The organism is Chloroflexus sp. (genome assembly GCF_056331925.1).
The window spans coordinates 1-45,664 of record NZ_JBWGQH010000035.1 but is presented as its reverse complement, the minus strand read 5'-3'; the positions used below and the strand labels follow the sequence as shown (position 1 = coordinate 45,664).

The following is a 45,664-nucleotide window of genomic DNA, read 5'->3' as shown; positions in this document are numbered from 1 at the left end:
GAGGAGCCAACCGCACCGACCGACGACGTGCCGGCCTGGTTGCGGGCCGAAGAGCCAACCGCACCGACCAGCGATGTCCCGGCGTGGTTGCGGGCAGAGGAGCCAACCGCACCGACCAGCGACGTGCCGGCGTGGTTGCGGGCGGAGGAGCCGACGGCGCCGACCAGCGATGTCCCGGCGTGGTTGCGGGCCGAAGAGTCAACCGCACCGACCGACGACGTGCCGGCCTGGTTGCGTGCGGAGGAGTCAACGGCGCCGACCAGCGATGTCCCGGCGTGGTTGCGGGCAGAGGAGCCAACCGCACCGACCGACGACGTGCCGGCCTGGTTGCGGGCAGAGGAGTCAACTGCACCGACCGACGACGTGCCGGCGTGGTTACAAGAATCTGCCGCGAGCACTGCTGATACACCTGATTGGCTCATCGGGGTTAAGCAAACTGAAGACCTGCCGTGGTTACAGGCTGAACCGTCCGGGCTATCGGTTACTGCCGAACCGTCAACAACGACTAGTTCAAGCAGTGACGAATTCTTTAGTGGGGCCGAGTTACCGCCATGGCTACGTGCTTCTACGGAGCACATTGTAGAGCCGGTGGCTACTCCATCCCTAAGTTGGTTACAACGTTTGAGCAGTCGTGAAGCGGAGCTAGAAGAAGAAGCGAGTGCTCCTGAGGTTGTGGTGGTTAAACCACCGCTGCCGATGCCGGCTCTACGCACTCCTGATCAGGTAGCGGCAACGGCACTCCTCGAACGTTTGATCCAGTCGCCATTGCCACAAGCGGTATCGGTCGCGCAACCGACGGTTGTTCGTCGCCGATTGCCGAAACTCGAGCATTGGTTGGCGTGGGTCTTGTTGGTTGCCGTGCTCGTTAGTTTGCTGATCCCAAGCCTACCCAATCCGCTAATGGGTCAAGTGCAGCCTTCTCCGGCAGCAATTGCGTTGAGCGAGCGATTAACCGCGTTGGGTAGCGATGATGTGGTGTTGGTGGCCTACGAGTGGGGTGCCCAGCGAGTTGCTGAGTTGCGACCTCTTGAACAGGCGCTCTTCGAGCAACTAATGGTTGATCGTACAAAACTGATCATCGTTAGTACCGATCTTCAAGGAGCATTACTCGCCTTCGACCAAATTGGACCGTTGCGCGCTGCTGGCTATAACAACGAAAATGGTGTTACCTTTGGTGGACGCGATTACGTGCTTCTCGGCTATCGTCCCGGTGGTGAACTGGCGCTGCGCAGTATTGCCGGTGACTTGCGCGCCCAGTTGCGTCGTGATTATACCGGTCAAGATGCTACCGCCGGTCTATTGGCGACACGCCCCGATGGTTCGCCGCGGGTCGAGACCCTCGCCGACTTGGCAATGATCGTCGTTATGGCCGATCAAGTGCAAGATGTACAGGCGTGGATGGAGCAGATTCACAGTGCTGCTCCTCGAGTACCGATTGCCTTCTTGCTTCCTCAAGAGGTCTATCCTCAAGTGTTGCCCTATCTGCGCTTACCTAATGTGTATGCGGTGGCCGGCCAGCGTGGTGCGGTTGAGTTGCGTGCTGCGAGTGGAACTGATGGAGTGGTCGCCACGATGGTAGCTAATCAGACGTGGGCTACGATCATGTTCGTGATCGTGATGATGGTTGGTGGTGTGATTGTCATTATTGAGCGGTTGCGGCGCCCAGCCCGCGGGAGCGCGTGATGGATTTGGCAATCAATCTGATCCCGGTGTTGCTGACGCTGCTCGTGTTTAGCCGTCTGTTCGGCGATACACCGGCATTCCGGCTCGTACAGTATCTGTTTGTTGGTGTAGCGTTAGGTTACGCGGTGGTTGTCATCTACCATCAGGTGCTGCGCCCGGCAGTCGTTGAGCTTTGGTTAGCTAGTGGGCAGCCTGGTTTGGTGACGTTGCGCCTCGTCCCTTTTGTATTGGCCGCTCTCTTGCTTACGCGCGTCAGTGACCAACAAACGAACTCGTGGCTGGCTAATCTGCCGCTGGCGTTGGTTTTTGGGGTTGGAGCGGCGCTGGTGGTGGGTGGCGCATTGATTGGTACGATCATGCCACAAGTCCTCGATGCCACTCGGCTTGATCTGAGTGCTCCGTCTGCGATATTGGGTAGTCTTGTTCTGTTTGTCGGTTCTATCGTGACTCTGCTCTCGTTTTCCTTTACTCGGTCGGCCGATCCGCGTCGCCAACGCTGGCTCGATAGCACCGCACGAGTAGGTCGTTGGTTCCTCCTGATTGCATTTGGTTTCTTTTTGGCTGGGAATGTGAGTTCTTATCTTGCTGCATTGAACGAACGGTTATTGTTCGTTGTTGAGTGGGTTCGGGCGGTGCTGGGGGCGTAAGGGAGAGGTATGTCTACAGTGCGTGCTGTATTGGTAGTTGAGATCGGGAGTGTTACGACCCGTGTGTCGCTGATCGATCAGGTCGATGGCGAAAGCCGTTTGATCGGTCAAGCCGAGACACTTACAAGCTGTGAGTTGCCGTACCAAAACATCTTCTTCGCTATTCAAGAAGCAACAGCGCAGATTGCCGATCTCACCAGCCGTCAGCTCCTGCATGATGGCCGTTTATTGATGCCCCAGACGATTGCCGGTGATGGGATTGATGCTGTTGTGGTTGTTACATCAGCTCTTGAACCATTACGGGTGGTAGTGGCAGCGATTGCGGCTGATGTATCGGCCCGCAGCGCGTTGCACGCGGTACAGGGTGTGCCCAGCGTCGTGTTGGCGGTGACAACCCTCGATGATAGGTTGGGGCATCCACCGGCTGTCGAAGATCGGTCGTGGCTCGAACGCCAACTCGAGACGCTCTTGCCACTCTCACCTGATGTGATTGTCGTGACCGGGGGTGTGGAAGGTGGTGCGACGGATTCGGTCATACGGTTGGTGCAATTGGTGAATTTGGTATTGGCGTTCAAGCAGACGACCGATGAACCGTTGCCCACTATCGTTTATGCCGGGAATACTGCAGCCCAAGCGCAAGTGCAAGTGGCACTTGCCGAGTACAAGAACGATGTTCTAATGGTTGCCAATGTGCGCCCGGAACTTGAACGCGAAGTGCTCACGCCGCTCCGTCAAGCATTGCTTGCCCGCTATGCTCGTCAGTTAACCGATTTGCCCGGTCTGAACGCATTGCCTGCGGAGCATACGACGTTGCGTACCGTGGTTGAGGCTCAGTATCTGATGACCCGTTTCTGGGCTGAGCGACAACAGCAACCGGTGTTGTATGTGGATGTGGGGGCAACGACCACCACTCTGATCGCCGCAGCTCCCGATCAAGTTCATGCGGCGATCCACGGTGTGCGTGGTACAGCCTATGGCGCAGCTCACGTGCTCAGTGAAACAGGCCCTGCCGCCCTGGCGCGTTGGTTGCCATTCGCAATGACCGAACAGGAACTGACTGAGCGCGTGCTCAATCGAGTGCTGCGACCGCAGACGATACCTGCTACACGCGAAGAATGTTATCTTGATCTCGCGCTCACCCGTGCGGTGCTGTCGCTCGGAATGGCTGCTTTGCGTGATGAGGTACCGACGTTGGAGTATAGCCACGTGATCGCGAGTGGTGGGGCACTTATCCACGCACCGCATCCCGGTATGGCACTGTTGGCTTTGCTCGATGGGTTGCAGCCGGCTAATGAACTACCCGATTTGCTCTTGCACGTTCACCTCGATACGTTTGGTTTAATGTCGGTCTGCGGTGGTCTAGCCACGTTACATCCTGAAGCGGCCCTTTCCGTCTTCGATCACGATTTGCTGTTGAATACCCCGTTGGCGACGTGTATCGTGTTGCAAGGGAGTGGCCGGCCTGGTGAACTGGTCGCCGAGGTCGAACTAATTGCAGTAGGTGGTGACACCGAGTACGCACAGGTACGTTTGGGTGAGCTGGTTCGTTTGCCGCTACCGATTGGCCGGTATGCGCAAGTCAAAGTCAAACCGACTCGCGGTGTGCGGGTAGGCCGTGATGTTTCCGGTGAGCCGGTGGCGAGTGATCCGGCAGAAGTGCCCGGTAGCCTCCTCGGACTGATTATTGATGCCCGTGGCCGTCCGTTATCACTCCCCGAAGATGGTGCTGAGCGGCGACGGTTGCTGTGGTCGTGGTTACGAGCGTTGGACGCGGAACGGAGCGATAGTCCTTACCCTGAACCGGAAATAGCCTTGCCCGAACATCGAGGCGTTGGAGTATAAGTTTAGATTAGTGTGCCCCATGCCTATCCGCTGTATATTTTTGGTCAGAACACGGATAGAAGGGAATGCGACGGATAACCACGGAGGTGAAGCGTGGCGCGATCGGTGACCATCTGTCAGGTCCGTCTTAATCCGTGTATTCTTGGTCAGAACACGGATAGAAGGGAATGCGACGGATAATCACAGATGGTTCTTAGCGTCCCACTCGTCTCACTCCGTGTACCTTTACCTTTCGCCCATAAGATCTGCCATCACAGCGGCGAACGCCTCTCGGGTTGGACGTAGACGATCTTCTGGAAATGCCGCGATTGGTGTCGGGCCGATGCCTAACGTCTCGGCCAATGTCGGGCGTTGTTCATTTAGATAGATCAAACCGGTCACAAACTCGCCAGAAGCACGGGCCTGTTCCAGCAATTGTAGTGCCGCCATCCGATTGCTCGGATCGTGGTCGTGATTCAGTTTGCGCAATCGAATAACCGGGCCACCGTGGAGTTGGACATCGCGCACCTCGCCCGGTTCATAATCCACCGTCACCTCTTCGTAGTGCGGGATAAAGCTGATGTCGTGCAATGGCGACTCGTGCGTCTTCCCATAGGTATAACTCTTGGTCGAACGGTCGTGGTTGTTAAAGGTAACGCACGGACTAATGACATCGATCACGGCGGCACCGTGAAAATTGAAGGCAGCCTTGATCAATTCTCGTACCTGTTTGGCATCGCCGGCAAACGAGCGGGCAACGAAGCCACAGCCGGCCAAAATTGCTTCGGCACAGACATCAATCGGCGGTAAGTGATTAACACCGGCATGCTTCAGCTCTTGCCCCTCATCGGCTGTGGCCGAAAATTGACCTTTCGTGAGACCATACACCCCGTTATTTTCCACGATATACACAATCGGCACGTTACGCCGTAACAGATGGATAAACTGCCCCAAGCCAATACTGGCCGTATCGCCATCACCACTCACGGCGAGCGGACGTAAGGTATGGTTGGCGAGATGTGCGCCGGTGGTTACCGATGGCATCCGGCCATGGAGTGAATTAAAACCGTGTGAACGACCCAAGAAGTAAGCAGCCGACTTACTCGAACAACCAATGCCGCTCATGCGAATGACGGTATGCGGTTGGAGCGAAAGTTCAAACGCCGCGGTAATAATCTGGTTAGCAACGGAGTCGTGTCCGCATCCGGCACAGAGTGTCGATGGTGCGCCACGGTAATCTGCCTTGGTCAGACCAATTGCATTTATCGTTTGCTGGGTCATAACAGGTATCCTTATGGTAATATAGGTTCTATCTATACCGGTTTGTCGTTGCATACCCTTGGTGGCAATCATCTCCGCATCGACTGCAACTCTACATAATAAGTGTAGTTGCATGCATCTGCTCGAGCACATTCAATACCTGATCGCGCACAAATGGTGCGGTAAGTGGCAAGCCATCGCACCACGCTACCGAACCTAGCCTTGTCGCGTATGCCGGGCAGTGGAGTTGCAGTAATTGACGTAACTGACCATCGTGATTCTGTTCGATCACAACACAATACCGGTGATGGGCGATAAAATCGGTAACTTCCTGGCCGAGCGGTAAGGCCCGCACGCGCATACTACTGGTCACAATACCAGCAGCCGCCAACAAATCGCGGGCCTCAGCGATGGCCGGCGCCGTTGAACCAAATCCGATCAAACCGATGGTAGCCTCTGGATGCGCATCGATCACCGGGTGGGGTACGAGACGGCGAGCTGTCTCGTGTTTCCGCCAGAGTCGTGCCATATTACGCTGCCAGTCTTCAGGACGTTCACTATAGACATTACGCTCATTGTGCCCGGTACCACGGCTGAGCGTCGCCGCCAACGGGTGAGGATTACCGGGCAATGTGCGGTAGCCAATCCCATCACCATCAACATCAGCGAAGCGTGCATACGTAGTAAGCTTCGCTAAATCTTCAGCACTGAGCACCTTCCCGCGTTGCAGCGGTTGCTCAGGGTACGTAAAGGGTCGGCTCATCCAAATATTCATCCCCAGATCAAGATCGCTGAGAACAAAGACCGGGGTCTGGAGATACTCGGCCAGATCAAACGCCAGTTGGGCATCACTGTAACATTCTTCCATCGTGCCCGGCAGCAACACCACATGACGAGTATCGCCGTGGCCGAGGTAATAGACCGACAGAAGATCGCCTTGGGCGGTGCGGGTGGGCAAGCCGGTTGAAGGGCCAACCCGCTGCACATCCCAAATGACGGCAGGGATTTCAGCGAAAAAGCCTAATCCGGCGAACTCAGTCATGAGCGAGATACCCGGCCCCGAGGTCGCGGTCATTGCCCGCGCACCGGCCCAACCGGCTCCGATCACAATCCCCAACGCCGCGATTTCGTCTTCGGCTTGCACAATCGCGCAGGTCGCCCCTTGGTTATGTTCGCGTAAACGGGGCAAATAGCTCTCGAGCGACTCGATCAGGCTGGTTGACGGCGTAATCGGATACCACGCTACCACTCCAACCCCACCGGTAATCGCACCGATTGCAGCAGCAGTATTACCGTCGATCAACATCAGCTCGGTGGTGGCCGTAAGTGGCTCGACGCGAAACCGCCCATGCGCGGGCGTGTCGGTGTTGCTCATCCATTCCTTTGCTGCCCGAATTACAGCTAGATTCAGCTCGATAGTGGTTGCTTTACCACGAAACTGGTGCTGTACCGCCTTGACCAATGCGGTATCGGTAATTCCCAGGAGTGCAGCCAATGCCCCGACGTACACCATATTGGCCGCGTAGGTTCGTAAGCGCTGGCTAACATCGGTTTGTTCGAGAAGCTGGCGCACCGGTAGCGCGACCGAGATAATATCGGAACGTTGCGGTTGCCATGGGCCATCGGCGGGGTAGAGGCAGATGCCACTGGTAACGAGATTGGCGAGGTCGTCGTTAGCCGTGCGCGGATTAAACGCTACCAATAGCTGCGATTGGGCAGGTCGAGCTGTGTAACCGGCTTGGCTGACGCGCAAGGTATACCACGTCGGTTCACCTTGAATGTTCGAGGGGAAGAGGTTCTTACCTGAGACGGGAATACCCATCAAGAAAATGGCTCGCATCAGCACCATGTTTGCCGTTTGGCTGCCGGAGCCGTTGATGGTGGCCGCAGTAATCGCGAATTCATTGACGGTCGATTTGGGGAATTGCATAGCCTCCTCGCAATGCAAAGCTCGACACTGAGCAACATACCCGTCATTATACGCGACCAAAACCGATTATTGCAATGCAACATCCACAGCGTGGGTTACAGAGCTTGCCGCGCCGTGGCGATGTACCGGTGCGCAGCAACACCGGTCTTATCTTTTACCTATTCTTCGCTAATCGTAATGCCCAGAATCGTCTCACCTGGTGTTGCCAAATCGGCAGGATTGCTCGGATCGCGCAGCGGAATCCCATCCACAATCTCTTGTCCTTTGATCACGCGCCCAAAGATGGTGTACTGCTCGTTAAGCCACGGGGCCGGAGCAGTCGTGATGAAGAATTGTGAACCAGCGCTGTTGGGGTCGGTAGAGCGTGCCATTGCCACGATTCCGGGCTGGTCGAACAGAATTTTGTCGGTGAACTCGGCAGGGATGGTATAGCCCGGCCCACCGGTGCCATCGCCGTTCGGATCACCGCCTTGTGCCATAAAATTCGGCAGGACACGGTGCCATGTTAGCCCGTTGTAGAAATTCTGGCGGGCGAGAAAGACGAAGTTATTCACCGTTTGCGGCGCAATATCGGGCAACAGCTCAATCACAATCTCGCCGCGGGGCGTGTAGATAGTCGCTGTGTACTTCTTCGCCGGATCAATTGTCATTGGTGGTGGGCTGTTGTACCGGTAAGTCGTTGCGGTCGGCATGACCGGCATCGTACTCGCCGCCGGTGTTGAAGTGGCAACCGGTGCTGCCGTCGGTGGGGCCGGTGGAGTGGTAGGCGCCGGTGTTGCGGTTGGCGGTGCTGCGCGGCTAATCAGCAGGCCGGCAACAAGTCCAAGAATGAGGAGCAGAATAGCAATGGCTATCAGGCCAGTCATTGGATTAGGTGTGGAAGATGGACGTTGTGTACTCACATGACACCTCGATAATAACGCTGTACCGCAGGCATTATACCGGTGAGGATGCGATGGTGACAAGTGGATTAGTCGTACATTATTGCACACACGCTACCCACTCCGGTGCGTAGCGATGGAGGTCATGGCGTAAGCGGAGGAGAGCCAGATCACCGGCTTTAGCTTCGAGCATAAGATCGAACGGCGGTAAGCCACGACTTGCCGCGAGTAAGGCAAGCGCGTCTTGGGCAACGATAAAATCGGCGTGTTGGCCGGCGCGCGGTGGTAGAACGCGGGTCGTACCGTTGCGACCCGGCAGCAGATGGGCCTCGCTTCGCTGACTACTTAGATGTACTTCAGGTCGCACGTCGTGCGGCCACGTTGCCAGACTCAACCCGAGGGCAAGTGGCAAACTCCATCGTTCGGGATTGTGTAAATGAAAATGGAGGTAGTCGAAGACAATCGGTACCCCGATACGAGCGGTCAGCGTCAGCAGCATACGTAGTGATGGTCCACTACTGGTATGTTCGATGGCGGTGCGTCGGCGAGCGGGTACCGACAATGCCGACCAGCGTCTCGCGAGGCGGAGGAGCGCTTCGGCGTTGCCGGCTGCCGCATGGATGACCAGCGTGTGGGTGATCGTGTTTGGTTGATCGAGTGCGACGAGCAGATGAGTCGCCATTTCGATGGTGCTTATTGTTTCGGCGGCGACTCGATCATCAGGGTGACTCAAGTTGAGGTGTGGATCGAGATGGAGACCGAGGCGGATTTGCTGTGTGCTGAGGCGTTGGCGGAGTAGTGCGAGCTGGGTAGCGCAATCGGCCAGATCTGCCGGCGTCATGTGGCGGGGGGCGGCAAAACGGTAAAACCGAATTGCCCGCCGTTCAAGGTATGAAAGGAGATCACTGAGTTGCGTGAGTAAGACGCTTAGATGGGGTGATGCACCACCGGCAAGGCCGGGTTGTTGCACGGTGCGAACAGAAAAGCCTAGACGGATCATGCCCGTGCCACCTCTTCAGATATAGTCAAGTGAGCAGTGGATCGGTTTTATCATTCCACTGCTGTTGCTATAGATTGTAGTACATATGTTCGATTTTGTCAAAAGAAGCGGTCAAGTCTGCGTTTCAGAGCCGTGGTTTTGTCGTGAGTAGTAGACTGTTGATCGCCAACCGACGATGGCGGCGGGTATAGTAGCGAATCTGGCGAGGTAGATTCTCTTCAGCGGGTAAGTCTTGTACTTGGGCGATCAGCCGATCGGCGATACGCTGGATCACCGTCATCTGTTCGGCTGAAGACAGGCCGCGTAGTTCATCTCCCCACGGCACGGTACATACACCTTCGACCACCACACCTACCACTTCGGGCCACAAAGGACTGTATTTCATCCAATTAACGGCAAGGCAGAAGCCGGGACTGGATATGGGTAATCGTTCTCGGGCAATGGTGAAGAGGTCGGCTAAGTGACCAACCGCGATGACGAGCAAGATCGGCGCCGTGATGTTCGGGAGATGGTGTAAGTTCAACAGCGGTAGCTCGAGTAGCTGAGCCAGCGCAGCAGCGAGTGGTTTGCTGGTTAGATCAGGCGCAACAATCCCGCCTAACTGCCATTTGCTGCTGCGAGCAAGTGCGACAAAGCGTTGGATGGTACGCACGATATCGTGTTCACGCAGGTGATAATCGTGTAGCGGATGGATGGTGATGCCGTCATCCATCGCCGAACCGAGGCAGATGACACCTTCGTGTACGTAGAGGTCATCTTTGAGACCGGTGCATGTGTGGAACTCACGCCGCCGCTCAATACTCTGCAAACATGCCAGCAGCTCAAATTGGTCTTCTGCGTGGGGGGCGAGTGCCAAAGCGTGCTGCCAGGCTTGTTGTGCTTCATCAAACCGCTGCAATTGAAAAAGACAACGACCCAGGAGATGAAAGACCGCCCAGTCATCGTAGTAACGTTGGCGCGGCCCTTCGAGCATCGTCACCGCTTTGGCGTACTCACCACGTGCTGCGTAGATGTAGGCTAATTCGAGTTGCGCAGCCGTATCATTCGGATCAAGCTCAAGACAACGTTGGAACTCTCGTTCCGCTTCGTCGTACCGTTCAAGTTCGACCAAGACGAAGCCGAGGTTGAAACGGGCAAAGTAGTCGTCGGCGAGAGCAGCGACCGCAGCAAAGGCGTCGGCTGCTTTTGCCAACAAGCCTTGCTGCTGATAATGGAAGGCCAGCGCGTTATGGGCGTCACGCATTGTTGGGTCGGCGGCAATCGCTCGGCGAAACTGGTCGAGGGCCTCTAGCGGGCGTTGGGTGCGTTCGAAGGCCAAACCGTACCGTAAATGGCGACGACTGGCGACGCGCTTCATCTCATCGGTCATCCTAAGCCTCCTCGCCCAACCGGTGTGGGCGATGGTTGCGCGTTTTGTCGTAGGGGAGGACGCGCAACCGTAGTCACGGTGAAGCTGCGCTGCTCATGGCGTTGTTGGGCAAAACGGTGGCGAGCGCTGCAGCTTGGGTTGCTAGAATCTGTTGAATACCACGTGCAGCAAGATCTAACAGCGCATCAAGTTGGGCACGTGCTACCGGTGTTCGTTCGGCTGTTGCCTGTACCTCGATAAACGCACCGTTGATGTTCATCACGACATTACAATCGAGATCGGCCTGACTATCTTCTTCATAGCAAAGATCAAGCAGGAGTGCGTCCCGAATCATACCTACACTGACTGCGGCCAGCGGGGTGAGGGTTGGGTATGTTTCAACTGCACCACTACGTACCAAATGATCGACGGCGAGTGCTAACGCGACGTACCCGCCGCTGATCGACGCGGTACGGGTGCCACCGTCAGCCTGTAGCACGTCGCAGTCGATGGTGATGGTTCGCTCACCGATCGCATGTAAATCTATCGCTGCTCGCAATGAGCGCCCGATCAGGCGTTGAATCTCTTGGGTTCGCCCACTTGGGCCGTTACGTTCACGACGAGACCGTTGTAATGTCGCCCGCGGCAGCATCGCATATTCTGCCGTAACCCAACCACCCTGTTGACCGCGCATCCACGCCGGTACACCGTCTTCAATCGTTGCCGTACACAGGACGCGCGTATTGCCACACGCAATGAGTGCCGATCCTTCCGCGTAAGGAGCAGCACCGATCTCGATAGTGATAGGACGCAATTGATCTGGTGCCCGGCCATCACGTCGTACCATACCGATTTCTCACTCCTTCCTTTTGAATATCATACCATGTGTAACTACACCCAACAACGCACATTTACTCAACTTTTCGACATAATGTGCCGAATTTGCCAAAGATACCAGCAAGCGATACTACGGTACGGTCGCCAACGTTCACCTAAAGCACGTAGTTCACGCGGCGACGGTATCTGTGGTAATTGATAGACAAGGCGAGCGCCATCCCGCAGTCCAAGATCGTCGGCAGGTAACATGTCAAGCCGGTCGAGTGCAAACATGAGATAGATTTCAGCCGTCCATCGTCCAATCCCGCGCACGTTGGTTAGCGTTGCGATTGCCGTTTCATCGTCGAGCGTCGGGAGCAGTTCGAGGTTGAGCTGTCCATACACGATGCGCTCGGCTAGATCGCGTAGGTAACCGCTTTTCTGCATCGAGAGGCCGGCAGCGCGCAGCGCCGTCGTGTCGGCAGCCAGTATCCGTTCCGGAGTCAGTTCACCGAGGAGGGTCGTTAGACGATCACGGATTGCACGCGCGGCAGTCAAGGTGAGTTGTTGGCTGATAATCGCATAGGCGAGGGTGGCAAAGCTGTGCGGTTGGCGTTGGAGTTCGAACGGACCAATCTGGTCAATCCACGGTGCCAGCACCGGATCGACGGTGCGGAGATGGTTGAGAGCTTGTTCCATAGGAATACCAAATGATAGTCCACGACGATTATTGCGTAGCAGTGCCACAATAGTGTGATCATTGTACTCGATGTTCAGATGAAAGTGGCTATTGTGGTGATTGCTCGGGGGGATGAGTCGCTGATGCTGTAGACCCGCGAGCTATTGGCAATTCGCTATGGGATGCTGATACCAAGCAAAACCGATCTCGCTTAGCGCGATTGGCTCGTGCTGGGGCGTGATGCGATCCAGGTGTTGGGCAACGATGGAGTGATCGGGAGCTACCGGTTGCGCTAATCTGTATGCAACTTTAACTGCACTGTTGGCGTCGTACCATTACCGTTTTCCACTCCGGTAAGGGAGGCCGCGTGAGGAGATTCAGTAACGACTGGTTGGCGGGGAGAATTGGGCACGGCTAGGTAACAATGACACTGACGGAAAGTTTGCCGTGTGGTGATGGGATGACAGCACATTGGAATGTACCGTACCTACCATCGAAACGCAAGAGTTCATCACTGTCGTCCAACCGCACGACTGTTTCGGCCTCTCACAGCGTTGTTCGTCGCACTTCTAGCTTGGCACATTATGCACCGACAAGGTGACGTTCGTGTTCTAGTGTGATAGGTGCGACAATCCTACCGCGCGGTTGGACAAGCGTAGATCAACCATGCTAGACTGTGCAGAGGATGGCCAACATACGGAAAGGAGATAACCTTGGCCGGTAATCAGAATGAACTACGTCGCTTCGGCGCCGCTCTGTTGATCGGAATAGCGGCCGGTTTAGCGGCGCGCTACTATTTCGACTCTCGTGCTCGCAATGAAAGTCGGGTTCCCAGCGGCTTGATCGACTGGGAGCAGGCCCGTCAGGCGGCATTACGTTTGTCGCAGTGGGAACAAGCTCCGGTTGACGATCGCCATGTTCGCCGCCAACAGTACGCCCAGATGGTGGCGCAAAGTGAACCTCTCATCGCCGAGTATCTTGGCGTGCAATTACCCGAACCGGTCAATCGAATTTTTGTTTTCGACCGGCGGGAATGGCTCGAAGCGAATATTGTTTCATTTAGCCAGCTCTTCCGCCCCCTCGAAGAGGTGTATGAAAAGAATGGTGGCGGGCGTGGTGCGTTGGGGGTGATGGTCAACGATGTCAGCAGTAAGTTGCTGGGGATGCAGATTGGTGGTCTCCTTGGGTATCTGGCTCAGCGTGTGCTCGGCCAGTACGACTTAAGCCTCCTCTCGGCAGAAGCGACCGGTGGTTCGCTGTACTTTGTCGAACCGAATATTGCCCGTGTCCAGCAGCAACTCGGCCTGAACGATACCGATTTTCGGCTCTGGATTACGCTGCACGAGATGACCCATGCCTTTGAGTTTGAAGCGTATCCGTGGGTGCGTCGCTATTTCCGTGAACTGATCGAGCAGAACTTTACGCTCATCAGCAGCCAAATGTTGGGTAACGGCAATAATCTGATCGATACCATGATGCGGCTGGTACAGGGGGTTGGGAGTGGCCAACATTGGATCGAATCGGTATTGACACCTGAGCAGCGGGTGGTGTTTGATCGGATTCAGGCACTGATGTCAATTATTGAAGGTTACGGCAACCATGTGATGAACGCGGTTGGTCGGCGATTGTTGCCGAGTTTCAGCCAGATCGAACATCAGATCGCGCAGCGGCAGCGGCAGCGAACGTTACTCGATCAGATGGTCTTTCGCTTGACCGGCCTCGATCTCAAGCTAGCCCAATATCAGCAAGGTGAAGCGTTTGTCAATGCGGTAGTGGCCGCGCGTGGGATCAGATTTGCCGGTCGCGTCTGGGAGCGGCCAGAACATCTGCCATCGATGGAAGAGATCCGCAATCCAGCGATGTGGATTGCCCGCATAGAACGTATGTAGGAACGTTCGCGGCGATAGGTTGGCACACTGCGATGACCGGCGTGCCAACCGCAGCTATCGTTCACCGCTCACCGATGAGCGCCAACAGAGCGGCTTCATCAAGCACCGGAATACCAAGTTGCTGGGCCTTCGCTAACTTGCTACCGGCATTTACCCCCGCTACGACATAATCCGTCTTCTTACTGACGCTATCGGTTACTTTACCACCGTGTGCGATGATCAGAGCGCTGGCCTGCTCGCGGGTCAGCGAAGGTAACGTACCGGTAAGGACAAACGTCTTTCCGGCGAGCACATCACTCTTCCGTTCACGCTGGGGGCCGGCGTTCATCTGTACTCCTGCCGCGCGCAACTTTTCGATCAACTGCCGATTTTCGGGGCGGGCAAAGAAATCAACAATACTTGCCGCAACCACCGGCCCAATTCCGGGAATCTGCTCGAGCTCTTCTTGGCGAGCATTCATTATCGCGTCGAGTGATCCTAAGGCGTTGACCAATGCTTGGGCTGCAACGGTACCAACATAGCGAATCCCTAAGCCAACGATCAAGCGGTCGAGTGGTCGTTGGCGCGCAGCGTCGATTGCGTTTAGCAAGTTCGCGATCCGCTTCGGACCAAACCCTTCTAACCCGGCAAGATCCTCTGCTTTCAGGTAGAACAGATCGGCTACATCACGCACCAAACCGCGTTGTACAAACAACTCAGCCTGTCGTTCACCCATTCCAACAATATCGAGTGCGGCACGGCTAGCAAAGTGTTCTAGCCGACGGACCAACTGCGCCGGACAAATTCCAAAATTGTTACAACGCCAGGCCGCCTCACCGGGTTCGCGTTCAAGTGGTGAACCGCAGGCCGGACAGTGTGTTGGAAACTGCCACGGTCGCTCGCTGCCATCACGGCGGGCCACAACCGGCCCAACTACATACGGAATCACGTCACCGGCCCGTTTCACAATGACGTAATCGCCGATCCGAATATCACGCTGAGCGATATAGTCGGCGTTATGCAGGCTCGCATTACGCACGATGACTCCACCGATCTGTACCGGCTCTAACTCGGCATTCGGCGTAACGACACCGGTTCGTCCGACATTTACCGTGATGTTGAGCAAACGAGTGATAGCCTCACGCGGTGGAAATTTAAAGGCAATGGCCCAACGCGGATCACGCCCAACCACGCCAAGTTCACGCTGCTGGGCAAAATCGTCAATCTTGATGACCATCCCGTCAGCTTCGTAGGGTAATTCATCGCGACGGGCCATCCATTGTTCGCAGTAGGCCAGTACCTCATTGAAATCGGTAAAACGACGGACATCTTGGTTGACCGGAAAACCGAGCATCCGTAGGTAACGTAATGTCTGCCATTGACCGGTCAGCTCGACCCCTTCGACCGGACCGACACCGTAGGCAAAAAAGCGCAGCGGACGAGCGGCAGTAATCGCCGGATCCTTTTGGCGAAGTGAACCGGCGGCGGCATTGCGTGGGTTGGCGAAGATCTTCTCACCGGTAACGGCCAGACGATCATTCAGCGCCTCGAAGTCAGCGGTACGCATATAGACCTCACCGCGCACCTCGATCAGTGAGGGTAACGCAGTGGGTAGATCTCGGTCGTGGCCGCCATCTGGTGGGTGCAACAGTAGTGGAATGCTACTAATCGTGCGCAGATTCGCGGTCACATCTTCACCGACCTCACCATCACCGCGCGTTGCACCTTGCACGAATTGGCCGTCACGGTATGTCAATGCTACTGCCAGCCCGTCGATCTTGGGTTCGACCACATAGGCTACCGCTGTATCCTGACCGAGTAAGCGCAGCACTCGATCACGCCAGGCCAGCAGATCGGTTGTGGTGAAAGCATTGCCAAGCGAGAGCATCGGCTGCAGATGTTGCACTTTCGCAAACTGACTGGCCGGTATGCCGCTGACCCGCTGGGTTGGTGAGTCGGGGGTGATCAATTCTGGATGCGCCGCTTCTAGTGCGCGTAGTTCGTTCATTAAGGCATCGTATTCGGCATCGCTCACAATGGGATCGTCGAGGACGTAGTAGTGGTAATCATAGCGACGAATAAGCGTCCGCAGCTCATTGATGCGTTGGGTCACGTCGATTTGATTCATGTGCAACTCCAATGTCAGGTAGAACTCCACCAAAGGTACTATCTAAGACCTTCTGAAAGTAGTACTGTTGGGGGGTTGCGAAGAGGTAAAGAAAACGTTACCATAGAAATACCCCCCCCCACACGAGACCCGCTGGCAGTTGCCAGAGGGTTTCGTGTTTCTAATAACGAGATACTCGAACATTCGTGCATATTGTACCATAGGCTATGCCGATGAAATCTCTCGGCACATGCCGTCCTCTCCTCAGACTTCTTCCTTTCGGGATGAGATAGTGACATAGCTACCGCTATTGTATGCCGATACATAATCCATCGTTGTGGCAGAGATACGGGATTTTTGTATTCACGTCAAGTCATCAGACATACCTTCCTCGCATCATAGTGCAGCTTGTGATTACAGCCTGTAGAGGAGCAGTACGTAATCAATAGTTAATAGATCTCAACCGTAAATACTGCATTCCAACGCTGTAAAGTCTCGTTCGGTGTTGAAACGTCTATTGTTGGGCAACAGAGGTGCATGGTATAATTCCGTCAACATTAATTTTAGTGAAAGAATCCACGAACTATTGAGGGTAACCGATGGCTGCATGGTTCATCTTTTGGGTAGCGGCGATCATCGCGATTGGTGGTCAAATCCCGTTGATTGTTGCGGCGTGGCGGCTGTACCGTCAACCACCGACGGTGCCGGCTCATATACCGCGGAGTAATGGTCAGGCCGATCTCGCTTGGACACTGGTTACGGCGTTGGCGACGGTCGTGTTATTTGGATTCGCGTATCTGGCACTACCTTAGGCGCACCCTATCAGGATAGTTGCCGATGAGTTTTGCGGTACGTGCTGCACCTCGCTAGCGTTACCACAACGCATTGATTGTACGAAGTCGGAGATGCATATGGCCGTGCGCACTGTTGTTCGATTGCTCATCGTTGGATTGCTGTTAACGTTAGCAACCATCATCTCTGGTGCGCTGGTGACGGTATCGGCCAGCGCAACAGCTTGTTCGTCGTGGCCGTTATGTCTTGAAATCGTGAGCGACGGTGGTAATCCCCTCGTTTGGATTGCAATGTCTCACCGTCTGATTGTTGCTCTGGCGCTGTTGGTCGTCCTTGCCGGTACGTGGGCGGTATGGCGATCCACCGAAATAGAAGCTCCTCCGCGTTGGACGGCACTGGTTGCCGTGTTTCTCTTCTTATCGCAAGCATTAGCCGGAGCTTTACTCGTTTGGGGTGTACCGGCAATGGTGGCCGATATCTGGCACCTTTCGGGGGCACTGATGGCGTTCGGAGCACAGGTATTAACCTTATTACTTATTGTTGTTCCCGTTCCATCTGCGAACGAACGTTTGTCAGGGCGTACTGCACAAACGCAGCGCCGTTTACGCGGGTTAGCGGCATGGACAGCGGCGGCTGCCGGCGTGGCCGCTCTGGCGATTGGGGCGCGCAGTGTGGCTCCGGCAGTTGAAATGGCTGTTGGGTTGCCGGCAAACAGTGTTGGTGCATTGAGTTTTGCCGCATTGTTGTCGGGATTAATGGCAGTTGAGATTCGACGGCGATTGCCGGTAGCAGCGCAATCTTCGGTAGTAGCGATGGCGTTGCCGCGCTATAGCCCGCTCTTGCCGATCTTAGCTCTCATCGCTCTCGCCGGTCTGTGGCTTCCTGGCGGACATCTGCTCAGCCTATCGGCAGCGTCGTTGCTCTGGGCCGGTGCCTTAGCCGCCGCAGTCATCATCCACCGTACACCGCTCCACTTTATGACGGCGATAGCTCCGTCGCGGCCGGCATCTAAGTGGCGCACTGTGATCGCCGATTACATCAGTCTGACGAAGCCCAAAGTGATTTCACTGTTGTTGGTGACAACGTTGACCACGATGTTCATCACCGAGGCTGGCTTGCCATCGTGGTGGTTGGTCTTATGGACGATGATCGGTGGCTATTTGGCAGCCGGTGGCGCTGGCGCGATCAATTGCGCGTTTGATAGCGATCTTGACGTCAACATGGGGCGCACCAGTCGGCGACCGGTACCGAGTGGGCGCATCTCAGCTCGCGCGGCGTTCATCTTCGGCGTGATCCTGAGCGTGTTGTCGATCATTGTGCTTTGGGTCTTTACCACGCCATTAGCCGCCTTCTTTGCCTTCCTCGGCATTATCTACTACGCCTATTTCTACACGAGTCTGCTTAAGCGCAGCACATGGCAGAACATTATCATCGGGGGTGGTGCAGGGGCGATTCCGCCGCTCGTGGGATGGACGGCGGTGACCGGTTCGATCAGCCTGATGGCAGTGGTGCTGTTTGCGATTATCTTCTATTGGACGCCACCCCACTTTTGGGCTTTGGCGTTGGTCAAGCAGAAGGACTATGCCCGTGCCGGGGTACCGATGTTGCCGGTAGTGGCCGGCGAAGGTGAAACGCGCTGGCAGATTCTCGTCTACTCGGCTATCATGGTTGCGGTATCGCTGCTGCCGGTAGCAATCGGTGCGATGAGTTGGATCTATCTCGCCGGTGCGCTACTGTTTGGCCTGCGCTTCATGCGTGATGCCTGGGCAGTGTGGAAAATTGGCGATCAGGCGGCGATCTGGGGCCTGTATAAATATTCTCTGCTCTATCTGGCCCTGGTGTTTGCCGCCATGGTGGCCGATCGGTTGATCCTTGGATAACGGTTTGTTGATTTACGAAAGCTCCGACTAGCAATTTGGGTTGAGTTGGTGTATACTTCATCTATCGAAGCAGATAGCTACGCTGGTGGCTATGTAGTACCGGTAAGGAGTTTGTCCATGACGATGATCGGTGTCGACCAGATTGGTGTGCAATCAACAAACCCACAACCACTGCTGATGATTAGCGAAACGGCTGTTAACCGGTTGCTGAAGATGATGCAGGAGAAGCAACTGGAAGGATATGCCCTGCGCGTCTTTGTCGCCGGTGGTGGCTGTTCGGGTCTCCAATATGGCATGACCTTCGATGATGAAGTGCGCGAGGGGGATAACGAGTTTTACGCCGGTAACCTGCGCGTATTGGTTGATCCGATTAGCGCCAATTACTTGATCGGCGCGTCGATCGATTTCGTTGATACACTGATGGGTGGCGGCTTCAAGATTGATAATCCGAATGCCGTTTCGTCGTGTGGTTGTGGTCATTCATTCCGCGCCCGCGATACCGATTACAGCGAAGATGATGATGATGCGCCGGTTGGTGGTGGGTGCGGTACCTGCGGATATTGATGAACAGGTGACTGGTTGAAACGCACGGCCAACCGCTACGGTTGGTCGTGCGATCATTATTCCATGATCGTTTGATCGTCACGTATAATACCGCTCACCGGCACAAGTGCGGCATAACGTTTGTCCGTCGCGTAATATCTCGCGGGCGTTGATAATCTCTTCCCCACAACGATCACACATCGCGCGAATTCCGTTACGGCTAATGATCGCCTTCAGATCGACGGTTAACGTTACCGGTTGGGCAATCAGCAGATCCGTCACCGGCATCAGTTGGTACGCGATCAAGTAGGCGTGCCAACGACTACGGGCATCGGGTGCGTATTGACGGGCCAAGGTTCGCGTGTTCGGATGAGGGGCAATTCGCACGGCGTTGCCGGTCTGAGTATCGACAAACGTTGCGGCAACTTTGCCCTCATCGATGAGCCGCATCGTTCGCCGGCCGAGCCAACAGCCGGTAGCAACACCGATTCCGTCGGCAAAGCAGCCATCAGTTTCAACGAAGACATAGAGACGCTTGTTGGTCTGGGGTAACGGTAGATTGAGTAATTCACCCGCATACATCCCCATCCGTGCCCCTAGTACCTGTCGTGGACAGAGGTGACGGTGCATCGCCGATGAGCGGCGCAAGAACTCGGCGAGAGGTTCAGGGGCGACAAGCCATTGTAACGAAGCGGAATCGATGAGTTCGTCAATCGACACAATCCTTTCTCCTTTCTGGGGATGCAGTGCTTCGGTAGTGATATGATACCAGAACATTATGCTTCCTGACAACTAAAGCAAGCGGGAGGACGGGTCACGTCCTCCCGCAGTCGCTATAGCCGCACCGGTCTACGCTATCCAACTCGCTCTAGCTTCACCTTCGAGTCGTAGAAGACGGCACTCCCACCTACCAAGTCACTCAGCGTAACGTTGCCGAGTACCGGATCGACGCGCATTGCGGCATTGGCATGGACGCCGGCTGCACGCCGTGGGTCGGCGGGAATAGTGATGCCGTCGATCACGATCTCACATGCTCCACTCGCGAAGTGTCCCCAACCGAGCGGGAAGGCGATCACACCGGGACGAATGCCTTCGATCACCTTCACCTTCCCGATCATCGGCTTCCGTATCCCGTTTCGCAGATCCCATACCCCGTCGGGATTACTCGCCGAACTAATCCGTACTTGGTCGCCATCGCGTAGCCCCAGTCGTTCGGCATCGACTCGATTGATTAAGATGCGGTTTTCCGGCATCAACGCTAGCAGCCAGTAATTGGCAATCCCGCGCGCCTTAGCCATCATCACCTCTTTATAGGTAATCAGGTGGAGATCATAGCCCTCGTCGACGATGGGCGTTCCATCGACTGCCAGCCCAGGCGGGACATAGGTCGGGTAGCCGATCAGATGTTCACCGGTCATTGAGTTGATCGTACTCGCGGTTTTTTCTTGATAGAGGTTGATCTGTTTGGCGTAAGGATTGCCGGCCAGATCTCCTTTCCATCCCTGTTCATACGCCTGATAGCGACCACCGCGGTTAAGCACATAGACGGTCTGCCGCCAGAGTTGTTCATCGTTGCCGACGGCAGCCCGCCACTTTGCTTCGTCAAAGACACTCGATGGTAAGAAGCGTCGGGCTTGACGGAAGACCGCGAGTTCGGTATCGTCAGCCGGTGGTACTCCATCGCTACCATCTTCCTTTTCGCCAAACGCAATATTGGCCACCAACTTCAAGTAAAGGTGCTCTGGTCGCGTAAACGGTATCCCTTCACCAAAACCGTTGGGGCCAAAACCGGGTAAGTTGAGTCGTTCGGCGATGGCGAGGACGAGCGCCTCAAAGCTAAGCGGAATCTCTTCGCCGAAGACCTTGACGGTCGGCCAGTGAGGCAGACTCATTGCCGGCTGGCGAATGTTTTCTACCTTCCACGGCACGCTCGGATGCGATCCGTGGAATTCCCAGCGTTCGAGGAAGCTCAGGTCGGGAAAGATGTAATCGGCGTAGGTGCTGGTTTCACCGACCATAATATCACTCGTGATAATGAGCGGGATCTTCTTGGGATCGGCCAATATCTCGATCACCGTTTGTGCTGCCGGCAGTGCATAGTTGATCGCCGACATATAGAACATTGCGACCTTAATCTGGTATGGGTATGCGTCACCCATCGAGGGCACATCTTCCTGATAGACATCGGTTGCGAGCGGGAACCATGGCCGTCGTGCCGGATAACCGTTAAACAGCGTCGATTTCTCGTAAGCGGTGTTGGTGCGCAGCAGGTCAATGCCGAATGGCGCGTTGGCGCCATTGTTCATCTTTTCGATTAGGAATGGGCCTTTTGCCTTGCTCCCCAGTCGGTCATAGGTGGTAGGCTTGATCAGACCACCACGATGGTCAAAATTACCGATGAGTGCATTCAAGGTGTAGAAGGCGAAATTGGTGTAGAAGCCGTTGGTATGTTGCGATGCGCCGCGGTGGATATCGGCGACGGCACGGGTGCCGTGGCTAGTGAATTCACGCGCGACAATGATAATATCTTCCTCTGTTACATCGGCGATCGCTGCCCACTCTGCGATCGTATGCATGCTGGCCGCTTCATAGATAATCTGCAAGCCACTCTTGACCTGAATACCGTTGATCTCGGTATTCACCAGCAGATCACCCATCACCGGTGTAGCTTCGGGGTTGTTCGGGTCGATCGGGGTTGGAGCACCGTTGACTAGTGCGACGAAAGGATCAAAGGCGAAGTTGGTACCATCGGTAGTGACGTACTGTTTCGTCTTCTTCCCTTCGGCATCGGTCGTTTCGACGACGGTTGTCAAACCGATGTCACTCGCGCGGAGGAATTTGCCCGGTGTACCGTCTTTGATCTTGACCAACCACGTTGCGTTCGTCCAGCTCGGCTCGCCGATGGCAGCAGCGGCAGCTTTGTTAGCAGCGGCGAGAAAAGTGGCGTTATAGCGTTGTTGCTCGATGATCCAGCGGATCATCCCCATCGCGAAGGCTACGTCAGTACCCGGCTTGATCGGGATCCACTTCCACGCTTTGCTCGCCAACTTGCTCAGGCGTGGGTCAAGGACGACGTACCGCATGCGGTTGCTAATCACGCCTTGAGTAATACGGGGTGATTGCGGCGTCGGGCCATAATTGGCTTCAAAGTGATTCGTTCCGGCAAAGAGCACAAACTCAGCGTTCCCCAAATCGGCTTGCCAGTAGAACTTTTGACCACCGGTGAATTTACCGGTTGCCGGATCAAACTGTTCGCTCATGGCCTTACCGGTGAAGTAGAGCGAACCTTGGCAGATGGTAGTATGGCCGTTGGCATTGACCGAGCCAAAGCCACTCTTGACGAACCGCTGCACCAAGTCACCACGTCCGTTCTTCAAGCGTCCCCAAATGAAGGCAAATTGGTTATTCTTTGGCCCTAAATCAGGATGATCGGGGTCGATCAATACATCGAGATGCTCGGCAAAGTCACGCTTGAACTGCTCGACCAGTGCGGGCTTCTCTTCGGGCTTCGCGGCGAGAATATTGTTCACTGCGGCGGCCATCGCTTTGGCCAGATTTGCATCTTTGAGCGCATACAGTGCGCGTAACCCTTCGACCGGCCCTTCGCCAAACAGATCGCCGCCTTCGACGATCTCGGTGATTGCCTGCTCAAAGTCAATCGTAATCCATTGACCGGCTCCGCGTGGTGTTCCCGGTTTGCGCTTGAGAACGCGGGTCAACCGGTACGGATCGTAGGCGGTCTGGATACCGGCCTGTCCTTTCGGGCAGAGTGCGCCATCAACTGGCCCGATAGAGCTAATTGGGGTCGTGTAGGGCAAGGGCGGTTCCATTGTCCAAGGGCTATAGGGGTTACCTTCAAGTTTGGCGGCCACGCCATCGAGCAACTTGACCTTGAGGCCACAGCCGGTATTGCACTGCAAACAAACGGTTTGGATCGAGTTAGCGGCATCGACCAGTGGCAGATCGATCGGTTCGCCGCGTGAGAGGCTAGCGAGCGGACCACAGCCGGCCAAAGCTGCGCTGCCGCCGAGCAACGCCGAAACTTTGAGGAAATCGCGCCGGCTGATACCAGAGCCGGTAGGCGTTGGGGTGTCGTGTTGTCGTTTCATATCAACACTCCTGTCGTAGTCGCAGGTGTTCTACTGCAATGACCTAATCGGCTGTGCCGACAGATTCGACCGGACGGCTAAAGAGCGGTAAGCGATCGGCGCCTATAACGAAGCCAATAGTAGCGGCGCCGACAATGCCAGCGGTCACTGCCCATTCCATCAGGCTTGGGCTGTAGGTAAAGCTCAGGTGTGGGCCGTGGAAGGATTCACCTAGACCTCGTAGTTCGGGCAAGGTAAGTGCTGGGAAAATAATATTGGCGCGGGCGACGGCCAAGCCGAGCAAGACACAGACACCCATCAATCCGGCAGCAAAGCCGTTGTTCCTTATCGGTGTCGTAAGAACGATCAGTGGCAATAGCATACCAAGGCCAATTTGCAGCAACCAGAAGGCCCAACCATAGGGGCCAAACAGCACCAGATTGATTGCCTCGGCACCGTGACTGCTATTCTGGTAAAGCGCCTGCGAGACGTCAGTCCACAGATAGTACCCTTTAACCAGCAGCAGTATCACCAGCCCTAACCCCAAGACATGCAACTGTTGCGAACGGCGTGGATCGCGTACCGGGCCAAACCAGCCGATGGCGATCAGCATCAGGGCAACGCCAGAGGTGAGATTAAAGACAGGAAATTGGGCCGGCAAGTTGCTGACGTGCCAGCTTACCCGGTTCTGGTTGACACCAAGCAATGCTCCGATACCACCGCTGAGAAAAATTGCTAACACGAGACCAACGATCATGATCGGCTTCAGCCAGCGTGAGGGTTGGGGGCGGAAGCTGAGCCAGAGGCTGACGATTACGATGATGAGAAAGATGGTATACCCCCAGATCAGTTGCGCCATCACTGCCCCAAAGTTGGGCTGGAGGTAGACTTTCCAAATCCGTGTCATATGACCAAGATCGAGACCGATAGCAGCCAAGCCGGCCGGTAGCGTGACCAATGATCCCCACAGGGCCATCCGGCCACTACCACGGAACAATGGCAGTTCAAACAACAGATCGAGGGTTGCCAGCATAAAGCCGCCGGTGGCAATGCCGGCAAAAAACATATAGAGTGCCACCCACAGCCCCCATACCACATACGAGCCGTAGTTGGCGTTCATATGCCCGTAGACAAACCGGTCGTACAATCCCCACATGCCAATGAGCAGGCCAAGAAAGCCAGCTACATAGAGGAGTCGTTTTAGCATAGGTCTGCTCCTCATTGCAAATAATACACACGCGGCTCAGTACCAAGTTCCTCTTTCAATCGCATCACATTCGGCTTCGCGATCAATTCGCTAACAAGGCTTTCAGGATCGTTCGCGTCGCCAAAGAAGGTTGCCCGTCCAATGCAGGTCGTCACACAGGCCGGCAATTCGCCATTTAGCACGCGATGCATGCAGAAGTGGCATTTACGCACATTGCCAACCGGCGAGTCATGGGCGTCGTGACGAGGGTGCGATTTCCCATATTCAAACGTGCTCGCTTGCTCATAGCTCACTGCTTGCTCTGCCCCAAACATCACACCGGTGGTGGTCGTATTGGCAGTGTAGGTATAGCCAAAGTCGAAGGTACGAGCACCGTAGGGGCAAGCGGCGATACAGGCGCGACAGCCGATGCACTGCTCATAATCAACCGCAACGACGCCATGCTCGTTGGTGTATGTGGCCGAAACAGGGCAAACGCTCGTGCAGGGTGGATTATCACACTGCATGCATGGTCGAGGGACAAAACGGCGGCTTACATTAGGATACCGTCCGATCTCTTCTTCTAACACCGGACGATAGACCACACCGGGCGGCAGTTTGTTTTCAGCGACGCAGGCAATCGTGCAGCCGTGACAGCCAACGCAGGCGCGCAGGTCAATCACCATCACCCAGCGTCGTTCGTTGACCGGCTTGGTTAAGGCGCGCAACAGATCGGTGCGCATCCGTTCGAGGAGATCGACCGGCGTCCCGCTGAGGTTCGCAGCCCGTAAGCGGGCAATTTCGGCTTCATACGCCGCCAATGCCTCTTCAGGGGTTAAAATGTCGATCGATTCGTTCGATTTCCCGGTCGCGGCTGGTAAGCTCGCTTGCACCGAAGCCGCCGCAAGAGCGCCGGCGCCGGCCACTAGCGCGCCAAGCAAGCCACGCCGACTGACCGGGGTGAGCGGAATGGTGGGTTGTCGAGACATAGGCTACACTCCTCGTCACTCGCAGATTACCGCTAAGCGTACTGTACGGCGTTTCTTGTGCTGGCGATAGCAGGAAAAATGTGGTACTGTCGGTACCGTTGTCGGGATTTTCCTGACAAAGATGAGACATTGCGATTCGGCGTCAGCAGCACGCTTTAAAACATACCTATGCGCTCCGGATACTAATGCTTGTCGCACGTAGCCCTCGTCGTCTAGTACGAACTGTACCTACATTCTTTGTGACAAAAGGATCGTACCATGCGAGGTTGGGGCGCATTAAAAAGATTTCGCAACTGATAGTGAAAGTTAGGATATGCCGCACGGTAAATCGCTCACATGCAGTTGCATCGTTGTCTACCCTGAAGCGTGGAGTATGCCATCGTGACAGTCTCTCGTCTTGAACGCTATCAAGCTACTATCTACCTCATTGCCATCGCCGCTGGGCTTGCTATTTGTCAACGTTGGCCTATCTTAGCTCCCATCGCAGACCAAGCCCTCTGGTCGTTGCTGGCTCTGTTGCTCACCGTCACCTTCCTCCAGATTCCGCTGCTGCATCTGCGCGAAGCGTTGGTTGACCGGCGATTGGTGATCCTATTATTTGTTGGCAATTTTGTGCTCATTCCGGGCATCGTCTGGTTACTCCTCCACTGGTTGCCACCTGATGCAGCATTACGGTTAGGAGTAGCGCTCGTCTTGTTAGTGCCCTGTACCGACTGGTTTATCGCCTTTTGCCATCTTGGCGGTGGTGATACCGCGCGGGCATTGGCGGTCACACCGCTGTTGCTGATTGGGCAAGGGGTTCTTTTACCGTTGTATCTCTGGCTCATGCTTGATCTGACGACACTCGATGTGATTGCCGGCTTAAATATTTGGCCGGCACTACTGATTATCTTGGTTCCGCTACTCGTTGCGATCAGTGATGAGCGCTGGCTCGAAGCCCGGCCAGAGCGATAGGTGTGGCGGCAAGAAGTGCTGGGCTGACTGTGCCCCTGCTAACATTGGTTGTGGGTGCAATTGCGGTATCGCAGGCTCAAGCGGCAATGGCGGCGCTCGCGGTTGTCCCGGTGGTGACACCGGTATTCGTTGTCTTTCTATGCATCGCGACGCTGCTAGCCTCCCTATTGCACCGGCTAGGCCGCTTACCGACCCGGTCAGGACGGGTGCTGCTATTCAGTTTCAGCACCCGCAACTCGTTTGTGGTGCTGCCGCTGGCGCTTAACTTACCGCCGGGGTGGGAGGAGCCGGCGCTGGTGATTGTGATGCAGTCGTTGGTCGAGTTGATCGGGATGGCGGTGATGGTGTGGGTCGGGTCACGATGGTGGTACTCCCACCATAGGAGGCACAGTGCTGCTGTGCCCCTACCCACGACCAACAACCACGCTTGCTGCAACGCCAACACAATCAGTACCGCAGCAAAGATACGGGTCAACGTCAGGCTTTTGACCCGCTGTGCCATAAATGCAGCACCAGCTTGTGCTCCGAGTACAGCCGAGATTGAGGTCAGGATCAATAAAATAACAACCAGTCGAAGCGAGCGTCAAGCAGATGGCTTGCAAACGTCGAAAAGGAGGGTAGCGTGACAATCACCGCGTTGGTTGCCGCAGCAATGCGGGCAGTGTAGCCTAGTAGCACCAATGTCGGCATCAGCAGAAAACCGGGGCCGACCCCTAAGAAGCCGGCAAAAACACCAATGGCAGCACTGGCGAAGCCGGCCTTGACCCGTGTTGCGTCACTGATAACGGTGGGTTGGCTGTCGTCTTATGTCGGTGGAAAGGCCATGCGGTAGGCGAGGAACATTAGTACCCCGACATAGATCCACCAGATGGTGGTTGTCGGGACAAATTGTAAAAGCCATACCCCGATTGGTGCAACGATGGTGGTAATGATCAGTAACGGAAGAGCGGTGCGCCAATCGACCATCCCTTTGCGTGCCAAGGTAACTGCGCTGGCAATGGCAGTGATGCTGTTGAGCCACAGTGAGAGCGGCATAATCTCGTGCTTGAGTTCGAGACCAAAGAGGCCAAGTACCGGTGTGGTAACAAGTGCAACACCGAGACCCATCATTCCTGATAGAAACGACAATCCAAACAACAGTATGGTCAGGATGAGCATAGAACATCGCCAGCCTCACTATGCTATACAAGTGGCTCAGGGATCGTTGTAACATCTTATCGGAGATAGCACCTCGTCGCTGTCCGTAGCTGAGTGCTCATTGTGCGAGTCGGGGCAATACCCATCACTGCACCTTTCTTCGCCTTCTTCAGCGTAGTGTCTAAGAGCCAGATCGTTGCGTGCGAGTCGTTAAGCGCACTGTACGTATCATTCCGTGACAAGCAGATGCCCTTCCCCGTAAGGAGAAGGGCAATAGTACTGCTAGTTCGCCATCACCACATTAAACAAATACCCTACCACTACAATCCCGCTCGCCACAATGCCGACAAACACGGCAATCAATTGCGGCTTCAGCACGCGCCGTAAAATAATCATTTCCGGCAAGCTGAGCGCTACCACCGCCATCATAAACGCAAGCACCGTCCCTAGAGCGGCCCCTTTTGCCATCAGAGCCTGTACTACCGGAATGATACCGGCAGCGTTCGAGTACAGCGGTACACCTAAGATTACACCTGCCGGTACCGACCACCACGCATCGCGGCCTAGAATACCGGCCAATGCGTCTTCAGGCACGTAACCGTGAATTCCGGCACCGATGGCAATGCCAATGACCACATAGAGCCATACCTTGCCGACAATATCGCGTGTATTCTCCCAAGCGAGCCTGAACCGTTCAGTCCACGTCGGGTTTTCGATGGCAATCTCACCGGTACCACCACGAATCTGCCAGACAAAATCTTCTACGAATCGCTCCATTCTCAGCCGTCCGATCACTAGACCGGCCACGATCGCTACAGTCATTCCGGCTACGAGATAGAGCATTGCTATTTGCCACCCGAACATCCCGAATAGCATGATCAGTGCTACTTCGTTGACCATTGGCGCAGCGATCAAGAACGAAAAGGTTACACCAAGCGGAATGCCCGCTTCGACAAAGCCGATGAAGAGGGGTACTGCCGAACACGAACAGAAAGGGGTAAGTACGCCTAGTCCGGCAGCCAGCAGATTGCCGATCCCTTCGCGTTTTCCGCCCAACCACGCCCGTGTGCGTTCAGGACTAAAAAACGAACGCAGGGTACTAATGACGAAGATCATCCCACTCAAAAGTAAGAGAATCTTCGGGACATCGTAGAGAAAAAAGGCCACCGACTCACCCAAATGTGAGCCTTCTGCTAAACCGAATAGATGATACGTTAGCCAGTTGGCTAAAGGCTGGATCACGTTGTACGCGATGAGCCACATGACTGCTGCCCCAACGACGATCAGCCACGCGCGGCTGTCAGATTGACGAGAAGGTTTGGTAAGAGTCTGTTCCATTGCTGTTGTCCTCATCGGTAGGGTCTAACCGGATATGCAAAAAATTGCATATCCGGTCGGAAGAAATTGGGCGTAACCGCCCACTCGTTGTACCTGCAAAGCCAATCCTAACTGCGGATACTACTGCTTCAACCAGTCGGCAATCTCCTCTTCTGAGGGGATGCGTCCTGATGCAACCAATACGTTATTCACCACCAACCCCGGAGTACGCATCACATTCCAGCGCATAATTTGCGCGTAGTCGGTAACCTTCTCGACAGAAGCTTCCAGTTGGTAGCGCTGGATCACGTTGCGAACACGCGCTTCCAGCTTTTGGCAGTTGGGACAACCGGGACCAAGTACCTTCACATCGACCATGGTTTCACTCCTTGTTCTAAGATGATAGAATGAGATATACATTGCGGACACGAACACACCGCCGAATTTGGTTGCCACGGCTCGGCTTCGCCGACGAGGTTGCGCGCCATATCGAGGAGTTCGAGCACCTCACGGTGGATGATCCGATAGTAGATATTCGGTCCATCGCGCCGGTCGCTGATCAGGCCGGCTTTACGTAAGACGGCTAACTGCTGCGATACATACGCTTGGCGTAGGCCGAGCACTGCTTCGATATGGCATACGCACGCCTCACCCTGCCGGAGGATCTCGAGGATCTGTATCCGAACGGGATGCATCAGCGCTTTGAACAGGTGAGCCTGTTTGGCGGCGATTGTGTTCTTCATAGTTGCTATGATATGCGATTTTCTGAATATGTTCGTTAAGAGATCATAACAGTAATCGTTGCGATGTGATAACGCTTTGGGGTTGTGATAAAATGAGCTAATTAGAACGGTGAGGTTGTTTTCGTGAAGTCCTTACATGGACGATAAGGAATATGGTATGCATATTCGTGATCTAGCTCGTCAGACTGGCGTATCGCCTAAGACCATCCGTTACTATGAGCAGATCGGTTTGCTACCACCACCGCAGCGCGCTGAAAATAACTACCGTTGCTATACCCACGCTGATGTCGAACGGCTGCGCTTTATCGTTGGTGCACGTAGCCTTGATCTCTCATTACGTGAAATTGCCGCCATCCTCGCTCTCAGCGATCACGGTGAAGCACCTTGTACCGAGATGATAGATACGCTCGATCAACATATCACCGCGATTGATCAACGTATCGCCAATTTGCACGCATTACGCAATTTGCTGATCACGCTTCGTCAACAGGGTGACCGGAGTGCAACGCTGTGGGAAGATTGTGTCTGTGCGCTGGTGCGTGATCGGGTGCTTACCACCGGGCATAACACCGGCTCAGGCAGAGGATAAAACCCTCTGTATCGCTGTATGCTCGTTCGTCATATTTCCACCAAACCTACACCCTCTCAACGCCTACCTATTCACCTGCAACCTTCCACTCACCGGTCACAACGCGCACCGGTGCTGGCAACCGGATCGAAAGTAGGCCGGCCATCAGCACAAACCCTGCTGAAGCCCAGAGACACGCTATGAGACCGCCGTACAGACCGTTCTGCATCCCCCATTGGTACAGCGCACCCGACAAGACAGTACCGACCAGCCGCCCTAGTGCATTCGCCATATAGTAGAAACCGACATTCATCGCCACTTTCGTATCATCGGCGTAGGCCAAAATGAGATAACTATGCACTGCCGAATTGAGTGCAAAGATGACACCAAATGCGAGCAACCCGATCACCACCGCAGCAGTCGGCGCAAAACCAACGCCAAGCGCCAGAGCAATTGCCGCTGGAAATGCAGCCAGGGCAAATGCCAACCACATTGCAGTGCGTCCATCAGGCGCACGCGCATCAGTTACACGCCGTCGGATAAGTGCTGGCGTGGAGGCTTGTATAAAGCCGTAGCCAATCGTCCATGCTGCCATAAACCCACCGGCCAGCCAAAAGTCCCAACCGAGCACGGTGATAAAAAAGACCGGTAACCCGACCACAAACCAGACATCGCGCGCACCGAATAGAAAGATCCGTGCTGCGGCAAGGAGATTAACCGCTCGGTTGGGTGAAAACATCTGCTTAAACTTGGCCTTTTTATCGGTGCTGCCTAGATCGCCGCTGATCGCACCGACCGCACCGATCAGTGCTACCAACACCAACGCCGCTAACAGCAGCAACGCGGTCTGAAAGCCAAACAGCGTCAGCAAGAGCGCACCGACAAAGAAGCCTAGTCCCTTAATCGCGTTCTTCGAGCCGGTGAGCACACTCACCCAGCGGTAAAGTTGACCCTCACCCTCACCGGCCACCAGCTTTACCGCACTCTTCGATGACATCTTGGTCAAATCTTTGGCAATACCCGACAACGCTTGCGCAGCCATCACGTAGGGAACCACTAATAACGATGGTGGAGCAAAGGCAAGCATGCTGAGCGCAACCAGTTGTACGGTGAGACCGGCAAATAAGGTTATCTTCAGACCGAATCGCGCACCAAGATAACCACCAAACAGATTAGTGATCACACCAAAAATCTCGTAGAACAAGAAGAGCGAAGCCACAGCAAATGGCGAATACCCGAGCTGAGCAAAATAAAAGAGGACTAACATCCGAATCGCGCCATCGGTGAGCGTATCCGCCCAATACGCGACCGTAACCAAGAGGTAATTCCGGCGATCGGCTTGTCGCTGGGTAGACGTTGTCGTTGTACCGGTCGATTGGAGTGGTTTCATCGCGCCATTGCCACCTTTCGCGCTAATTCTACATACCGGTTTGCGTAGCCCCACTCGTTATCGTACCACGCATAAATTTTCACCTGTGTGCCATCGGTGACCATGGTACACAATGAGTCGATAATCGCAGAGTGCGGATTTGTCAGAAAATCGATTGATACCAGCGGGCGCGTCTCGTAGGCTAAAATACTCTTCAGCGAGCCTTCGGCAGCCACCCGCAACAATTCATTCACTTCGGTGACGGTGGTTGGTCGTGTGACTTCAAACACACAGTCGGTCAGCGAAGCGTTAAGTAGGGGTACCCGCACCGCTTGCCCATCGAGCTTTCCTTGCAATTCTGGGAAGATAAGACCAATTGCCGTTGCCGAGCCGGTAGTTGTGGGTATAAGCGACAAGCTCGACGCCCGTGCCCGTCGCAAATCTTTGTGCGGTTGGTCATGCACACTCTGGGTGTTGGTTGAGCTGTGGATGGTGGTGATCATACCGTGGCGAATGCCAATACCTTCGTGAATGACTTTCACAATCGGCGCCAGACAGTTGGTCGTACAAGAGGCAGCAGTCAGCAGATGATGGCGTGTCGGATCATACTGGTGATCATTCACCCCCATCACTACATTAAGCGCCTCGCCCTTCACCGGTGCAGCCACAATCACCTTCTTCACACCGACAGCGAAGTAAGCTGCTAACTGTTCAGAGGTGCGAAACTTCCCCGTCGCCTCCAGCACGATCTCAACTCCGACGGCTGCCCACGGTACCACTGCCGGGTCCTTGATCTGGCTATAGCCAATTGCATGACCATCGATAACCAACCGATCACCCTCATCGTGAACCTCATGCGGCCAGCGTCCATGCGCCGAGTCAAACGTCAAGAGATGCGCCGCCACCGATGCATCGCCACCGATCTCGTTGATGTGGGCAAACTCGAGTTCTGGCCAGCCCCACGCGGCCCGGAGCGCCAACCGCCCGATCCGACCAAAGCCGTTGATCCCAACCCGCACCACTATTGTGCCCTCCTACTTTATATCATTTCGTATTGATACAATTTTATGAGATACACGGTGTTTTGGCAAGCGGAAAACCGTGCGTGGTTCAGCCGGGGCGGTACCGGCTAGTCAAGATGAGTCGGTGCGATAATCCGATACACCGAATGACCGGCACGTTTCTTGATCTCTTTGAGGCGTAACTGATGGCGTGGACCAAGGCGAGGTATCAGATGGTTAAGACCGCTCACCACAACGAACCAGTACTCACCACCGGGGCGCAGATGGCGGAGTGGTGCAAGGATGAATTCATGCTCAATCGCGTAGTCACCAATCTTAGCCGGAATATTGGAGACGATCAGGTCATAGGGGCCGGGAGGTGCATCACTCAGCCCAACACTGCCGAGCACGGTCACATTCGGGGTAGCGTTGAGGATGGCATTATGGCGGGCATAACGCACGGCAAGCAAATCTTTATCGACGAGGGTTACATTGGCGTTAGGGAAGCGGCGGGCGAGACAAATACCGATCACCCCACAACCACAGCCAAGATCGAGGATATGCTGTGGTGTGGTCATTGCCGGTTCGATCAATCGCAAGAGCAGATCGGTACCTTCGTCGATTTGAAATGACGAAAAGATTGTATGCCCAACATCAAAAGCGAATTGCTGACCGCGCAACGTATAGGTAATCCGCTTTTTGTAGTAGGGATCGAAAGGAATGTTCTCACTGTTCATCATCGATGCGCGGAGGATTTACCATCCGTTCGTGCTGAATTTGGCGAATAACGTCATTAATATGCAGGCTATAATCAATCGATGTATCTTCGATCAAGTGCAATTCTGGAATAAAGCGCATATGACGCATCTCTTCTGCGACTCGTTTGCGCAGAAAGCCGCGTGCTCGTTGCAAAGCCGCCATCGTTGTTGCCCGTTCTTCTGGAGTACCCATGATCGAAATATACACTTTGGCGTGTTGTAGATCGGCGCTCACCTCGACATTCGTGACCGAAGCGAACCCAACCCGTGGATCCTTCAACTCTGTCTGGATCACTTCGCCGAGAATCCGCTGCATCGTATCAGCGACTTGTTGTAATCGTTGTTTAGCCATAGTTTGCACCCTTCGCGCAGTGGACAGAAACACTCTCGAACCAGATCGGTCTACCGAACAATGGGAAGGTAAATGGTTGTGTATGATGATCTGGTTTCATGACATAGCCGGCAGAAGCGTTAGCGTGTGCGCTTCTGCCGGTAGATAGATCATCGAATGGCGATCACAGGGTGGCTGCTACCTGCTCTTGGCGATAGAACTCGAGCGCATCACCGATTTCAATATCGTTAAAGCCCTCGACGATCAAACCGCACTCATAACCGGCCGTCACCTCGCGCACATCATCTTTAAATCGCTTGAGCGACGAGATCTTGCCGTCGTGGATCACCACGCCGCGCCGCAACACGCGGACATTTTGGCCGGTGCGTGTAATCTTACCGTCGGTGACATACACACCGGCGACTACCTCACGGGTAGGTAAGCGGAAGATATTGCGGACCTCGGCATAGCCCTCGACCACCTCTTTGAAGGTTGGCGCGAGCATACCGGCCATTGCCTTCTTCAAATCATCTTGCAACTGATAGATGATGTTGTAGAAGCGAATATCAATCCCGTGCTGTTCGGCGTGACGGCGGGCTGCCGGGTCTGGCCGAGCGTTAAAGCCGATAATAATCGCATGGCTGGCGAGGGCAAGGTTCACATCACCTTCGGTAATGGCACCGACACCACGGTGAATGATGCGGGTTTGCACCTCGCTCTGCGATTGGTTCAACTGCTCGATCAGATGGGCAATTGCATCGAGTGAGCCTTGGACATCGGCTTTCAAGATCAGGTTCAACTCCTTCACCTGACCCTGTTTCACCTTGCCAAACAGCTCTTCGAGGCTGGTACCGCGCGCGCTCGCTGCCATCGCTTCGGCCCGCTGCTGGCGTTGGCGTTGCAATGCAATCTCGCGTGCCACAACCAGATCGTCCATCACCTGCAAGATGTCACCGGCCTGGGGCACACCTTCCAACCCGATAATTTCCACCGGGGTTGACGGCTCGGCGTGGCGAAGGCGCTTCCCGCTGTCGCTAAACATTGATTTGATCTTGCCGGCGACACAGCCGACCAACACGTTATCTTCGAGGTGGAGGGTACCATTTTGGATCAACACCGTTGCTACTGGGCCACGACTCTTATCGAGTTTGGCCTCGATAATCGTACCAACGGCCGGTGCATTGGGATTTGCGCGCAGATCCTCAAGGTCGGCCACCAACAAGATCATTTCCAGCAACCCGTCAATATTAATTTTCTGTCGAGCTGAAACATGCACACACGGTACGTTACCACCGTACTCTTCGACAATCACGTCCAGTGCGGCCAACTGCTGCTTGATCCGATCGGGATTTGCCGTTGGCAAATCAATCTTATTAATTGCCACGATCATCGGCACACCGGCCGCTTTGACGTGAGCAATGGCTTCTTCGGTTTGCGGCTTGACACCATCATCGGCGGCGACCACCAAGACAACAATATCGGTAACTTGGGCACCGCGCGCGCGCATGGCGGTAAACGCCTCGTGGCCGGGTGTATCGAGGAAGGTAATCTTCCGGTGATTCACCTCGACCTGATACGCACCGATATGCTGGGTGATCCCACCGGCCTCGCCTTCTGCTACCCGTGTCGAGCGAATTGCATCGAGCAACTTTGTCTTTCCGTGGTCAACGTGACCCATAATCGTAACGACGGGTGGACGAGGGCGCATCTCTTCCGGTGGTTGGGATCGGAGCACCTCTTTAATGTCTTCGACGATCCCAACCATTTGTTCAGGCATATTTTCGACCGTTTCAATCCCGAAATCGGTCATGATAAGGGCAGCCGTCTCATAATCGATTTGCTGATTGATATTGGCAATCATGCCCGCTTTGAGCATGGTCTTCAAAATATCGGCAGCGCCAATACCGGTCGCTTCCGACAACTCGCGCACCGTCATGACCGGGGGTAATGCAACCGGTCCGCGCGGACGCACCACCGGGCGGGTAGTCGTCGGGGTGGGCGGACGGCGCAACACGGCTTCGCGTTCGCGTTCACGTTCTTCAGGTTGAGGACGGCCACGGGATTGTTGTGAGCGAGCATTACGGGTATTCGTGCCGCGAGCCGGGGCCGGTGTAGCACCACCGCCGCGCACCAGAGCCGGCGTACTGCCGCCACTTCGCGACGCAGCCGGCGCATTATTACCACGAGCTGGTTGGCCGCCACTCCGGGCATTTGCCGGTGCTGCCGGTCGCGCATTTCCTTGGTTGGTCGGTGTATTGCGTCCACCGGTGGACGACGAACGTCCACCACCGGTTGATTGATTGGCCGGCTGCCGATGAGCACCGGTAGCAGTTGAAGTACGCCCCGTTCCTGTCTGTTGATTGCTTGTGCGATTCGTCGATTGGCCGGTGCTACGCCCGCTACCCGTTCCCGTACCGCCTGTATCTCGTCGTGGCTTGTCACTCATCTTCATCTTCCTTTCTGGAGAGCAGCCCGGCTCAGGGAAGCTCTCGCGTTATCAGGCGCACATACGTCAACGGTGCGTTGCGTAGAATCCACCGGAATCGGCTATTCAGATACCGCTGACGTTGTCGCCTGCAACAATTGTCGAGCCATTTGTTCTATTGCCGCCCGATCATCGAGATGCAGCGTTGAAATCTTCAAAGCCCGTTCAATCGTATGGCGGCGTAAGGCTTGTGTCCAACATTCCGGGTTGTGGCATAAGTAAGCGCCACGGCCGGATCGTTTGCCGGTTGGATCAATCGTTACGCGCCCGTGTGCATCGCGTACCAATCGGATCAGCGCACGTTTCGCATCACTGTGTCGGCACACGATACACGTGCGTTGTGGGATGTGCCGTGGTCGCGGCGTACCGGTTTGAGCTTTGGCCGCCATCGCCTTACTCCTCATCAGGCGCAGTCTGCCCGCCTTCCAACAAGATATAGGAGGCGAACAGGCGGTTATTATAGTAAATAAAGATCTTTTGCGATGTTGCCCGTACCTGTACCATCTGCCCAACCAGATCGTTACCGAGTGGGCCGTAGCGATGACCGCGGTAGCGGATAGTGCCGTCAGCCTGTACGATGCGCTGTTCAACCGGGGCATTGGCCAATTCGGCGGCAATCGCCATCTGTTCGGCCTCGGCTTCAGCGCGGGCCTCAGCCGCGGCCCGTTCCTCTTCGAGCAACGCCGACGCACTCTTAATATCGATCCGCCAACCGGTGAGCTTCGCTGCCAGCCGGACGTTCTGCCCTTCCTTACCGATTGCCAGCGAAAGTTGCTTGTCGGGGACAATCACCAGCGCGGTATGGTCGTGATCGTGGAGATGCACCTCAACCACTTGTGCCGGCGAGAGGGCATTGGCAATGTACTCACGTGGATCCGACGACCACTGCACCACATCGATCTTCTCGCCGTTTAGCTCATTAACAATATTCTGAATGCGGATACCACGCATTCCGACGCACGACCCGACTGGATCGATCCCCTCTTGGCGGGCCGCAACAGCGACTTTCGTGCGCAGGCCAGGTTCACGGGCCACCGACTTAATCTCAACCGACCCGTTGTAGATTTCGGGAACTTCCATCTCGAACAGGCGGTTGATCAGATTCTTGTGCGCGCGCGACGCAATCAGGCGAGGGCCGCGATCATCCTTCTTGACCTCGAGCAGCAATACCTTGAGCCGCTGGCCGTGGTAATAGCGATCGTTTGCTACTTGCTCTTTTGGCGGGATAATGGCCTCGGCCTTACCTATCTCAAGGATCACGTTGCCGCGTGGCCCGTTGTTACGCTGTACCGTCGCCGTCACCAACTCGCCTTCGCGATCTTCAAATTCGTTATAGATATAGCTACGTTCGATCTCTTTAATCCCTTGCAACACCACTTGCTTCGCAGTTTGGGCGGCGATCCGGCCAAAATCACGCGGTGTGCTCTCGACCAGCACCGTCTCGCCGATCTGAACGTCGGGCTTGATTTGGCGCGCACTGTTGAGATCGATCTCAAACCGCTCGTCGTACACTTCATCGACCACTTGCTTCTCAGCGTAGACCCGCGCCATACCGCTGACGGGATCGAGCTTGACCGTCACTTCTACCGCCGGTGGATTGGGGCCGAGTAAGCGCTTGTATGCGCTCACCAATGCCCGTTCCATCACGTCAATGATGGCCTCTTTTGGAATACCGCGTTCGGACGCAATCTGAGTAATTGCCGCGTAAAAATCGCTTTTCATTGCTGTAACTCGCCTGACAATAAGAAAAGTGGGTTTGACCCACTTTCCACCCGAACCACGCAGACTGCTGCGCTAGACCACTGCTCTGGCAGCGGAAGCGGCTTGCTAGCGGTACTCACAGACGGTTCATCGCGCTTCCCTGAACGGCCTGATGAGACTGTCGCCTATTTCGACAGCAGCGAGTGTCAAGCAGGTGGTTGCACCTTCCCACTAGTTGTGCAACCTTACGCCACACGTCAAGTATATCACCTCCAACCGGCTTTTGCAAACCGTTTTTGAACGGATTTTCGAGAAGCCATTCGTTTATCGGTAGTTGTCTATCCGAGCCATCGTTTCATCGTTGCTGATGGTGGGGCGGTGGGTTGAGCCTTGTTGAGTTTCTCGAACATGTGTGCAAAGATTGGCAATGGAGGGCGTTGATCTGTGGTATAATACAGGCTGATGAAACGAGCAAACGAGTGGGCAAAACGCATGCGCCAACCGGTATCGCCGATCGATGCGCTGACGGACGGATTTGCGACTATCCACCGTCAGCCGTTTATTCTGCTGTTCTCGATAGGGTTGAGCGCGTATGTATGGCTAGGTAGCGCGATTACTCTCGCTCTGCCGCCGTACACGGATCAAGGTCTGATCGGTTCGTTCCTTGGGACCTTACACGCCATTGATGCTCGCACATTCTTGGTGCCGACCAACCTGATCCCGATCCTCACGCCTGGCGTTGAGACGATCATACCACCACCGTTGGTGTTATCTGTCGAACAGTATATACTTGCGTTGATCGGCCTGAATCTAGTGGCGCTGGTTGTGAGTAGTGTATTTTTGGCGAGCTTGTATCGTCTGATCCTGATGCGGCCAAGGCCGGTGGCGCAACCGACACTTTTTCATCACAGCCTCGCGATTGCCGTCCGGCTCGCCGGGGTTCTTGGCCTGATCGGGAGTGTGGTCGTACCCCTGCTGATCTGTTCTGGTGTCATTATCTGGTTGATGCCAAGTACATTCTCGCTTGTATATACTGTCTGGATCGGGTTAGGGCTGCTTGGGTTGGTTGTGTTTGGCTTTGCGCCGGAAATGATCGTCTTCCATAATTACGGGCCACTGATGGCGTTACAGGCGAGTTGGCGCTTTGCTCGCCAACGGTGGTTCTCGATTGCAACATTTCTTGCGCTCTGTGCCATTATTGAAATTGGCTTCGCCGGTCTCTGGCACGCCGTTGCCGCTCAACCGGGCTGGCTGGCTCCGGCAATTGTCGGTCAGGCTTACATCGGTAGCGGCCTACGCACTGCACGCCTACAGTTCTATCGGCGATATGCCAACGTGACGGTTAGCTAAACTGGCATACTTTTTGCGTTGCCGATAAAGGAATAGTCCTCATGACAAACGAAACACCGACAACCTACGACGAAAGTCAGATTCAAGTGCTGGAAGGCATGGAAGCCGTCCGCAAGCGCCCCGGTATGTATATTGGTCCTACCGATATTAACGGCCTCCACACGATGGTGCGCGAGGTGGTTGATAACTCGGTCGATGAGGTGATGGCCGGACGGGCGACGAGTGTCAGTGTGACTATTCACCGCGACGGTTCGGTGACGGTGAGTGATGATGGTTCCGGGATTCCGGTTGGTATCCATCCGAAAGAGGGTATCAGCACCCTCACACTAGTCATGACGCGCTTGCACGCCGGCGGTAAATTCGGTAGCGGCGGCTATAAGGTCTCTTCCGGCCTGCACGGCGTTGGTGTTTCGGCAGTCAATGCGCTTTCGTCGTATATGCGGGTCGATGTATATCGTAATGGTCGTCATTACTACCAGGAGTATCGGGCCGGTGTGCCGGTGACGGATGTGATTGATCTGGAACCAACCGATCGCCACGGTACGACGACGCGCTTTTTACCCGATACCTCGATTATTCAGACGCTCGACTACAATTTCGATACGCTCGCCCAACGTTTCCGCGAGATGAGCTATCTCAACAAGGGGTTGCGGTTTAAGTTTGTTGATGAGCGTACCAATCGCGAACTGAACTTTTACTTCGAGGGCGGGATTGTGTCGTATGTCCGCCATCTCAATAAAGATAAGGTTGTGCTCCATCGCCAGCCCTTCTATGTCGAGCGGGTGGTTGATGAGGTGATGGTGGAAGTGGCGTTACAGTATACTGATACGTTTGATACGGATAATGTTTATACTTTTGCAAATAATATCAATAACTCTGACGGTGGTTCGCATTTGTCAGGGTTTCGCACTGCACTAACCCGCGTGATCAATAGTTATGCGCGAGCCAAAGGGCTGTTGAAGGAGAATGAGAGTAATCTTACCGGCGATGATGTGCGTGAGGGATTGACGGCGGTGATCAGTGTGAAGCTGAAAGACCCGCAGTTTTCCTCACAGACCAAAGAGAAGTTGGTTAGCCCGGAAGCAGCCAGTGCAGTGGCGACGGTGTTTGGCGATGCGTTTAGTGCCTGGCTCGATGAGAACCCGGCTGATGCGCGGCGGATTATCGAGAAGGCGATCGCGGCGGCGCGCACTCGTCTCGCCGTACAGAAAGTACGTGAGACGGCGCGCAAGAGCGCGATGGAAGGTTTTTCACTGCCCGGCAAGTTGGCCGATTGTTCAGACCCTAACCCAGCTCGTTGCGAGCTGTATATTGTCGAGGGTGATAGCGCCGGTGGAACGGCTAAGCAGGGTCGTGACCGCCGTTTTCAAGCCATTCTGCCGCTGCGCGGTAAGATTCTGAATGTCGAGAAAAGCCGGCTTGACCGTATGCTGTCAAACGCCGAAGTGCGTGCGCTGATTACTGCTATCGGTACCTCCATCGGTGACCAGTTTGATCTGAGTAAGCTGCGCTATCACCGCATCTTTCTCATGACCGACGCTGATGTTGATGGGAGCCATATTCGTACCCTGTTACTTACCTTTTTCTTCCGCCACATGCGGCCTCTGATTACCAATGGTCATCTCTTTATCGCGCAACCCCCGCTCTATCGGATTAAACACGGGCGTGAGCAGGTCTACACCTATTCCGACGCCGAGCGTGATGCGTATCTCAGCAAATTGCCACCCGGAACCAAAGTTGAGATTCAGCGCTACAAAGGGTTAGGTGAAATGAATGCCGAACAACTGTGGGAGACAACCATGAACCCACAGAACCGAGTGATCTTGCAGGTGACGCTGGAAGATGCCGCGCGCGCTGATGAGACGTTCACGATGTTGATGGGTGATTTGGTGCCACCACGCCGCCGGTTTATCCAGACCCACGCGAATGAGGTGGTGGAGTTGGATATTTAACGGTAGCGTGTAATTCGCAAGGAGTGAGAAGGGGCAGAACCAACGATCTGCCCCTTGTTGTGTGCTATGAGCTATTTCTCCTCTGGCGTTACCGGTGTTGTGATGGGTTGCCGGCTGGAGATACCTTTTCCTTGATGCGCGCCATATAGGGCTGGATGCCATCTTCGCCAGAGCCAGATGAGCAGCCCGACCGGAATGATCCACACTGGTGACCAAATAGCGAGGATCAGCACGATGGTCAAGATGCTCTCGCCAAATGCGCGCAGCAGACCGAACTGTTCAATGACTATCTTCCACGGATCCCAGGTTGGTGTCGGCTCCGGCTTTTCTTCGACCACCGGTACTGGTCTCATGATCACGCTAATTGTTGAGAAATTCGTGTTCTGTTCAAGATAGCGCATGCGACCTTTGATCTGTTCGATCTGCCCTTGAATCTCGGCGAGGCGCTGGTAGAGGAGAAGCGTATCCTCAAGATTTTGTGCGGTTGCGAGGAGCGCTTTGATGCGGTCATGGGTAGCTTCGAGATTGCGAAGTCGTGATTGGAGATCGACGTATTGTTCGGTAACATCTTCACCGTCAACGGTCCGGCTCACAATCTCTTTCGCTAAACCTTCGATCTCGGTGAGTGCCCGTTCAAAGTTCTCAAACGGGACGCGAAACGTGATGTACGACTCACGGGTTTGCTCGCGCCCTTGCGCACGGACGTGCAGGATATATCCGCCAAGGCGATCGGCGATGTCACGCACACGATCCTCTGCTTGATCAACCGATTCGACACGGATATCCAAGGTGGCATTGAGAATAACCATTCTCGAGGCATACAGCAGCGGATTAGTCTCGCCGGTAGGGTTGTCTCTCTCACCAGAAGTACTGTCTGCCACGATCGATCCTGCTTCACCTACTGGCATGCCCGCCACGGCCGATGTTGCTTCACCTGCTGGTACGCCTGCCATTGCTGGTGCGACTCTACCTGCTTGCGCGCTCACTACCTCTTCACTCGTTCGCTGCGTATTGCCGTTAAAGTCAGCCTTCCGCGGCGGCTCCGGACTGCACCCCACCAGTAACAGCATAGCTGTCACCACAACGGTGAATAACCGAACCATACGATAACCTCCTGTAAACCTGAGAATCTGATGAAACAGTGTTATGCACTTGATAAACGCCAGCGGTAAGGAATGAGTTCCCGGTCTGTGGATGCAACTTTCCACGAGAGTGAATGTACATTCTTTTGTCTTGGTAATGGGCCGGATGCATGCCGACGTCTATGAATGTAACTTTTCACGACAGTGAACGTATATAACAACGACAGCATCGGTTGTATGTTGTGATACGTGGAAGGGACACTACATGACAACACCCGATCCGTTCTCGTTACCACCTGTTTCGTCTGCCGAATCACGACGCAGTCCATTGCTCCTGATCATCGGTGGTTTAGTCATTGGTGGACTACTGATCATCATCGGTAGTAGTGTGTTGGTATGGAGTGTGATCAACCAGCGTGGTAGTGCCATTCCTGAACTATTACCGGCTGAAACCCAAATCTACGCTGCGATCACGCCCAACCTGAGCGATCTGCCGAATATTGACCGGATACGACGAGCCTTTCCCGAAACCTTCGACTACCAGAACACCGACCAAACGACCGATTTTTTGCAAGAGCGCTTTGGCGTAACGTTTGCCGATGATATCGCGCCATGGATCGGGGCTGAAGCGGCAATCGCCGTCTATGGCTTGCCCATCGAACGGATCGGCGCAGTAGCCGCTGAGACGGCCAACCCGCTCAATCCGCTAGCTACCCTTAATCCGTTTGAGGACGTCGACTTACGCGACGCCAGTGTACTGTTGATCGCGACAGTTCGTGATGAGCGAGCCGCCCAGGCGTTTCTCGACAAACAGCGCATGTTTCGAGAGGCGCAAGGTGAGCGTTTTACGAACAGCACAACGAATGGGGTGACGATCTACGAAAGTGAGCGTGATGAAACGGCGTTTGCTGCCTTCGCACTGGCCCGCAATATGGTCGTCTTTGCCAACAATGCCACGAGCATCTCGACGCTGATCGAGCAACGTAGCGAGTCTGCTCTGGCCCGTAGCGCACAATTTCAAGCCGTGATCCAGAATTTGCCGACTGACCGGATTGGCACGATCTATCTTGCCGGAGATGGATTGGCTCGTTTTATTGACAGCCTCTTTACATCAGGCTCACTCGATGAGAGTGTGCCAACACTGGCCGATATGCGATCGGCAGCCCAAGCTATGCAAGGGGTCGGCTTCACAATGGCCGTTATCGAGAGCGGGCTGCGCTTCGATGCAGTGACCGTCTTCGATCGCAACCGGCTGAGTGATGCACTGCGCGAGCAACTCGGCAGCCTGCGTCCAACCGTCTCGCCCGAACGAGCCGGTGATGTCAGCAGCACCGCGATCGGTGTATTCAGTTTTGGCATACCGGCTGATTGGGGGCAGCGTCTCCGTAAGCAATTGGAGGCCGAACCTGGAACTGCCAATGCGCTGCGTGATCTCGAAGACAGTCTCAACATCAATCTCGACCGCGACTTGTTTAGCTGGTTTCACGGTGAAGGGGTGATCGCGCTGTTGCCTATCGATAGTGTCGAATTGCCGGTAGGAGGCTACTTCGCGCTGAAGGTTGCCGATCAGTCGGCTGCCGAGCGAGGTATGCAACGGCTTATGGAATTAGCCGAAGATCTTACCGGTATCCGTCTAGGTGCAACCTCGCTGGGGCGCACGCAAGTGCAAGCGTTTGAAGAGGGCGATCTCTTCTTTGGGTACGGCTTTAACGGCAACGATCTGGTGATTGCAGTGGGTCGACCGGCGATGGAAGCTGCCTTTAACGCCGAACAAAAACTGACGAGTGTGACGACCTATGCGAATGGTTTGAAGGCGATGCCCTCTCCCAATGGTGGTGTCCTGTACATTAACCTTACCGCCGCCCGCAGGTGGTTTAACCAGATGCGTAATGTTCCGATTGATTTCGAACTTGAGCAGCGGTTGGCTCCATTCACTGCTATCACGAGCAGTGGCACGGTCGGGATCGATGATCGTGGGTTAATACGTGGTACACTGCTGTTAAGTATTGAACCGCAGTGAGGCAGACAGCGTAAGCGCATGCGCGCTTGTGCTCACGCTGCCTGCTTGTAGACCCCATACCACCGAGTCGGGATAAATCCACATGATCGGTAGAGCCGGTATGCCGGCATGTTACCCTCTTCGACCTCAATCTGAATGCGCTGGTATCCGGCCTCACACAGACGATGAAGTGTAGTCAGCAAGAGTAGCCGACCGTACCCTTGCCCTTGGAGCGCACGGCGCACGCCAAAAGTGGTGATCATAATCCCCTGCTCGCTCCGCAGCAGACGCAGCACTGCTACCGGTGTCCCGGCGACTTCGCCAATGACAAAGCGATGCATCGGATTAGCGATGCGGTCGGTGACAAACGCTGCTACCTCTTCAGCGGGGTCACCGAAAGCATCGGCGATGATCGTAGTGATCGCATTGGAATCACTGGGTTCGGCGAGGCGAGTCTGCCACGTCGCTGGCAGTGGCGGCAATGGCGGAAGCTGGGCGGGGTCGAGTTCGAGTAAGGTTTCGACCAGCACCCGGCGCAACTGTAACGCAGTGGCAAACGGTGCAACCGCTGGCCCGGCTTCATCGGCGATCATCTGCCAACTCCCGTTACGTGCATTAGCCCAGTGCGCAATTTGTGTAACCAGTTGGCGACCGATACCGCGCCGACGCCATGCCGGGTCGACTGCGATGACCGCCTCGATAGCGAAGTAGCCGTACATAACTGCACCGCCAACCACCGTCTCCCCGATCCGCGCTGCGACCAAAGTCGGCGGTGGATCGCCATCGAGCCACACCGGTAAGACAATGCCGTCACTCTGGTTACAACGGTCAAACACGGCAAGGACGGTGGGCCATTCAGTGGCAGTGATGATGGTGATGGTAGCGGTCATGGTGGTTACAGGTGACCCTTTCAGTGGTGGCAATATTTCCTTCCCGATGTAGAACAGCGTGTGTCGGTTGTGATCACAGAGTATACGCTATCTCGGCCCGCATGTAGTCAATGTGCGGCCAACATCTGCAACCGACGAGCGAGCTGCCCATCGGTATGGTACGCGGCGCAATGGGCCAACCACGTCGGTAGTAGGTCGCGCTCGATCCACGAATATCAAGAACGCTAACGCAAAGGCGCAAAAACGCAAAGGCGCAAAAACGCAAAGGCGCAAAAACGCAAAGGCGCAAAAACGCAAAGGCGCAAAGAATATCAAGAACGCTAACGCAAAGGCGCAAAAACGCAAAGGAACGCAAAGGATGGTTAGATTACGATATCCCCTCAGCTTCCTTCGCGCCTTTGCGTGAGAACCCTCAGCGCCTCTGCGTTAGCGTCCTTCGCGCCTTTGCGTGAGAACCCTCAGCGCCTCTGCGTTAGCGTCCTTCGCGCCTTTGCGTGAGAACCCTCAGC

36 protein-coding genes and 2 pseudogenes are annotated in these 45,664 nt (G+C 55.0%); 12 read left to right on the top strand and 26 right to left on the bottom strand.

Annotation, left to right across the window (positions count from 1 at the left end):
- From AC01ZF_RS15960 to AC01ZF_RS15950, 3 genes and pseudogenes are all read left to right on the top strand, one after another.
- A pseudogene (locus AC01ZF_RS15960) lies at positions 1 to 1,683 on the top strand (hypothetical protein); the annotation flags it as partial.
- Entirely contained in the window at positions 1,683 to 2,330 is a 648-nt protein-coding gene (locus AC01ZF_RS15955; RefSeq protein ID WP_424674404.1) for a hypothetical protein, read from the top strand. The pseudogene AC01ZF_RS15960 and the gene AC01ZF_RS15955, both read left to right, overlap by 1 nt.
- 9 nt (positions 2,331 to 2,339) lie before the next feature.
- Complete coding sequence (locus AC01ZF_RS15950; protein ID WP_428131530.1) at positions 2,340 to 4,172, top strand: glutamate mutase L; 1,833 nt, start codon at positions 2,340 to 2,342, stop codon at positions 4,170 to 4,172.
- Positions 4,173 to 4,397: 225 nt separating this feature from the next.
- On the opposite strand, the gene AC01ZF_RS15945 is transcribed toward AC01ZF_RS15950, so the two are convergent.
- The 7 genes from AC01ZF_RS15945 to AC01ZF_RS15915 form a co-directional block, all read right to left on the bottom strand.
- Positions 4,398 to 5,432: a 2-oxoacid:ferredoxin oxidoreductase subunit beta gene (locus AC01ZF_RS15945; protein ID WP_424674402.1), complete on the bottom strand. Its 1,035-nt coding sequence runs from the start codon at positions 5,430 to 5,432 to the stop codon at positions 4,398 to 4,400.
- A 91-nt stretch (positions 5,433 to 5,523) separates the two neighbouring features.
- On the bottom strand, positions 5,524 to 7,341 hold the full coding sequence (locus AC01ZF_RS15940; protein ID WP_476575494.1) for a 2-oxoacid:acceptor oxidoreductase subunit alpha: 1,818 nt from the start codon (positions 7,339 to 7,341) through the stop codon (positions 5,524 to 5,526).
- A gap of 158 nt (positions 7,342 to 7,499) precedes the next feature.
- Positions 7,500 to 8,243 (bottom strand): peptidylprolyl isomerase, encoded by a 744-nt coding sequence (locus tag AC01ZF_RS15935; RefSeq protein WP_424674400.1) that lies wholly within the window; start codon positions 8,241 to 8,243, stop codon positions 7,500 to 7,502.
- Between the two features lie 79 nt (positions 8,244 to 8,322).
- Complete coding sequence (locus AC01ZF_RS15930) at positions 8,323 to 9,222, bottom strand: UV damage endonuclease UvsE (protein ID WP_424674399.1); 900 nt, start codon at positions 9,220 to 9,222, stop codon at positions 8,323 to 8,325.
- A 124-nt stretch (positions 9,223 to 9,346) separates the two neighbouring features.
- Complete coding sequence (locus AC01ZF_RS15925; RefSeq protein ID WP_424674398.1) at positions 9,347 to 10,591, bottom strand: tetratricopeptide repeat protein; 1,245 nt, start codon at positions 10,589 to 10,591, stop codon at positions 9,347 to 9,349.
- Between the two features lie 73 nt (positions 10,592 to 10,664).
- Positions 10,665 to 11,417: a ribonuclease PH gene (gene rph / locus AC01ZF_RS15920; protein ID WP_424674397.1), complete on the bottom strand. Its 753-nt coding sequence runs from the start codon at positions 11,415 to 11,417 to the stop codon at positions 10,665 to 10,667.
- Between the two features lie 68 nt (positions 11,418 to 11,485).
- Positions 11,486 to 12,085, bottom strand: coding sequence for a DNA-3-methyladenine glycosylase family protein (locus AC01ZF_RS15915; RefSeq protein WP_424674396.1), 600 nt, complete (start codon positions 12,083 to 12,085; stop codon positions 11,486 to 11,488).
- 693 nt (positions 12,086 to 12,778) lie between these two features.
- On the opposite strand from AC01ZF_RS15915, the gene AC01ZF_RS15910 reads away from it, so the two are divergent.
- Positions 12,779 to 13,954, top strand: coding sequence for a zinc-dependent metalloprotease (locus AC01ZF_RS15910; RefSeq protein ID WP_428112850.1), 1,176 nt, complete (start codon positions 12,779 to 12,781; stop codon positions 13,952 to 13,954).
- 61 nt (positions 13,955 to 14,015) lie between these two features.
- Here the strand turns inward: AC01ZF_RS15910 and ligA are convergent, their stop codons facing one another.
- Complete coding sequence (ligA, locus tag AC01ZF_RS15905) at positions 14,016 to 16,061, bottom strand: NAD-dependent DNA ligase LigA (protein WP_424674394.1); 2,046 nt, start codon at positions 16,059 to 16,061, stop codon at positions 14,016 to 14,018.
- A 578-nt stretch (positions 16,062 to 16,639) separates the two neighbouring features.
- Between ligA and AC01ZF_RS15900 the strand changes: the two genes are divergently transcribed.
- From AC01ZF_RS15900 to erpA, 3 genes are all read left to right on the top strand, one after another.
- A complete protein-coding gene (locus AC01ZF_RS15900) occupies positions 16,640 to 16,852 on the top strand; it encodes a cytochrome c oxidase subunit II (protein WP_424674393.1) in 213 nt (70 codons plus the stop codon).
- 99 nt (positions 16,853 to 16,951) lie between these two features.
- Positions 16,952 to 18,712: a heme o synthase gene (locus tag AC01ZF_RS15895; protein ID WP_476575493.1), complete on the top strand. Its 1,761-nt coding sequence runs from the start codon at positions 16,952 to 16,954 to the stop codon at positions 18,710 to 18,712.
- Between the two features lie 117 nt (positions 18,713 to 18,829).
- Positions 18,830 to 19,276, top strand: coding sequence for an iron-sulfur cluster insertion protein ErpA (gene erpA / locus AC01ZF_RS15890; RefSeq protein WP_424674391.1), 447 nt, complete (start codon positions 18,830 to 18,832; stop codon positions 19,274 to 19,276).
- 78 nt (positions 19,277 to 19,354) lie between these two features.
- On the opposite strand, the gene AC01ZF_RS15885 is transcribed toward erpA, so the two are convergent.
- From AC01ZF_RS15885 to AC01ZF_RS15870, 4 genes are all read right to left on the bottom strand, one after another.
- Positions 19,355 to 19,975 carry an FmdE family protein gene (locus tag AC01ZF_RS15885; RefSeq protein ID WP_424674390.1) on the bottom strand — a complete coding sequence of 207 codons (621 nt, stop codon included), beginning with the start codon at positions 19,973 to 19,975 and terminating at the stop codon, positions 19,355 to 19,357.
- Between the two features lie 134 nt (positions 19,976 to 20,109).
- Positions 20,110 to 23,364 carry a molybdopterin-dependent oxidoreductase gene (locus AC01ZF_RS15880; protein ID WP_424674389.1) on the bottom strand — a complete coding sequence of 1,085 codons (3,255 nt, stop codon included), beginning with the start codon at positions 23,362 to 23,364 and terminating at the stop codon, positions 20,110 to 20,112.
- 43 nt (positions 23,365 to 23,407) lie between these two features.
- Entirely contained in the window at positions 23,408 to 24,550 is a 1,143-nt protein-coding gene (gene nrfD / locus AC01ZF_RS15875; protein WP_476575492.1) for an NrfD/PsrC family molybdoenzyme membrane anchor subunit, read from the bottom strand.
- An 11-nt stretch (positions 24,551 to 24,561) separates the two neighbouring features.
- Positions 24,562 to 25,518 (bottom strand): 4Fe-4S dicluster domain-containing protein, encoded by a 957-nt coding sequence (locus AC01ZF_RS15870; RefSeq protein ID WP_428112849.1) that lies wholly within the window; start codon positions 25,516 to 25,518, stop codon positions 24,562 to 24,564.
- Between the two features lie 381 nt (positions 25,519 to 25,899).
- Here AC01ZF_RS15870 and AC01ZF_RS15865 point away from each other — a divergent pair, with 381 nt between their 5' ends.
- A complete protein-coding gene (locus AC01ZF_RS15865) occupies positions 25,900 to 26,472 on the top strand; it encodes a hypothetical protein (protein ID WP_424674387.1) in 573 nt (190 codons plus the stop codon).
- Between the two features lie 76 nt (positions 26,473 to 26,548).
- Here the strand turns inward: AC01ZF_RS15865 and AC01ZF_RS15860 are convergent, their stop codons facing one another.
- The 5 genes and pseudogenes from AC01ZF_RS15860 to AC01ZF_RS15840 form a co-directional block, all read right to left on the bottom strand.
- Positions 26,549 to 26,974 (bottom strand): hypothetical protein, encoded by a 426-nt coding sequence (locus AC01ZF_RS15860; RefSeq protein WP_476575491.1) that lies wholly within the window; start codon positions 26,972 to 26,974, stop codon positions 26,549 to 26,551.
- Between the two features lie 50 nt (positions 26,975 to 27,024).
- Positions 27,025 to 27,579, bottom strand: a pseudogene (locus AC01ZF_RS15855) (sulfite exporter TauE/SafE family protein).
- 312 nt (positions 27,580 to 27,891) lie between these two features.
- Entirely contained in the window at positions 27,892 to 28,947 is a 1,056-nt protein-coding gene (locus tag AC01ZF_RS15850; RefSeq protein ID WP_424674385.1) for a permease, read from the bottom strand.
- 120 nt (positions 28,948 to 29,067) lie between these two features.
- Positions 29,068 to 29,304, bottom strand: a complete 237-nt coding sequence (locus AC01ZF_RS15845) for a thioredoxin family protein (protein ID WP_424674384.1) — start codon at positions 29,302 to 29,304, stop codon at positions 29,068 to 29,070.
- Entirely contained in the window at positions 29,292 to 29,669 is a 378-nt protein-coding gene (locus AC01ZF_RS15840; protein ID WP_428112847.1) for an ArsR/SmtB family transcription factor, read from the bottom strand. The genes AC01ZF_RS15845 and AC01ZF_RS15840 overlap by 13 nt, the downstream gene beginning before the upstream one ends.
- A gap of 157 nt (positions 29,670 to 29,826) precedes the next feature.
- Here AC01ZF_RS15840 and AC01ZF_RS15835 point away from each other — a divergent pair, with 157 nt between their 5' ends.
- Positions 29,827 to 30,258: a MerR family transcriptional regulator gene (locus AC01ZF_RS15835; protein ID WP_424674382.1), complete on the top strand. Its 432-nt coding sequence runs from the start codon at positions 29,827 to 29,829 to the stop codon at positions 30,256 to 30,258.
- 67 nt (positions 30,259 to 30,325) lie between these two features.
- Here the strand turns inward: AC01ZF_RS15835 and arsJ are convergent, their stop codons facing one another.
- The 7 genes from arsJ to nusA form a co-directional block, all read right to left on the bottom strand.
- The gene (arsJ, locus tag AC01ZF_RS15830) at positions 30,326 to 31,627 is read right to left on the bottom strand and encodes an organoarsenical effux MFS transporter ArsJ (RefSeq protein WP_428112846.1); all 1,302 of its coding nucleotides are present in this window, start codon (positions 31,625 to 31,627) and stop codon (positions 30,326 to 30,328) included.
- Positions 31,624 to 32,628: an ArsJ-associated glyceraldehyde-3-phosphate dehydrogenase gene (locus AC01ZF_RS15825; RefSeq protein WP_476575490.1), complete on the bottom strand. Its 1,005-nt coding sequence runs from the start codon at positions 32,626 to 32,628 to the stop codon at positions 31,624 to 31,626. Before AC01ZF_RS15825 ends, arsJ begins: the two co-directional genes overlap by 4 nt.
- A 107-nt stretch (positions 32,629 to 32,735) precedes the next feature.
- Positions 32,736 to 33,344: a class I SAM-dependent methyltransferase gene (locus AC01ZF_RS15820; protein ID WP_308446228.1), complete on the bottom strand. Its 609-nt coding sequence runs from the start codon at positions 33,342 to 33,344 to the stop codon at positions 32,736 to 32,738.
- A complete protein-coding gene (gene rbfA / locus AC01ZF_RS15815) occupies positions 33,334 to 33,717 on the bottom strand; it encodes a 30S ribosome-binding factor RbfA (RefSeq protein ID WP_424674380.1) in 384 nt (127 codons plus the stop codon). The genes AC01ZF_RS15820 and rbfA overlap by 11 nt, the downstream gene beginning before the upstream one ends.
- 163 nt (positions 33,718 to 33,880) lie before the next feature.
- Positions 33,881 to 36,142: a translation initiation factor IF-2 gene (gene infB, locus AC01ZF_RS15810; protein ID WP_476575489.1), complete on the bottom strand. Its 2,262-nt coding sequence runs from the start codon at positions 36,140 to 36,142 to the stop codon at positions 33,881 to 33,883.
- A gap of 101 nt (positions 36,143 to 36,243) precedes the next feature.
- On the bottom strand, positions 36,244 to 36,570 hold the full coding sequence (gene rnpM, locus AC01ZF_RS15805) for an RNase P modulator RnpM (RefSeq protein ID WP_424674378.1): 327 nt from the start codon (positions 36,568 to 36,570) through the stop codon (positions 36,244 to 36,246).
- Positions 36,571 to 36,574: 4 nt separating this feature from the next.
- Positions 36,575 to 37,903 carry a transcription termination factor NusA gene (gene nusA, locus AC01ZF_RS15800; protein ID WP_424674377.1) on the bottom strand — a complete coding sequence of 443 codons (1,329 nt, stop codon included), beginning with the start codon at positions 37,901 to 37,903 and terminating at the stop codon, positions 36,575 to 36,577.
- Positions 37,904 to 38,344: 441 nt separating this feature from the next.
- Here nusA and AC01ZF_RS15795 point away from each other — a divergent pair, with 441 nt between their 5' ends.
- Both AC01ZF_RS15795 and gyrB read left to right on the top strand, forming a co-directional pair.
- The gene (locus AC01ZF_RS15795) at positions 38,345 to 39,232 is read left to right on the top strand and encodes a hypothetical protein (RefSeq protein WP_428131519.1); all 888 of its coding nucleotides are present in this window, start codon (positions 38,345 to 38,347) and stop codon (positions 39,230 to 39,232) included.
- A gap of 41 nt (positions 39,233 to 39,273) precedes the next feature.
- Positions 39,274 to 41,184 (top strand): DNA topoisomerase (ATP-hydrolyzing) subunit B, encoded by a 1,911-nt coding sequence (gene gyrB / locus AC01ZF_RS15790; RefSeq protein WP_424674375.1) that lies wholly within the window; start codon positions 39,274 to 39,276, stop codon positions 41,182 to 41,184.
- A 71-nt stretch (positions 41,185 to 41,255) separates the two neighbouring features.
- On the opposite strand, the gene AC01ZF_RS15785 is transcribed toward gyrB, so the two are convergent.
- Positions 41,256 to 42,287 (bottom strand): DUF4349 domain-containing protein, encoded by a 1,032-nt coding sequence (locus AC01ZF_RS15785; protein WP_424674374.1) that lies wholly within the window; start codon positions 42,285 to 42,287, stop codon positions 41,256 to 41,258.
- A 244-nt stretch (positions 42,288 to 42,531) separates the two neighbouring features.
- Between AC01ZF_RS15785 and AC01ZF_RS15780 the strand changes: the two genes are divergently transcribed.
- Positions 42,532 to 44,286, top strand: a complete 1,755-nt coding sequence (locus AC01ZF_RS15780; protein WP_476575488.1) for a DUF3352 domain-containing protein — start codon at positions 42,532 to 42,534, stop codon at positions 44,284 to 44,286.
- Positions 44,287 to 44,318: 32 nt separating this feature from the next.
- On the opposite strand, the gene AC01ZF_RS15775 is transcribed toward AC01ZF_RS15780, so the two are convergent.
- Positions 44,319 to 45,155 carry a GNAT family N-acetyltransferase gene (locus AC01ZF_RS15775; RefSeq protein ID WP_424674372.1) on the bottom strand — a complete coding sequence of 279 codons (837 nt, stop codon included), beginning with the start codon at positions 45,153 to 45,155 and terminating at the stop codon, positions 44,319 to 44,321.
- Positions 45,156 to 45,664 lie beyond the last annotated feature (509 nt).

What these genes read in the sequence shown, in the direction of transcription:
- AC01ZF_RS15955 (WP_424674404.1), top strand. Translation starts at nt 1,683, where the DNA reads ATGGATTTGGCAATCAATCTGATCCCGGTGTTGCTGACGCTGCTCGTG.
- AC01ZF_RS15950 (WP_428131530.1), top strand. Translation starts at nt 2,340, where the DNA reads ATGTCTACAGTGCGTGCTGTATTGGTAGTTGAGATCGGGAGTGTTACG.
- AC01ZF_RS15945 (WP_424674402.1), bottom strand. Translation starts at nt 5,432, where the DNA reads ATGACCCAGCAAACGATAAATGCAATTGGTCTGACCAAGGCAGATTAC.
- AC01ZF_RS15940 (WP_476575494.1), bottom strand. Translation starts at nt 7,341, where the DNA reads ATGCAATTCCCCAAATCGACCGTCAATGAATTCGCGATTACTGCGGCC.
- AC01ZF_RS15930 (WP_424674399.1), bottom strand. Translation starts at nt 9,222, where the DNA reads ATGATCCGTCTAGGCTTTTCTGTTCGCACCGTGCAACAACCCGGCCTT.
- AC01ZF_RS15925 (WP_424674398.1), bottom strand. Translation starts at nt 10,591, where the DNA reads ATGACCGATGAGATGAAGCGCGTCGCCAGTCGTCGCCATTTACGGTAC.
- rph (WP_424674397.1), bottom strand. Translation starts at nt 11,417, where the DNA reads ATGGTACGACGTGATGGCCGGGCACCAGATCAATTGCGTCCTATCACT.
- AC01ZF_RS15915 (WP_424674396.1), bottom strand. Translation starts at nt 12,085, where the DNA reads ATGGAACAAGCTCTCAACCATCTCCGCACCGTCGATCCGGTGCTGGCA.
- ligA (WP_424674394.1), bottom strand. Translation starts at nt 16,061, where the DNA reads ATGAATCAAATCGACGTGACCCAACGCATCAATGAGCTGCGGACGCTT.
- AC01ZF_RS15900 (WP_424674393.1), top strand. Translation starts at nt 16,640, where the DNA reads ATGGCTGCATGGTTCATCTTTTGGGTAGCGGCGATCATCGCGATTGGT.
- AC01ZF_RS15895 (WP_476575493.1), top strand. Translation starts at nt 16,952, where the DNA reads ATGGCCGTGCGCACTGTTGTTCGATTGCTCATCGTTGGATTGCTGTTA.
- erpA (WP_424674391.1), top strand. Translation starts at nt 18,830, where the DNA reads ATGACGATGATCGGTGTCGACCAGATTGGTGTGCAATCAACAAACCCA.
- AC01ZF_RS15880 (WP_424674389.1), bottom strand. Translation starts at nt 23,364, where the DNA reads ATGAAACGACAACACGACACCCCAACGCCTACCGGCTCTGGTATCAGC.
- nrfD (WP_476575492.1), bottom strand. Translation starts at nt 24,550, where the DNA reads ATGCTAAAACGACTCCTCTATGTAGCTGGCTTTCTTGGCCTGCTCATT.
- AC01ZF_RS15870 (WP_428112849.1), bottom strand. Translation starts at nt 25,518, where the DNA reads ATGTCTCGACAACCCACCATTCCGCTCACCCCGGTCAGTCGGCGTGGC.
- AC01ZF_RS15860 (WP_476575491.1), bottom strand. Translation starts at nt 26,974, where the DNA reads ATGGCACAGCGGGTCAAAAGCCTGACGTTGACCCGTATCTTTGCTGCG.
- AC01ZF_RS15850 (WP_424674385.1), bottom strand. Translation starts at nt 28,947, where the DNA reads ATGGAACAGACTCTTACCAAACCTTCTCGTCAATCTGACAGCCGCGCG.
- AC01ZF_RS15845 (WP_424674384.1), bottom strand. Translation starts at nt 29,304, where the DNA reads ATGGTCGATGTGAAGGTACTTGGTCCCGGTTGTCCCAACTGCCAAAAG.
- AC01ZF_RS15840 (WP_428112847.1), bottom strand. Translation starts at nt 29,669, where the DNA reads ATGAAGAACACAATCGCCGCCAAACAGGCTCACCTGTTCAAAGCGCTG.
- AC01ZF_RS15835 (WP_424674382.1), top strand. Translation starts at nt 29,827, where the DNA reads ATGCATATTCGTGATCTAGCTCGTCAGACTGGCGTATCGCCTAAGACC.
- arsJ (WP_428112846.1), bottom strand. Translation starts at nt 31,627, where the DNA reads ATGAAACCACTCCAATCGACCGGTACAACGACAACGTCTACCCAGCGA.
- AC01ZF_RS15820 (WP_308446228.1), bottom strand. Translation starts at nt 33,344, where the DNA reads ATGAACAGTGAGAACATTCCTTTCGATCCCTACTACAAAAAGCGGATT.
- rbfA (WP_424674380.1), bottom strand. Translation starts at nt 33,717, where the DNA reads ATGGCTAAACAACGATTACAACAAGTCGCTGATACGATGCAGCGGATT.
- infB (WP_476575489.1), bottom strand. Translation starts at nt 36,142, where the DNA reads ATGAGTGACAAGCCACGACGAGATACAGGCGGTACGGGAACGGGTAGC.
- rnpM (WP_424674378.1), bottom strand. Translation starts at nt 36,570, where the DNA reads ATGGCGGCCAAAGCTCAAACCGGTACGCCGCGACCACGGCACATCCCA.
- nusA (WP_424674377.1), bottom strand. Translation starts at nt 37,903, where the DNA reads ATGAAAAGCGATTTTTACGCGGCAATTACTCAGATTGCGTCCGAACGC.
- AC01ZF_RS15795 (WP_428131519.1), top strand. Translation starts at nt 38,345, where the DNA reads ATGAAACGAGCAAACGAGTGGGCAAAACGCATGCGCCAACCGGTATCG.
- gyrB (WP_424674375.1), top strand. Translation starts at nt 39,274, where the DNA reads ATGACAAACGAAACACCGACAACCTACGACGAAAGTCAGATTCAAGTG.
- AC01ZF_RS15785 (WP_424674374.1), bottom strand. Translation starts at nt 42,287, where the DNA reads ATGGTTCGGTTATTCACCGTTGTGGTGACAGCTATGCTGTTACTGGTG.
- AC01ZF_RS15780 (WP_476575488.1), top strand. Translation starts at nt 42,532, where the DNA reads ATGACAACACCCGATCCGTTCTCGTTACCACCTGTTTCGTCTGCCGAA.
- AC01ZF_RS15775 (WP_424674372.1), bottom strand. Translation starts at nt 45,155, where the DNA reads ATGACCGCTACCATCACCATCATCACTGCCACTGAATGGCCCACCGTC.